Here is a 57671-nt window from a genome sequence, read left to right as displayed (position 1 = left end):
GAGCGAAATGGATTTTTTCACGCCGGTTCCCTATGGCTGATCTCGTGCACGGTTATTCCCTGGTCCTGGCAAGGGAGGCGGTAGGGCGTCCATTCTCGTCAAACTTGATAGGAGTGATGATGGCGGTAGCGTAGGTCGTCAGCACGTTGCACAAGCCTTTGCCCTCTGTCGGCATCAACAAGGTCATTGGAGCCTTACTCGAATACTACTTGCGCTTGTTACCACGCTTCGCCCGACGCTCGGCGGCCCGAAGACGTTCGATTCCCGCATCGTCCATGTGTCCGATCGCGCAGCCCTGGGAACGCTCCAGTTGACGCAGTTTCAGCGCAAGCAACACGGGAACCAGCGTGCGCTGGATGAAATAAGTAATGATCGACAGCGATGCGATACCGCCGGCCACCAGGGCGAACTCGAAATATGTTTCGTACAGCGCAAAGCCGAGTAACAGCGCCACTCCCAGCAAGAGCGAAACGATGGCAACCGCAGTCTCGTGCCAGTCGGGCAAAAATAGCGTTTCATGCAGATACAGGCCGCGTACCAGCGGCTTTACCGCCACCATTGCCCGGCCAGGGTCGAAGCAGCGCGCCAATGCCGCTGCATGATGCTTGTTCCACTGCTCATTGAAATGCCGCCATGTACTCCAGAGTTGATAGCCAAGCGCCACGACGAAATATTCGAGCAATACCAGCCCAGCCATGTAGCCGATACCCGGCATCAAGAAAATTGGCGCGAACAGCGTGACAGCAAGCGTACTGATACCGGCAAGGCCTGCCCATGCCGCATACAGCGCATACACCGACGCGCGCCGCGTAGCCCATTTTCGTAAAGCCAGCAGCCCGATAGTTCCAAGCAATAGCCAGGTTGCACCTGTGAGCAGGAATATCAACGCCGCATCGCTGCCCATGGTTTCGTGCGCGATGGCCGAACCGCCGAGCACAGCAAATGCGCAAGGGAGACTTGTGAAGAGGACCAGGCCCCGTTCGAAATGATGCGTGAAAGTGGATGAAATCATGGGTTGGCCCTGCAACGATATCCTGTCGCGGTGCCTGGGCAGGACATCTTTGCAGAGCGTCGCCTGCTCTACGGGTTCCTGAAATCAGGAGACATCTGATCGCCAGGCCGCCTTCGACAGCAGCAATGGAATCCAGGCCGATCGGTCAACCGCATCCGGCCTGGATTACCTTGCCAGAAGTGCCCACATAATAGCAGCGCGTTCGAACCTGGATATATTGTTGAGCAATTGGATCATATCGGAAGTCGAACTCTTTCCACGCCTCTGCCGAGTCCCTTTCCACAGCGCGGAGCATGTAATACCCGCCGTCCTGTTGTCGCAACAATTTCACGTCGCTGAATCCCAGGTCGGGTGCGAATGCCAACCGGTAGCCAAGCTTTTCCTTCACGAATATGGCGGAAAAATACAGTCTCCCCTTGCGCGCAGGTTCGACCTGCATACCCATCAAGAATGAGGGTGCGCTGGAAGAAGTCAAGGCGACGTTCCGGGCGTCCAATCGGCTCGAAAACTCTTCAAAGTCGCAGGCGGGATCGTCGCTGCATACGTAACGGTTGACTTCCGCGTCGTCATACAAAGTACGCAACGCCGCGCTCTGTTGGTCAAGGTCCGATGGATCGGCGGATACAGAGGGGGAGCAAAGAACCGACACCATGGCCGAGCAATGCCCTATTACTTTCCAAAAGCGGCCTGAAGACGAACCGCTTCGTGCGACAGCGCTTCCTATCTTGCGGCGCAGTCGGATGGAACACATCGTAAATACCTTTCCATAACGAGGATTCTCATGGCCCGCCCTGTTCCAGGCCATGACATGCCAACCGGCCGCGCGCTGGCCCGTGACAAACCGCGAGCTGACCCGCCATGTTGGCATTTTTCGGCGATTCATATCAATGCGATAATGACCGGGCAGTCCCACTGGCTGATGCGGGACGGGTCGAACTGCCTTCGCATCCGAACACGCAGTGCGCGTCGGATATCCCTCCGGCGATAGCGCCATACATCTTCGACGTCAAATGACAAATTTCTTGGATCATCCTGCGCCCGCCGGCCTGGTAAAGCTGAGCGGGAAAATAAGCAACTATACGGTGACGAGCGAGAGCGCGAGCTTTTTCTTCACTAGAAGCGACCAGACCAAGTTAGGACTGATCGCCATTGCGGCTTCACTGGCCGAAATGGGTGGGCAGGCGATGTCCGTCGCCAGCAATGCCAGCGCAATGGAAGAGGAGGCGGATTATGTGCGATGCGATATCGATGGAATGAAGGTTAGCGGATGGCTGTGGCGCAGCCCGTTCAAGGACGGCGATATCGTCGATGCAGCGGTGGAATGGCGAACCGACCATTACGAACTGCTGGGAATGGCCAGGCCGGCCGATCGAACGGTGGCGCTTTACCCGCACTGCAGCAGGTCGATGGTCCCTCACGTCAAGAATGCGATCAAGTGGTGGCTCTATGTTTCGCTGTTTTTCGACGTGGGCATGCTGGTTTTGATGAGTAGCGTGGATGAGGTCACACTCGAACAGGCCTGGGCTAGCTTTTTTGATGAAGATTTCAGATGGTTCATGCTGGGAATGCACGTCGTCATCGCGATTGCTACCCACGACATGACCAGAAGGTGGGCACCCTTTGCCAAGGTGGCCGAAAAAGTATTCTCCACCCTCGGTTTGCCCAACCCGAAAAGTACTGACCTGGTGAAATCTTCCAAAGGCCGGCACCAGCCCAACGATTCAATGGAGTACGGAGTCATGTATTTCCGATATTGACTCTACGACGCCAAGTGCCTTGGGGATTTATGCCGCCTGACGTCCCGGCGCCATCACTTCGCTGGCCACTGCAGGATTTCGCACGACTGCAAGGCCAGCCAGCGGCAGTTGGCACTCACAAAGGAGAACCGTGCAAGAATCATGGCTACCCGTGTACTGAAGCCGCACCGCCCCGCTCCGAAACTCGTGGTGGTGCCGGCCGAGACAAGCGTGCCGGCCGGGGTGGTGGCGACGATGCCGGCCAGGCTGGATACCTGCAGCTGGGGCTCGGTGAAGGCGATGGCGTTGCCGCCGCCGCCTTCGTTGTCACGGCCACCGCCGACGGCTGCGATAAGACAACGTAATTGCTATGCCAACGAAGTCAGCCCGAGACTAGCTACTTATCTTTAAGATTCAAAACTGGCTACTCTAGAAAAACTGGAGGTAGTTCGGCGGAGACTCACTGCAACGGCGTTCCAATCTTTTGCATAATGGTTTCTGGCCAAGCAATCGGCGTACTTGTCTTGTACCCTAACCAGACGAATATCCCCAACAAAAACAGTACAGGATATACGATGGGTGAGAAAATCAGAGCAACTATAGTTAGTAGCCATTCAGATCTCCACTATATCCGGAAATTTTCTCCATATAAACCCACAGCCAAAATTGATTCCCAAAGCGATGCAGGCTTCTTTATTTCAATCACATGTTCACCGTTGGGCAAGTGCTCTCCATTCTCTTCCATAAATCGCCGGATATACTCCCAAACCACCGGAACAGTTAGCTCCCCCAGCTGCAGACTGCTCCCCACAGAAAACCCGTCAACGATCTCAGCATTGGCGCGGCTTTTTCTCACTTGAAATATCAGTGCATGCACTCTTGATATGGTCGCAGTGTTTGCGTCCACTGAAACATGGTGTTCAGCCACAGTCAGATCCCAATCATGTTCTGCCACACGAACCGGCCATGGCTGGAAAAGCCCCTTCCAGCTCAAATTGCTATCCATAAATACTCTGTAGACCTTACGGTGTCTTCGGTCAAATATTATCGGCTCGTCCTCTGGCTTGAATAACTCCAACCTCATACAGAGAGTAGTCAAGTAAATAGCAGCTACAATAATGGCAAGGTAACCAATGCTTGTAATTATATGTGCAACACGCAACTCCGCATTTCCAAAAAAATTCTCCACAATCTGATTAGCAGAGACCACCCCTATCGCTACACCAAAACATCCGCTGAGCAGAAGCATTCCGCGTGTCCCAGGGGGTGTCCCAGTCAGCTCTACAGCGTCTGGGTATGTTTTTTTAACGAGAGAAAAAGACGTAGCAACTTGAGATGCCGGTTTTTTCTTGCTGAACCGCGCAATTACACCAGTTTCGTGGCTTTTCCGTTTCTTAGCCATGGGAACGAATCCATTTCAAAATTAAGAATGCTGATTACCATATTATTATCCTGGCGGAGTTTTTCAATTGAACCTCTGCGGAAATATGGCCTTGTACCCACCTCGTTATACTGAGGTGTACAGTCAATATCGGACACGCTTGTCTTAAGCCGCCTGCGGCTGTTTGCTGAAGGATTCAGCGAACAGCCGTAGGCGGAACAAATCCGATGCGGGAATGGCGCGGCTACCGGTTGTAAAAAATCTCGATGCATTTCCTGAATAGAGGCTTGCGCCTGGCGCGGGTAGCATAACGGCGATGATGAACCCGCTCGCTTTCCAGCGTGCCCCATGCGGTGCTCGCGTCCGTATGGATCACCGCGCCCGGCGGACCGACGACAAAGGCGGTCTGCTGGCCGCGAACCGTCGGTTTCGGCCGCAGCACCAGGCCATGGCCGTCGCTGTCGGCACTGCGGTACGGCACGCTGCTGCGGATGGCATCGATGCGGTTGCGGTACAGCGGCCGCTCGCCCTTGTCCTTGCCGGTGGCATGCAGGCTGCCGGCCTGTTCGCGCTCGATCAGCCGGGCCAGCGGGTTCTCGCCCAACCGCTGCGCCACTTCCTTGACCTCGGCGCTCAGGTTGTTGTGGGCCAGGTGCAGCGCGCGCAACACGACAAAGCTCTCGTCTTCCGCCACCGCGGAATGTTCGCCCAGCGTGAACGTGGTGCCGGGGCTGAGCGTGCGCACGGTGCCCGCGCCGATGAAAGTTTCGCGGCTGGCCCGCAGCGCTTCGGCTTGCCGATCAGCGATGCGCCGGCAGGCTCGAGGCCCCATATTTATGCCGCTTTTCTTGTGCTTGTGCAATCACACCTTAAGAGCCGTCTTACTTTCGAACTGACGTTTCACCATAGATAAATAATCGCCATCTCCTCAATAAATTTCCGCATATATCCTTAAAGTTCGGCAATTATCGAATCGCATCTAGGACGTAAGAGGGCCACACAACTGGTCGTGCAGTTTTGACTGCCATCCAGCTGAAGATTCCCATTAAGGTCATCATGGGAAATGTGATCGGAAAAAACAACAAGCCAACGATCATCATTGCAGTATGATCTCGCCACCAATTTTTGAAGTTGCTTCCATACGGCCCCGTTGCAGCCATACATTGGAGAAACGTCTGCGGCTCGCGGCGTTGTTCTATCACCTCTCCTGGGGGGAGATGCGGGCCATTCTCTTCCATAAATCGGCGGATGTGTTCCCATACGGCTGGCACCGTTACCTCGCCCATTTGAATACTGGTTCCAATAGCGAAACTATCTACCACCGTCGGATCTGATGTACTTTTCTGAACGTTGAAGATCAAACTATGCATCCGCGTGACAGACGAGCCGGTTGCATTTACGATGGCATGATGCTCGGCATAGATGAGATTCCAATCATGCTCTGCCATCTTCATTGGCCATTTTTTGAAAGTACCTAACCATCCAGGATAGACTTCGCGATAAATTCTATACACTTTCCGGTTATACCTGTCGAAAATAGTAGGCTCATCTTTTGGCCGATATAGTTCAATACGGGTATATTTTATTGCAGAGTAAATTCCGTGAAAAAAAACAATAATCACAAATGGAAACGATAAGAAACTTATCACGCTTCTCCCGTTTTCCAGTTCAAGTGAAAGCACTTGATCACTAACCCAGAATGCGAATGCAGCGCTCATTAAGCCTATAAGCATTATCATCCCTGTCATTCCTGCCGCACGTGCTGAGAATTCAATTGCGTCAGGATAGGTTCTGGCAATCATGCCAAGACTTGTCGTACTTGGGCAGGCAGAAGACTTATTATCGAAACGTTGGATTACCCCAGCTGTCGGCCTTTGCGGTAGAGTTTTAGAGTCCACGTCCACGGCTTTCATTGCTGTCCTCTACTATAGCGACTGTTGAAACCGACTCTTTTTTGCTCTGACTATAAATTTTCATTTCATGGAACTTACAAGTTGTTAATTTTTGTTCTGCTTTTTTTCAGCCTGAGCGATCATTTCCTCGAGAGCAGCCTTCTCGGAACCCCAGTCACCTTTCTTGAATTTATCAGCTCTATCCTGCATTGAGAACAACCCACCACCTCCTTTGCCAAAATAACTGCGGGCAAGCCAGCGTTCAAAATCGCTCGGTGTAAGTACGATTGCGGTAATTTGAGCCACCACACCTATCCCAAGAAGTAATAGACCGACGCCTGATACAGCGGAGGCGAAAACAGTCCCTACACCGATACGGGTCGCAACAGTTCGGACGACTGCGCCACCGATTACACGGGCCTCCAAAGCGCTTGCTATCGCTCCAGCTGTAAGTGTGAAAGATGTAACAGCTGTTCCGTAGAACGCTAATACAGACAGAAGATATAGGTCAGCTGGTACCTTGTTTCCATCTCCTTTTTGCTGGCGGTACTTCTTGGTAGATGCAATTCCGTTAATTACCCCACCGGCTATACCAGTAAGGTTGCCAGCTACCCTCAACAGGCCTATCTTTGCACTTGTCCCTACGGCTTGAGTTCCCAGCCTTTTGGCAATATCAATTTCAGCCGCAACTACCCACAATGCAAATGCCCCGCCCATGAAGCCGAACACACTGTCCATGACTCCATATTCAGCATCTTCCACAGCCGAGGCTGAATCAGCTTTACTTGCCGTGGCAAGGCCATTGACTACACCAATAGTTTGAATCACCATGCTCGCCAGTGCCAGGCGAGCATCGAGCGTCTTGGCAACAGATATAGCGTGCGCTCCATGGCTACTCTGTGCAATATCTGGAATGACACTGCGAAGCCGATTCGCGGCATTAGCAGCTCTCCCCGCTTGGGCTTGGTAAAGCCGCAAGAAAGTTTCTTCCGACATGGCCACTGTCGATAGCGGCCTGGCGTCGACAGTTGAATCAACTGCCTTTCCCATCTTGACGGACGAACCTTGAGAGCCTCTAGCAAGGATGTCCAATTTACCGTTAGCGGCCTTGATCGCCTCTGTATCCGTAATCAACACCAATGGAATTGTTCTGTTTGTTTTCGCAAACTGCTTGATACGCCTTTTACTGGTACCCAATACTTGCCCAGGGCGGGCTTTCAAGATTTTCAGCGCATTTTCGGCACTGACTTTCATCGTAATCATTACTGGAATCTTAGGAGCTTGTCCTTTAATTGCCCCCTGTACTGCGCACTCAAGTGCGCTCTGCACTAATGCCAGATTCTGGAGCTTCTCGAGCATTCGCGCAGTGGCTCCTGTCACAGTCGCTTGACGCGCGGCAATCGTCAACACTGCGCCGCTGAGCGCGGCGTATTGATTGATACTGAAAAGCGCCAGTGCATGCCCGATCCAGCCGTGGGATTGCATTGCTGGCTGTGACATGGTTAGTTCGCTAAAACCTTTGACAAGATCAAATGTCTTATCTCGCATGCCGCCGTCTTCCAACCCTGGAGAACCGGTCAACTGCTTATGGACAATTTTGACGACCAAATCCTTGCCACCTACCATTGAACGTATCGTATGCGCATTCTCATCAGTTACTGGCAGGTCGAGTTCGGACACATAATCGTCCATCACAGGGCCATCTACGAACGGCATTGGTAGCGATATATATTCGTGCTCCTTGGCATCAACCAGGAAGTCGACAGGGTACTGCAGAGACTTGGGCGTGCATACCCTATCAAAATGGCGCGTAAAGTAGGTGCTGATCTGTTGGCCCTTGCGAGCAGCATTCCAGTCTTTCTCCAATGCTTCTAACGGAACATAGTGCTCGGCCTTCATTTTTGCTTCGAATTTTCTTACCCACGCAGCACGAGCACCCTCATCATAATAGTCTTCATATTTGCTCCAGTTTTCCTTGACCTTCTTTTCTGTCCAAGCTGCAGCACGCTCATCGTGATCAGGATAAATAACACGTCCAAGGTCTGGCCGCTCGAACACTTTCTTGTAGGGCGAAAGTAATAGCTGGCCAATAGTGGAGTCGCTCTTTGATCGCTCCAGGAGCTTAGCTCGATCCGCTTCCGTCAGAGGCTGCCACTGTGTTCCTTCTGGCCACTGAGCAGCTTCAAAATCCTTGAGTGAACGTATAGGGCTTACCTGCTCGTAACTGTGTAGATCCTGCTCATCCACCAGGCATTTCCGCAATCCCAGGATGGTGTGCGAACTGCTCAGAGGGTGCAAATTTTCCGGTTTTGCGATTTCCCTTTTTACGATTTCGTTCCGCCTGATTCGCAGTGCGTTCAACTCTGTCGCGATTCCAACCGGATCGTTCAGCACGACAGCCAACTCTTTCCCTGCCGTCTTAGGATGCTTCGCCGCCGCGCGCGCCAGATTGGCAGCGAGGTCGTTCACCTGGCCCGCAAGGCTGGTAAACGGAAAATCATGGTCTGTTGCTTTATCGATCGACAATTGAGTAAGCGCGCATTCCAGCACTTTCGCTTTCAGATTTTCTGCTGTCGGAACAAAACTGTTCAGTCCGCAACTTTGCAAGGAAATCTTTTGCATGACAGCCGGGTCGGCCTTATTACTCCCACGCAGCGTCTCATTCCAAAGATTCGCACTGAATGCAATCCATATTTCGCTTACTTTATGCGCTTGGGGGATGTTGAGCACTTTCATGCCCGTTGCAATATGCTCAGGACGCTTGCACGGAACCGAAGCATCAGGCTGTGAAAATAGCGCATGGCCTTCTGGAATCAGATCGGCCCGTTCATTAACTCGGTAAATCAGCCAGTTTTTTACACCAGCCGGAGGTTGCGGTATATAAACGTGTACGTACCCAGGCCTCAGTAACCGCAAGGCAAAACGCGACTGGGCTGGACGTGGTTCCGGCAGGAGGCCTTGCAAAACTGCGGGATCAGCCGAGATATTCTTCGATCCAGGCGCAGCAAGCATGGGGCTTTTCGCTATTGGGCTTGGCCGAAGCAAGAGCAAGGAAAGAGAACTTTTATTGCAGATATCGCAACCCGAAGTCGTGACCATCGTAACCCTGAAATTGATTATTAGTGAGAGCGAATATTAGACGGCGGTTAGTCGCACGATTGCGCGTATGTCGTCATAAAGGTAGCGTAGTGGTTCCGCAGGCTCGTCCTTACTGCCTGCATCGTCCAGCAGCCTTGCAATTCCTGGCAACTGAAGCCCTGACTGGTACAGCAGAAACAGAGCTGCCCATTTGGCTTTATCATGATTGTTGATGAAGCGATGAGGCCAGCGTCGGGCTGCGTCCTTTGCCGCTGACGCTGCCAACTCGGCGTTGCGATATGGGGTGTTCAAAATAGCCACTTCCTCACTGCTACTTTCACCTAGATACTGTGCAATAGATCGATGTAATAACTCACCGTCTTCAAGAATCAACCATTCGCTTCGGGAAAGACGCAACGGTTCAACAGGCTGCGAAGGCGAGCGTAGGTACCTGAGCTGGCCACATGAGTCCAGATATATCCAAGTTTGCAAGCGTCCGAAATGTCGTTGAACCCTTGCTACGCCGGTCACATGACACAACAAATCAAGCACCCGCCGGTCTGCAAGCCTCAAATAAGTCGCGTTGGTCCGGGCATCGGTATTCACGCGGCACATTGCCGAAACGAGCGCCGCAAGTTCTTCATGCCGCATTGAACTCTGCAGCCAGCCGCCGATACGATGCGCGGCGCGCCCATCTCCGCCAAGCCCACCTGCCTGGGAGGCAAGTCGCTCTTCTTCGGCGATATCGAACGTCAGGTCGATCAACGGGTCATCGATTCCATGCAAGGCAACCAGGTATGGGTGCTGGTGCGGGGGCAGTGCCACGGTTTTCGACAGTTCCACGGGTACGATGGCACGGCCCCAGCCTTCCTCGCGCACGGCCGTTGCGTCGGCACTTGCATCGGGTAGCCCCAAGCCGGGCAGCGGCTCTCCGACCATTGGATCGACAAGCACGAATATCGGCGTCAGTGGATCGAACCCTTTCCGTAGCTGCTCGAGTCTAGATTGCACTCGCGCCTCCGGTTGCAGCATCAGATTGCGCGGACGGGCATTCAGCCAGCTTCCCAACTGGTGGCAATTTCAGCTGGCTCGATGCACTCGCCGGCCCCGCCAACTCCTTCATGCTCGCCTTGAACGACATCGTCCCCGGCCCATGAATCATGATGTTGCCGCCCTCGATCTTCAGGTAGGCCCCCTGCGCGGTCAGCATCACATGCTGCTTGGCACTGACCGAGACGCTCTTGGCAATGCTGGCCACGGTCACCAGCTTGTCGGCCGTGATCCGCACGGCGTCGGACTGCGCTTGCACGCTGGCCTTGCCGCTGGCCGCATGCAGGCGGATACCGGTTTCCTGGTTCGGCTTCGTTGCCGCGCTGGCCTTGCCGTATGTGAACAGGCCTATGCCGCCTTTCACTTGGTGCAGCAAGTTCGCCTGCGAAGCGAAGTTGATGTCCTGCCCCGCAGCGAAGCTGGTCGTGGTGCCGGCCGAGACGATCGTACTGGCAGGCGTGGTGGCGGCGATGCCGGCAGGGCTGGATAGCTGCAGCTGCGGCTCGGTGAAGGCGATGGCATTGCCGCCGCCGCCTTCGTCCGCGCCGCCACCGCCGGCGGTTGCATCCAGCACGCCGGGTCCCTTGCGCAGTTCCGCGATGGCCAGCAGCTTGTCCGGTGCCGGCTCGTCCTTCAGCTTGGCGTTGTGCTTTTGCGCCGTCTCGGCCAGCGATTGCTGCATTTCAGCGCTGGCGCCGATCTGCGATACCGCCTCGCGCGCGGCGAGCTGTTGGCCGCCCGCGGTCTGCGCCTCGGTCGACAGCAGCAGGCCCTGGCCGGCGCGCAGCGCGGCGCTGTGGGCCGTCTTCAATTCCGCGCCCAGGCCGGCGGTGTCGAGGCGCTGGTTGTCCGTCTGGTGCCGCAGGTGGCCCAGGTTCAGTTCATCGGTGCCTTCATGCGCGCTGGCGTGGCGTTGCAGCGCCACGCGCGGTTCGCCCGGCGCGTCGTCGAACACCAGCTGGTTGTAGGCGCCGGTGCCGCTCTGGCTGGCCTGCAGTGCCTGCGACTTGAAGCCGGACAGCACCGCCGCGTGCGCGTGCGCACCGGATTCGCCCGGGAACCATGCCGGAGCGTTGCCCGTGGCGGCGCCAGTACCGGCGCTGATGCGGTTGCTCTGCGCATCGGTCTCGCCACCGCCGTTGTACAGGCTGCCGATCACGATCGGACGGTCGATGTCGCCGTCGATGAAATCGACCAGCACTTCGCTGCCTACGCGCGGCACGGCGTGGGTTCCCCAGTTGGCGCCGGCCACTGGTGCCATCGGCGTGGCGATGCGTACCCACGTGCCGCTGCTGTCGTCGGCGGGGGCGCCCGTGTGGCCATCGGGCACCGGGTGCTCGAGCCGGCTGTGGCTTTGCACGCCGCGCTGCCAGTGGAACTGCACCTTGATGCGGTGGTCGCGGTCCGTATGAATCACTGCGCCCGGCGGTCCGACGACGATGGCGGTCTGCTGGCCGCGGACCGTCGGTTTCGGCCGCAGCACCAGGCCATGGCCGTCGCTGTCGGCACTGCGGTACGGCACGCTGCTGCGGATGGCATCGATGCGGTTGCGGTACAGCGGCCGCTCGCCCTTGTCCTTGCCGGTGGCATGCAGGCTGCCGGCCTGTTCGCGCTCGATCAGCCGGGCCAGCGGGTTCTCGCCCAGCCGCTGCGCCACATCCCTGACTTCGGCGCTCAGGTTGTTGTGGGCCAGGTGCAGCGCGCGCAACACGACAAAGCTCTCGTCTTCCGCCACCGCCGAATGTTCGCTTAGCGTGAACGTGGTGCCGGGGCTGAGCGTGCGCACGGTGCCCGCGCCGATGAAGGTTTCGCGGCTGGCGCGCAGGGCTTCGGCCTGCCGGTCGGCGATGCGCTGGGCATGCTCGGGCGACGTGTACGCGTAGGCACCCGGCGTGTCGCGCAACAGCGGGCCTGTGCCATCTTCCGTGCTGGCCCGGCGCATGCCGACATTGCGGTAATCCCAGCTGCCGATGTCCACGCCGCCGGCGGTGGCGCGTACCTCGCGGCGCCAGCGGTCCATGCTGTCCTGCCGCATCACGGCGCCGGGCTGGGTAAAGCGGATGGCCGGCTGCGCGTTCGGCTGGAAGGCGCCGTTGTGGTCGGCGATCACGAGCGTGTGGCCGCCCAGCGCGGCGCTGGACGGATCGCCGCTGTGCTCGAAGTAATAGAACAGGCCTTCCTCGTGCATCAGCCGCTCGGCGAATGTCCGGTTCGATTCCTGGTACTGGCACGTCAGCGAGCGTTGCGGGTAGATCGTGCGGTCGGCGATCTCATAACGCCATTGCGGCACCAGCGTGCCGGGACTTTGCCAGCCGGTGAACAGGGTGTCGAGGATGTCGAATACCGTCATGTCCTGGAACACGCGGCTGTCGCGGCCCAGGTCCATGAACGCATACCACGGGCCGATCGTCAGTTCGTAGCGGGCCAGGCCGCCATCCGCCCCGAGCATGCTGGCGGCCGTCACGTGCCCGTGGAAGACACGCATCTGGCCGCTCGTTGCGGTCAGCAATTCCAGCAGCACCGGCTGCCCGAGCAGCGTCTTGAGGGCGATGCCGGCATCGGCCGACAGCGCCGTCACGGTCAGCTCGTAGGGCTGGCTCATGGCTTCCTGGGCGCGCAGGCATTCCGGTATCAGCCGGTCGGGTCCCAGGGGGGTCGTCAGTCGCAGGATACGGGTGTCCTGCCGCATCAGGTCGGTCAGTGCAAGCATGTGGGCGCTTTACCAGCAAGGTGATTATTGCAAAATAACCAGCATTTTAACCTCGCTCGGCAATTAAAGACGCACCGATAAAATGCTTACTGCGCTGCCAGCATCGCGGCGTGGGACCGCAGCAGCGCATCGAATTCCCCGGCCGGCAGCGGCTTGTCGAACAGGTAGCCCTGGCCGTAGTCGCAGCCGGCGGCGGCCAGCAGGTCGCGCTGCTGGGCCGTTTCCACGCCTTCGGCGATCACGTGCAGGCCCAGCTTGTGCGCCATGACGATGATGGCTTCCGACAGCGCCAGGTCGCTGGAATCGGGCGCCAGGTTGCGCACGAAGCTGCGGTCGATCTTCAGGTAATCGATGTCGAATTTGTTCAGGTAGGAGAGCGACGAATAGCCGGTGCCGAAATCGTCCAGCGCCACCTGGATGCCGCCGTCGCGCAGCTGCAACAGCTTGTCGGTGACCATCGTGCTGGCATCGAGCAGCAAGCCCTCGGTGATTTCCACCACGATGGCCTGCCCCGGCACGCCGGCCTGCCGCAGGGCGCTCAGCCATACGTCGTAGCTGCCGCCCTCGCGCTGGAATTCGACCGGCGACTGGTTCAGGCTGACCTGGAATTCCGGGTGCACGTCGCGGCGCCAGCGCTGCACCCAGCGGATCGATTCGTTGAAGACCCACTGCCCGATGTCGACGATCAGGCCGGAGCTTTCCGCCAGCGGGATGAATTCGAGCGGGCTGACCATGCCGCGCTGCGGATGCTGCCAGCGCAGCAAGGCCTCGGCCTTCCGGATGCGCCCCGTGCTGAGGTGCACGATCGGCTGGAAATACAGCCTGAGCTGGTCGCCCTTGAGCGCGCTGCGCAAGTCGTTGGTCAGCCGCATGCGGTTCAGCGCCGCCACCTGCAGCGCCGGCGTGAAATAACTGAAGCGGTTGCGGCCGGCGCCCTTGGCCGCGTACATGGCCTGGTCGGCATGCTTGAGCAGGTCGCCCACGCTGGCCGCGTCGTCCGGATAGAGCGTGATGCCGATGCTGGCGGAAATGAAGGCCTGTTCCTGGCCCAGCTCGAACGGCGCCAGCAGGCTGTCGATGATGTCCTGCGCGATCGCATCGGCCCGGTCGGTCAGCTGCAGCTCGGTCAGGATCACGGTGAACTCGTCGCCGCCCAGGCGCGCCACCGTGTCGGACTGGCGCACGCAGCCGGCAATGCGGCGCGCCGCCTCGACCAGCAGCACATCGCCCTGGTGGTGGCCCAGCGTGTCGTTGACTTCCTTGAAGTGGTCCAGGTCGATGAACAGGATGGCGATCCGCGTGCCGTCGCGCCGGCTCTTCACCACGTCGTGCTGCAGCCGGTCGAGGAACATGCGGCGGTTCGGCAATTGCGTCAACTGGTCGAAGTTGGCCTGCTGCCAGATCAGGGCCTCGGTTTTCTTCTGGTCCGTCACATCTTCGATCATGCACAGCTTGAGGTGCGGGCCGGCCTGCAGCGGCACCACGGAAGCTTCCACCCACACGGTCGTGCCGTCGCTGCGCACCAGCCGCAGCGTGGTGCGGAACTCCTGCACGTCGCCGGCGGCCAGGCGGCCCATCTGCAATGTCCAGCCAGCCACGTCCTCCGGGTACACGAAATCGAGCCAGCTGTGGGAGGCGAAGGCGTCTTCGGAGCGGCCGGCGATTTCGCGGTAGCGGGGATTGACGTCGGAAAAGGCACCGGTCACGCCGTCGATCAGCGCGATGCCGATCGGCGAGGCTTCGAACATGATGCGGAAGCGTTCCTCGCCGGCCCGGATCGCATCGGCCGAGCGGCGCCGTTCGCGCGCCAGCAGGGCGAAATGGATCGCCGCGCCCAGCAGCAACAGCAGCGCCGCACCGCCGCCGATGCGGTACAGCCACGCCAGGTTGGCGCCCGGCTCGGCGTTGTACAGGAAGCCGTTGAACGTGACGCCTTTCGGCAGCAGCCCCAGGTCGGTATAGACGTCGGCGATGTGCTGCCAGCGCTCCGGATTCATGTAGCCGATTTCAACCAGCACCGGCTGCACCAGCGGCACCATCTGCCGTGCTTCGTACAGCAGGTGCTGGCGGTCGTGCCGGCGCGAATACTTCGCCAGGATCAGGCCGGCGATTTCTTCCTGGTGGCTCATCGCATATTGCCAGCCGCGCAGCGAGGCGGCGCGGAATGCCCGTACCCGCTCCGGGTTCGCATTGAGTTCCTGTTCGCTGGTGAACAGGTTGTCGCCGTAGAAATCCACCCCCGCGGCGCGCGGGCTGTGGATGTCGTACGGGAAGCCGGCACGGTCGAAATAATCCGTTTCGTTGGTGGTGTGGATCGACATCGCCTCGACCCGGCCGTTGATCAGGTCGGAAGGGTCGTAGCTGTGCTCGACCCGCTGCAAGCCCTCCATCGGCACGCCTTCGCGCTTCAGGTAGGCGGACAGTTCGTCGGCATGGTTCAGCGGCGCCGAGAGTGGCCCCAGCATCACGCGCTTGCCGGCCAGCCGGCGCGGATCGGGCGTTTCTCCCTGCTGCCGCGAGGCCAGTGCGTAAGGCGAATGCTGGAAGATCACGCCCAGCACCACCACGGGCTTGCCGGACAGCCGCGCCAGCAACAGGGAACTGCTGCCGGTGCCGTACTGGGCGCGGCCCGACAGCACTTCGCGCAACGGCGCTTCGGCATCGGTGCCTTCGACGATCTGCACGTCCAGCCCCGCATCGCGGTAATAGCCTTTTTCCACCGCCGCGTAATAGCCGGCGAACTGGAACTGGTGGGTATGTTTCAGCTGGAGCACTACCCGGTCTTGTGCGTGCGCCGGGAATACGGCGATGCCCAGCACCAGCGTCAGGCTGGCGAAGACACGGCGCACGGGAAGCAGGAAGATGGGTTCGGGAAGCACGAGAGGCGCCGGCACGTTCGAGGGACGGCCCATGGCCGCGGTTCGCCGATTGTAACGCCGATGAGCGCGCGCCCCCGGTCGGGCCGGGCCAGCGGTGCCCAAGTGTGGCTTGGGGGCCGCAATTGCGCCATCCAGTGGCCGGGCCGGCTACGGGTTTCGCAGAAGTTGTCGGAACTGCCAGCCCGACAAACCTCGATTACCAGGAGCCCGCCCTTCTACTGCACAGGCTGCTAGCGGCGGCCCTTGGTGGTCGACTGCGCCGTCGGCTTCGACGCGGTCTTCGGCTTGACCTTGATGGTATCGAGGATCGACGGGCGCGCCTTGGTTTCCACCGTTTCGCGGGCCGTCATCGAACCGGTCAGCGCATTCGGACGGCCGCCACGCGGCGCGGCGGTGCGGCCGCCGGCCGGCTGGCCCGGCCGCGCGCCACGCTGGGCGCCCGGTGCCAGGGTCGGCATGGCACGCTTGCCTTCCGGCGCCGCTGTCATGTTTTCCTCGCCCGGCGTCCACGCGGGGATCAGGTGCTTTTCGCCGTTGCCGATCAGGTCGCCACGGCCCATCGCCTTCAGCGTCTCGCGCAGGATCGGCCAGTTGGCCGGATCGTAGTAGCGCAGGAATGCCTTGTGCGCCTTGCGCACCTTGGCCGTGCGGGGCGTTTCCACCACTTCCGAGTCGTCCGTGACTTTCTTCAGCGGGTTCCTGCGGCTGTGGTACATGGTGGTCGCCATCGCCATCGGCGTAGGCATGAAGGTCTGCACCTGGTCGAGCCGGAAGTTGTTTTTCTTCAGCCACAGCGCCAGGTTCAGCATGTCCTCGTCCGACGTGCCCGGGTGGGCCGCGATGAAGTACGGGATCAGGTACTGCTTCTTGCCAGCCTCGAGCGAGAATTTCTCGAACATGGCCTTGAACTCGTCATAGGCGCCGATACCCGGCTTCATCATCTTCGACAGCACATTGGTTTCGGTGTGCTCCGGCGCGATCTTCAGCAGGCCGCCCACGTGGTGGGTAACCAGTTCCTTCACGTATTCGGGCGAGCGCACGGCGAGGTCGTAGCGCAGGCCGGAACCGATCAGGATCTTCTTCACGCCGGGAATCGCGCGCGCCTTGCGGTACAGCTGGATCAGCTTGCTGTGGTCGGTGCCCAGGTTGGAGCAGATCGACGGGTACACGCACGACAGCCGGCGGCACGATTCCTCGATCTTCTTGTCCTTGCAGGCCAGGCGGTACATGTTCGCCGTGGGGCCGCCCAGGTCGGAAATGGTGCCCGTAAAACCCTTGGTCTTGTCGCGGATATGCTCGATCTCGCGCAGGATCGACGGTTCCGAGCGGCTCTGGATGATGCGGCCTTCGTGTTCCGTGATCGAGCAGAACGTGCAGCCGCCGAAGCAGCCGCGCATGATGTTCACCGAGAAGCGGATCATTTCCCAGGCCGGGATGCGCGCATTGCCGTAGGCCGGGTGCGGCGCGCGGGCGTAGTGCATGTCGTACACGCCATCCATCTCGTCCATCGCCAGCGGCAGCGGCGGCGGGTTGATCCATACGTCGCGGTCGCCGTGCTGCTGCACCAGCGCGCGCGCATTGCCGGGGTTCGACTCCAGGTGGAACACGCGCGAGGCATGCGCGTACATCACCGGGTCGGTGCTGACGGTGTCGTACGACGGCAGCCGCACCACGGTGCGGTTGTGCTTTTCCTTCGCCATCGCCTGGCGTTCCTCGCGGCTCATGATGCGGATCGGCTTGACCGTCGGTTCCGGAGCGGCGTTCTCGGTGGCGCAGGCTTCCTTGTCTTCCTTGGCCATCGCATACGGATCGGGATGCGCATCGATGCGGCCCGGCACGTCCACGCGGGTCGAGTTGTGCACGCCCCACTCTTCCGACGGCAGCCAGCCTTGCGGAACCAGGAAGGCGGTGCCGCGCAGGTCCTTGATGGACTTGATGTCCTCGCCCTTGGCCATGCGGTGCGTGAGGTCGACCAGCGCGCGCTCGGCGTTACCGAAGATCAGCAGGTCGGCCTTCGAATCGATCAGCACCGACTTGCGCACCTTGTCCGACCAGTAATCGTAGTGGGCAATGCGGCGCAGCGAAGCCTCGATGCTGCCGATGATCACCGGCGTACCCGGGAACGCTTCGCGGGCGCGGTGCGAATACACGCTCACCGCGCGGTCCGGACGCTTGTTCGGCTCGCCGTTCGGGGTGTACGCGTCGTCCGAACGGATCTTGCGGTCCGACGTGTAGCGGTTGACCATCGAATCCATGTTGCCGGCCGTGATGCCGAAATACAGGCGCGGCTTGCCCAGCGCGCGGAAGGCGTCGGCCGATTGCCAGTCCGGCTGGCTGATGATGCCCACGCGGAACCCCTGCGCTTCCAGCAGGCGGCCGACCAGCGCCATGCCGAAGCTGGGATGGTCGATATAGGCGTCGCCCGTGACGAGGATGACATCGCACTCATCCCAGCCCAGCTTGTCCATTTCGGCGCGGGTCATGGGCAGGAAAGGCGCGACAGGGGCGCGGGCAGACCGCTTGGGCACGGTCGCGAAGAGGTTCAGGGGGGCGTTCATAAGGCAGGATTGTACCAAAAAGCGTACCGCGGCGCGCATCGCCGCACTTTTTCTTGGCCAAAAAGCTTTTATTATTCAATAACTTGTGTTGCAGCCAGGGGAAAGCCCGGAAAAGTGTCCGCAGCGCCATTGCAATGCGCGGGCAGCGGCCTATAAAGAATCAATAAGCGAACCAATAAGCCCGATACCCTGAGGAGAACACCATGCGCCGCCGACTCTACTACATGCTGCCCGACATCCCCTCCGCGCGCGCCATGCTGGACGAGCTCCTGCTGGCGCGCATCGAGGAGCGGCACATCCGCTTCCTGGGCCGCGAAGGTTCCCTGCCGGACGACATGCCCGGCGCCAGTTTCATGCTCAAGACCGACCTGGTCCACGGCGCCCAGCTGGGCATGCTGATCGGCGGCATCGTCGGCTTCATGGCCGGTATCATCCTCGTGCTGATGCCGCCGGAAGGGTTGACCATGCGAACGGCCACGATCCTGCTGATGGCCCTCGGCGGCGCGCTGTTCGGCGCCTGGGCGTCCGGCATGAACGGTTGCGCGATCCCGAACAAGCGGCTGGAACAGTTCACGGAGCGCGTGCAGCAGGGGCAGGTGCTATTGATCGTGGACGTACCCGTGCGGCGCGTGCGCGAGATCGAAGCGATGATCGCCGAGCGGCATCCCGACTTCAACTTCGGCGGCGAAGAACCGCCCATGGTGGCGTTTCCCTAGTTGTACGCGGGAAATCACGCCAGGGAATCAACACCCGGGTATGGGAATCAACACCCGGGTATCACACTTCGAACACTACCGCCCGGTTCACACTGCCCGGCTCACACCGCCCGCCTCACGTAGCCCGCCTTACGCAGCCCGCTTCACAGCGCTCTTCACTGACGCGAGCCATGTGAACCGGGCTTTCTTGCTTCATCGTTCTTCATCTTGCCGCATTTTTCCTCAAATACCCATATTCCCGAGGATACGGCCCAGTTCACGGAGCGTCGGCTCCAGTGCCGGGTGCTTTGCCGCGAACTTCGCCGAGATCTCCTGCGTGCGCTCGGCCAGGCCATACGTGGTGGTGCCTTCATCGCTGACGGCGCCGTCCGCCGCGCGCTGCTCCAGCACGCGCTCGATGTCGCCGTCGAGCTGGCGCAGCAGGTCCTGCAATTCCTCGTCCACCGGTGCTCCACTCGCCAGCGCGGCGTGCACTTCGCGCAGCGATGCCTTCAGGTTATTGTCCATGCTCATCTCCTCGAATGACGCCATTGCCAATCCAGCCCTCGAAGTTATACACGTTTTCGCTCTTCGGTGGCCACCCGTTCGGGCACGACGATGACCCGGCAGCCCATGACCACCAATACCCGTAAGCACGGCTGCCGGCCAGCGGCGTTGTGGCCGTGCACCCGGTTGACTTCGTGTTTTTCGGCCATTAACATCGCCCGGCCTTATTGCATTTTCAACACCCCCGCGCACGACGACTCCACGCAGCATTCCCTCACCCAAGGAGCAGGCACACATGTTTGGCATTTTCAAGAAGTCCTCCCCGAACACGCCCGAGCTGCTCGCCAGCCAGTTGCAGCCGCGCATCAAGCACCATGCCTTTGTCCATGCCCTGCAGGAAGCCGGCGTGACGGAAGACCAGGCACCGCTGATGCAGAGCTTTTGCGGCGAATTGCTGGTGACGTATGCCTTTGACCAGCCGGACCAGTTCGTGATGGCCACGCCGGACTTGCTGGAACAGGTGGGCGTCACGCAGGACGACTTGCCGGATGTCGCCATGAGCAACCTGGTGAAGGCGATGCGGTGGCCACCCCGGTTTACCGCGAAGGCCGGCGTCCACCAGCTCGACCTGGGCGGCAACCACGAGGCCGTGCTGCTGATCGTCAGCAGTGCCTTCGACCAGATCGAATCGCACCTGAAAGGCCCGGCCATCGCCACCGCGCCGCACCGCGACTGCCTGCTGATCTGCGACGGCAGCGACAGCGATGCGGTCGCCGAACTGCGCAGGCAGACCGGGGAAGAGTTCGACCGGCGCCAGGACAACCATCGCCTGTCGAAGCAGCTCATGATCCGGCGCGACGGCTTCTGGCGGCTGTTCGAAGAGGGCTGAACGCCTCCGTCGCAGCGCGGCGGGCCATGTCATGAGAGGGTAATGTTGTCAAATTAAGATGCGCCGTCTTTCACTTTCGGCAATGGCCATCCATGACCCAATCGAATGCACGTCGCAAATTCATCCGTAACTTTTCCCTCGGCACCGTTGCCGTTTCCACCATCCCGCTGACCGCCTGCGGCGGCGACGATGCCTCGTACGAGCCGATCACCTACGCCCATGGCGTGGCCAGCGGCGACCCGCTGGCCGATCGCGTGATCCTGTGGACACGCATCTCGGCACCTGCGGGAGCGGACGACCTGGACGTGGGCTGGAGCGTGGCGGAAGACAGCGGCTTCACGAAGGTCGTGGCATCGGGCTCCACCCGCACCGGGGCTTCGCGCGACTTCACCGTGAAGGTGGATGCGACGGGGCTGGCCGCCAACCGCCGCTATTTCTACCGCTTCCGCTGCCAGGGCATCGATTCGCCGGTGGGCCGCACGAAGACGCTGCCGACCGGCTCCGTCACCCAGGCGCGCTTCGCGGTGTTCAGCTGCTCGAACTACCCGGCCGGCTACTTCAACGTGTATGGCGACGCGGCGACGTTCGACGATATCGACGTGGGCCTGCACCTGGGCGACTACATCTATGAATACGCGGCCGGCGGCTATGCCTCGCAGAACGCCGCCGCGATGGGCCGGGTTTCCCAGCCGGCCACCGAGATCATCACGCTCACCGATTACCGCCGCCGCTACCAGCAATACCGCACCGATCCGGACCTGCAGGCCGTGCATGCGCGCATGCCGTTCATCACCGTGTGGGACGACCACGAGCTGACCAACGACACCTGGCGCGACGGCGCGGAAAACCACGATCCGGCCACCGAAGGCCTGTGGGCCGCGCGCCGCCAGATGGCCATCCAGGCTTACCACGAATGGATGCCGATCCGCCAGCCCGACGCGGCGCGGCCGGAGCGCATCTACCGCTCGTTCGACTTCGGCAACCTGCTGTCGCTGCACATGCTCGACACGCGCGTGATCGGCCGCGACAAGCAGCTGGCCTATGCCGGCTACGTGGGCGCCGACCGCAGCTTCAATGCCGCCGCGTTCACGGCGGACGTGACGAACCCGGCGCGCCAGCTGATGGGCGCCGAGCAGACCACGTGGCTGCAGGGCCAGATGGCGAAGTCCACGGCCACCTGGCAGGTCCTGGGCCAGCAGGTGCTGATGGCGCGCATGATGCTGCCGGCACCGATGGTGCTGGGCACCGTGGGCTACGCCGCCTACTTCGCCATCGCCGCCAAGGTGCAGGCCGGCGTGGCGCTGTCCGAGACCGAGCAGCAGCAGCTGGCGGCCGCGCCGGTGCCGTACAACCTGGACGCGTGGGATGGCTACGCGGCCGCGCGCGAGACCGTGCTGAACATGGCGCGCACGCTGAACAAGAACCTGGTCGTGCTGGCCGGCGACACGCACAATGCCTGGGCCAGCGACCTGGCCGATGCCAATGGCCAGGCGGTCGGCGTGGAATTCGGCGTGCCATCCGTCACGTCGCCCGGCTTCGAGGGCTACTTCCCCACTGCCGCCCCAACCACGGTCGCCGCCGCCATGGAACAGCTGATCGGCCCGCTGCAATACGCGGAAACGGCATCGCGCGGCTTCGTGGTGCTGACGGTCACCCCGGCCGAAACCCGCGCCGAGTACCGCTACGTGGACACCATCCGCTCGCAGACCTACAAGGCCTCGGTCGGCAAGGTGCTGCGCATGCTGCCGGGCGCGTCGAACCGGAAGCTCGTGGCGGGCTGACGCCGGCTCGGGAACTGTTGCCAAAAATCGGGGACTGTCCCAAATGCCGCTTAGTCAAGCCCACCCCAAGTGCAAATTCCGGGGTCAGACCCGGCGGGTCTGACCCCAGCCCTTCGCTGTTGGGGTGAATGCATGCGCTTCCAACGTGTCGGGTAACGCTTAGCTTAGCGGCATTAGGAACTTCCCCTGCTGTAAAGCGACCAGCTCTGCAGTTGCGGGGGCGTAAAAAAACCGCGCCGGGTGGCGCGGTTGTGTTTTGTGGCAGGGCGGGTCAGTCGGTCAGGCCGCGCCGTTCCAGCAGCGGTTCGACTTTCGCGTCGCGCCCGCGGAATTCGCGGAACATCTGCATCGCATCCATCGTGCCGCCCTTCGACAGCAGCTTCTGGCGGAACCAGTCGCCGTTCTTGCGCGACAGGCCGCCGTTTTCCTTGAACCACAGCACGCTTTCGGCATCGAGCTTTTCGGCCCACAGGTAGCCGTAATAGCCGGACGAGTAGCCGCCGGAGAAGACGTGCGAGAAGTACGTGCTGCGGTAGCGCGGCGGCACGGGGGCGAAGTCGACGCCCGCATCCTTCAGTGCCTGCGCTTCGAAGGCCAGCACGTCCGTGGGAACCTGGCTGGCGGACAGCTGGTGCCATTTCTGGTCGAGGATGGCCGCGGCCAGGTACTCGGTGGTGCGGTGGCCTTCATTGAACTTCTGCGCGGCCAGTACCTTGTCCAGCAGCTCTTTCGGCATCGGCGCGCCGGTCTGGTAGTGCTTCGCGTAGTTGTTCAGGATGTCCGGCCAGGTGGCCCACATCTCGTTGACCTGCGACGGGAATTCCACGAAGTCGCGCGGCACGCGGGTGCCGGAGAAGCGCGGATACTTCACGTTCGAGAACATGCCGTGCAGCGCATGGCCGAATTCATGGAATGCGGTGCGCACCTCGTCGTACGTCAGCAGCGTGGGCTCGCCGTTCGCCGGCTTCGGAATGTTCAGGTGGTTGGCCACCACCGGCTGCGTGCCGAGCAGCTTGTTCTGGCCGACGTAGGCATTCATCCAGGCGCCGCCGCGCTTGTTGCCGCGCGCATAAAAATCGCCGATGAAGATGGCCAGCTGCTTGCCGTCGGCATCGAACACGTCCCATACCCGCACGTCGGCTTGGTACACCGGCAAATCCTTGCGCTCCTTGAAGGTCAGCCCGAACACCTTGTTCGCGGCGAAGAACACGCCGTTCTCGAAGACGCTGTTCAATTCGAAGTACGGCTTCAGTTCGTTCCCGTCGAAGGCGTAGCGCTCCTTGCTCACCTTGTCCGCGTAGAACTGCCAGTCGTGCGCGGCCAGCTGGAAGCCACCTTGGCCGTTACTCTTCTGTTCCGCATCGATGACCTTCTGGATGTCGGCCGCTTCGCGGCGCGCGTTGCGCACCGCCGGCTGGGCGAATTCGGCCAGCAGCTGGTTCACGGCGCCGGTGTTCTTGGCCGTCTGGTCTTCCAGCTGGTAGGCGGCATGGCTGGCATAGCCCAGCAGCGCGGCGCGCTCGGCGCGCAGTTTCGCCAGTTGCAGCACCAGTTCGCGGTTGTCGAAATCACCGCCGCGGCTGCCGCGCGCCATCGAGGCCGCCAGCAGGCGTTCGCGGGTGGTGCGGTTCTTCAGCACCGACAGCGGCGCCTGGCCGGTGGTGTTGACGACCGGGATCGCGAACTTGCCGTCCAGGCCGCGCGCCTTCGCATCGGCCGCGGCCTTGGCGATGGCCGCGCCGGACATGCCGTCCAGCTCTTCCTTCGTGTCGACCACCAGCGCCGAGGCATTCATTTCCTTCAGCACGTTCTGCGCGAACGCCGTCTGCAGTTCGGCCAGCTTCGCGTTGTAGGCCTTGAGTTTTTCCTTGTCCGCCGCCGACAGCTTGGCGCCGGCGCGCACGTAGTCGGTGTGGTAGCGCTCGAGCAGGTACTTCGATTCCGCATCCAGCTTCAGCTTGTCGCGCTTGTCGTACAGGGTCTTGATGCGGGCGTACATCTTCGGATTCAGCAGCATCGCATCGCTGTGCGCCGACAGCTTCGGCGCGAGGGAGCGGTCGAGTGCCTGCAGCGTGTCGTTGGTATTGGCGCCGTTCAGGCTGAAGAACACGGTCGATACGCGGCTCAGCAGGCGTCCCGAGCGTTCCATCGCCACGATGGTGTTCTCGAAGGTGGGCGCGGCCTTGTTGTTGGCGATCTTTTCGATCTCGGCAGCCTGCGCCTTCATGCCTTCGTCGAAGGCCGGCGCATAGTCGGCATCGCCGATCTTGTCGAAGGCCGGGTATTGCAGCGGCAGCGTGCTGGGCGCGGCGAAAGGATTGGCGGCCGGCAGCGCGGCCTGGGCCAGGCCGGCGAAGGCCAGGCTTGCGAAGGCCAGGCTGACGGCGGGGAGCATCAGTTTCGGATAGTTCAACATTATTCCTTGGTTGGCTGGACATTCAGGCCGCGGCGTTCCAGCAGCGGTCCAATGGCGGCATCGCGGCCGCGGAAATTGCGGAACAGTTCCATCGCGTCGGCGGTGCCGCCGCGCGACAGCAGCGTCTTGCGGAACCAGTCGCCGTTCTTGCGCAGCAGGCCGCCGTTTTCCTTGAACCACAACACGCTTTCCGCATCGAGCTTCTCGGCCCACAGGTAGGCGTAGTAGCCGGCCGAATAGCCGCCGGAGAAACTGTGCGAGAAATACGTGGTGCGGTAGCGCGGCGGGACCAGCGCGTAATCGACGCCCGCTTCCTTCAGCGCGGCCGCTTCAAAGGCGAGCACGTCGTCCGGCACCTGGTCGGGCTGCAGTTGGTGCCATTTCTGGTCCAGCAGCGAGGCGGCCAGGTATTCGGTGGTGGCAAAGCCCTTGTTGAACTTGCGCGATGCGGTGATCTTGTCCAGCAGTTCCTTCGGCATCGGCGCGCCGGTCTGGTGGTGCTTCGCATAATTGGCCAGCACCTCGGGCCACACGGCCCACATCTCGTTGACCTGCGACGGGTACTCGACGAAGTCGCGCGGCACGCTGGTGCCGGAGAAGCGCGGATACTTCACGTTCGAGAACATGCCGTGCAGCGCATGGCCGAATTCGTGGAACATGGTGGTCACTTCATCGAACGTGAGCAGCGTGGGCTCGCCGGCCGGCGGCTTCGGGATGCTCTGGTGATTGCCCACCACCGGCTTCTCGCCCAGCAGCGCGGATTGCGCCACGTACTCGTTCATCCAGGCGCCGCCCTGCTTGTTCGGCCGCGCATACAGGTCGGCCAGGAAGATCGCCAGCGGCTTGCCGTCGGCGTCGATCACGTCGAACACGCGCACGTCCGGGTCGTACACAGGCAGGTCCTTGCGCTCCTTGAAGGTGATGCCGTACAGCTTGGTGGCGGCGAAGAACACGCCGTTCACCAGCACGTTGTTCAGCTCGAAGTAAGGCTTGAGCTGCTTTTCATCGAAGGCAAAGCGCTGGGCGCGCACCTTGTCGGTGTAGAAGTCCCAGTCGGCGGCGGCGATCGGACCGCCGGCGATGGCGGCAAGGTCGGCGCCTTCGCGGCGCGCGTTGTCGACCGCCGGTTTCGCCAGTTCGCCCAGCAGCTTGTTGACGTTGGCGGTGTTCTTCGCCGTCTGGTTCGCCAGCGAATACGCGGCGAAGTTCTCGTAGCCCAGCAGGCGGGCCTGTTCGGCGCGCAGGCGCGCCAGTTTCTTGACGACTTCGCGGTTGTCGAAGTCGCCGCCGCGGCTGCCGCGGGCCAGCGATGCCGCCATCAGCCGCGCCCGTACCTGCGGGTTGGTCAGTTCGGCGAGCTGTGCCTGGCCGGTGGTGTTCTGCAGCGCCAGCAGGTACTTGCCCTTGTGGCCCTTCTCTTCGGCGGCCTTGGCGGCCGCGTTGATCGCCGCTTCCGGCATGCCGGCCAGCTCCTCGCGCGTGTCGACCACCAGCGCCGAAGCGTTGATTTCCTTGAGCACGTTCTGCGTGAAGGTGGTCTGCAGCGTGGCGATCTCGCCGTTCAGGCGTTTCAGCTTTTCCTTGTCCTGCGCCGACAGTTTTGCACCGGCCAGCACGAAGTCTTCGTGATAGCGCTCGATCAGGTAGCGCGATTCGGCATCCAGCCCCAGCTTGTCGCGCTTCGCATACAGCATGTCGACCCGCTTGAACAGTTGCGGGTTCAGGTGGATCGCATCGCTGTGCGCGGCCAGCTTCGGCGACATCTCGCGGTCGACCGCATCGAGCTTGTCGTTCGTGTTCGCGCCGACCAGGTTCGAGAAGATGCTCTGCACGCGCTGCAGCGTGCGCCCGCCCCGCTCCATCGCCACGATCGTGTTCTCGAAGGTGGGCGCCGCCTTGCTGTTGGCGATCCGGTCGATTTCCTTCAGTTCCTCGGCCATGCCGGCTTCGAACGCGGGCAGGAAGTGCTCGTCGCGGATCTGGTCGAAGCGCGGATAGTGCAGCGGCAGGGAGCTGGGTTGCAGCAGTGGATTCATCGAGGGCACCTGGGCGGAAGCGGCGGTGGCGGCGGGCGCGGCGTGCACTGCCGGGATGATGGCCAGGGCGAGGCTGGCCGCGAGAACGAGCATACGTGGTGGGGTCATATCGTCTTTCGATGAACCGTTGCAGCCGGCGAGATCGTCGCCGGCGCCATGTCGGGAAACGCCTGCCCGGTGGCAAGCATGAAGGCAAGATAATAATGCAAACTCCGGGGTTCCTTCCATCAGCGTGTAGCATGGCGATCATGGACTCCTTTCCTTCCTCCTGCGATGCGATCGTCGTCGGCAGCGGCCCCGGCGGTGCCAGCGTGGCGCGCACGCTGGCCGCGGCAGGCGCGCGCGTGCTGGTCCTCGAACGGGGCGGCGCCGCGCCCGTGGCGGGCACGCTCACGCAGATGGCGGCCATGGCGGCGATTCCCGGCAAGGGCGCGTTCTTCCACCGCGATGCCTCGCTGCTGGTGCGCGGCGTCACGGCGGGCGGCAGTTCCACCATCAACTTCGCCACCGCGGCATCGCCGCCGGCATCGCTGGCACGCCTGGGGATCGACCTGGCCGACGATGAACGCGCGTTGCGCGCCGAACTGCCGCTGGGTCCCCTGCCCGACGAGCTGATCGGGCCGATGGCGCAGCGCATCATGGCGGCCGCGCGCGACGCCGGCCTGGGCTGGCACAAGCTGGACAAGATGATCCGCCCGGCGATCTGCCGTACCGGCTGCTGGCGCTGCGTGTACGGCTGCCCGTTCGGCGCCAAGTGGACGGCGCGCGATTTCCTCGACGAAGCCTGCCGCCACGGCGCGCGGCTGGTGGCCGATGCGCGGGTGGAAAGGGTGATCATGGAAGGTGGCCGCGCTGCGGGCGTGGAAGTCACGGCAGGCGGTGCCGTGCACACGGTGCGCGCGCCTGTCGTGGTGCTGGCCGCCGGCGGCATCGGCAGCCCGCGCCTGCTGTACCAGTCGGGCCTGGCGCCGGCAACCGTGCCGTTCTTCAGCGACCCGGTGGTGGCGGTGATGGGCAGCGTGGACGATCTCGACGGCGGCGCCGAAGTCCCGATGGCGGCCGGCCTGGCACTGCCGGACGAGGGGATATCGTTCGCCGACCTGGCCTTGCCGCAGCCGATGTACGGCGCCTTCGCCGCGCAGGTGGGCCGCTTCGACCGGCTGGGCGCGCACCGCCGCACTTTATCGATCATGGTGAAGATCGCCGACGAAGCCGGTGGCGCCGTGGGACCGCGCTGGGTGGACAAGACGCTGACGACGGCGGACAAGGCGAAGCTGCGCCGCGGCGTGGACATCGCCCGCGGCATCCTGCGGCAGGCCGGCGCGAAGCACGTCTTCGACAGCCATCACTTCGCCGCGCACCCGGGCGGCACCGCGCCGGTCGGCACCGTGGTCGACACCGGCCTGCAAACCCGCACGCCGGGCCTGTATGTGTGCGACGCCGCCGTGCTGCCGGCGCCCTGGGGCTTGCCGCCCACGCTCACCCTCCTGTGCCTGGGCCGGCGGCTGGGCCGGCAGCTGGCCGCAGCCGCCACGGAGCGGCCAGCCGCCTGAGGCATCGGTGCACCCGGGGCGCCATATTTTTGCTTCGGCAAGCACGCACCCGCACTACAATGCGCTTTTCCAATTGCCATTGCGACAATGCGCCCATTCTCCATGAGACTGAAAGCCCGCCAGCTGCCGCCGTGGACGCTCGCGGTCGCCGGGCCGCTGATGTTCGGATCGCTGGACGTGGCGGCCGTGCTGACCGAAACGCCCGAGCGGCTTTCGCTGCACACCTTTACCGGCTGGTTCGCGATCGGGCTGCTGAAGCTGCTCGGGATGCCGGTGGCCACGCACGCCTTCGGCCTGTACGTGGCAAGCAAGTGCGCGGTGGTCGGCCTGTGCGCGGCCCTGGCGTACGGCGCCTGCACCACGCCCCTGCCGCACCGGCGCCGCCTGTTCCTGGGCGCCCAGCTGGCCTGCGCACTGGCGATGGATTCGCTGGTCTTCAACATGCTCGTGGCGGCCCAGCTGGCGATGCTGCTGCCGGCGCGCACCGGCTTGCGCTGGCTTGCCGCGCAATACCTGCTCGGCGTTGCCGCCGATACCACGCTGCTCCTGTCGGCCAGCTTGCCGCCGGGGCGCGTGGTGCCCATGCTGGCCTACCTGTCGGCGGAACGGCTGCTGATCGGCGCGGCGTTCTTCGTGGGCAGCCTGGTGCTGCGCGAGCGCCGCTCACGCCTCGCGCTGGCCGCCGCCCATGCCCAGGTGCTGGCCACGCAGACGCTGCTGGGCGAAACGGTGCGCGGCGCCGAGCGCCTGCGCATCGCGCGCGACCTGCACGATACCCTGGGCCATCACCTGACGGCGCTGAACCTGCATCTCGACCTGGCCGTGCGCCAGGCCGGCGGCACCGCGCCCGCGGCGCTGGGTACCGCGCATGCGCTCGGCAAGGACCTGCTGGCCGAGGTGCGCGGCGTGGTCACCCATGCGCGCCAGGACCGTCCGATCGATCTCGCCGAGGCGCTGCGCGTGATGTGCGCCGGGCTGCCGGCGCTGCGGACTGAATTGCACATCGATGCGCGGGCGGCCCGCCACCCGCCGCACGTGGCCCACGCACTGTTCTGCTGCATCCAGGAAGCGGTGACGAACACGCTGCGCCATGCGCAGGCGACAGCGCTGACGATCCAGCTCGACACCAGCGCGGGCACCACCGTCGCGCGCGTCACCGACGATGGCCTCGGCACGCCGGCGATCGCCGAAGGCAATGGCTTGCGCGGCATGCGCGAGCGGCTGACGGACATGGGTGGCGAGTTGCGCATCGCCGGCGGGATGCCGCGCGGACTGGCCCTCGAGATGCGCCTGCCGGGGGTGCCGGCATGATCCGCGTGGCGCTGGTGGACGACCAGACGCTGGTGCGCAGCGGCATCCGCGGTTTGCTGGACCTGACCGACGATATCCGCGTGGTGGCCGAAGCGGCCGACGGTATCGACGCCGGGCGCGTGCTGGCGCAGACGGCGGTGGACGTGCTGCTGCTCGACGTGCGCATGCCCGGCCGCGGCGGCGTGGAACTGCTGCGCGAGTCCGAAAGCCTGCCGCCGACGATCATGCTGACCACCTTCGACGACGACGATGCGCTGTTCGATGCGATGCGCGCGGGCGCGCGCGGCTTCCTGCTCAAGGATATTTCACTGGAACGGCTGGCCGACGGCATCCGTGCCGTGGTGGCGGGCGAGACCCTGTTCCGTCCCGCGCTGACGGAACGCACGCGTGCCTCGTTCCGTCGCAACGGCGAGCCCGCCGCGGCCAGCCTGGCCACCCTGACCGGCCGCGAAACGGAAGTGCTGGCATTGATGGCCGGCGGCCTCTCCAATGCCGAAATCGCGGCCAGCCTGGGCTGCGGCGAAGGCACCGTGAAGAATCACGTCTCGAGCATCCTCGCCAAGCTGGGCGTGCGCGACCGCGTGCGCGCGGTGCTGCGGGGCATCGAGCTGGAACTGATCTGAGACGGCGTTCAGAAATCGAAGCGCAGCCCCAGGTTCAGCCCGTTGTGTCGCATGTAGGCGGTCGATGTCCTGACCTTGCCGTAAGAAGCCAGCTCCGCCACGCCAATGACGTGCGGCGTGAAACGGTACTCGATGCCGACGCTGCCCATGGCCCGGATATTGTGTTCCTTTTCCTCGCGCCCGCCGGGCATGTCGACCTCCAGGTAATTGCGGGCGACACCGCCCTTCAGGTACCAGCCGAACCGGTCGTTGATCGGGAAAGTGGCCTTGGCGGCCAGGTACGCGGCGCCGGAACGTGCCGACGATTCGCCACCGGTGGTGGCGTAGTCGGCGTCCGACAGCCGCGCGTAACCCGCCTCCAGCGCCCACGTGTCGGTAAAGCGCCAGCCGCCATACATGGTAACGGGTCCGGCCTTTTCAGTCGGCTCGAGCACGGTGCCGGAAGCTTCGCGCCATTGCTGCGTGCCGCGCTTGCCGAGCGAGATGCCGGCATACGACTGGGCGAAGGCGGTCGATGCGGAAAGCGCCGATACGATGGAAATCAGCGCTGCGACGGTCAGGGTCGATCGTTTCATGGTGTCCTTTCACTGGCGTGGGGCCGGACAGTCCGGCCGCATCGCTGCGCAGTGTAGGAAACGGGAACGATTGCCGCATGTGCCGGTCGGCATGGTGCGGGACCATGACTTTCGGCACTGGCGCGCCGCTTGTTTGCCGCCGCTTGTTTGCCGCCGCTTATTTGCCGCTCATGTACCGCTCATGGGCGGGGCAGCAGATCGATATCGGGCAGGTGCGCCGCCACGTCTTCCACCGTGGCATGGCCGGTCAGCGCGGCCACGATCACGCCCAGCGGCTCGGCCCAGATCTCGGGCAGGTCGCGCTCCTCGCGCGCCAGCACGGGAAACGCCAGCCGCTCAACGGGAGGGGTGAAGCGGGCATCGACGCCTTCCTTGTTGCCGCGCGCATCGATGCGGTACCAGCCGTGCTCCGGCAGCCAGACGGCGTTCAGGCCGTGCAGGCAGAACGGCGGCCCTTCGGTGCCGACCGCGAGGCGCTGGTAGCACAGGCCGGCCGGGATGCCGTTCGCGCGCAGCAGCGCGGCCAGCAGGTGGCTCTTGGCGTAGCAATAGCCGGTGCCGTGCGCCAGTACGTCCGAGGCGCGGCAGGTGACCGGATTCTGGCGATAGTCCCAACTGTGGCGGATCTCGTCGCGCACGAACTCGAAGCAGCGGCGCACCGTGTCGCCGATGCCGGTACTCCCTTGCGCCAGCGCGTCGGCCCGCTCCTTGACGCGCGGGTGGTCGAAGTCGATCCATTCCGATGCGGCGAGATAGGCTTCCATCGGCAAGCCTCCCATCAATAATGCGGCGGCCGCTCGTTGACGGGCGCCTGGGTGGTGTCGCGCGTGCGCATGTGCTCGATCAGCCGGGCCACCATGGCTTCCAGCTGGTCGATCTGCTTTTGCTGCTCATAGATGCGCGCGTTCAGCGATTCGACCAGGTCTTCCTGGTGCGCCAGCTTGATCTCGATGTCGACGAAGCGTGCCTCTTGTTCTTCTTGCGGGTTCACGTGATTTCCTTTGGTTTCGAAGTGGCCAGCAATTCCTTCATGCGGGCCAGGCGTTCGCGCGGCGAGATCACCTCGGTTTCCTTCGGCGGCGCATCGCCCACGTCCAGCTGCATCTCGGCGATGAAGCGGGAAACGTCGCAGTGTACCTGCTCGCCGGCGCGTTTCCGCTTCTTGCACCAGGTCAGCTGCAGCGTGCGCTGCGCACGCGTGATGCCCACGTACATCAGCCGGCGTTCTTCCTCGATGCGCTGGGCCAGCGTTTCGACCGGCGCATCCGGATCGCCCTTGTGCGGCAGGATGCCTTCTTCCACGCCGACCAGGAACACGTGCGGATACTCCAGGCCTTTCGACGCGTGCAGGGTGGACATGCGGATCGCATCCGGGTCTTCGTCCTTCCCCTCGAGCATCGACATCAGCGCCACCATCTGCGTCAGCTCCAGCACGTTCTTTTCCTCGCCGTCGCGGTCCTTGCCGCCGCGGCCCCGCTCCTTCAGCCAGCCGATGAAGTCCAGCACGTTCTGCCACTTGCCCTGCGCGGCGCGCTCTTCCAGCGTGTCGTACAGGTAGTGCTCGTAGTGGATCGCTTCCATCATGTCGTCCAGCACCTGGGCGGCGTTGTCGCCGCTGCCGGCCTGGCCCGGGCGGCTGGCGCGCGATTCCAGGTCGTTGATGAAATTGCAGAAGTCGCGCAGTGGCTGCAGCTGGCGGTCGGTCAGCTTCGCTTCGATGCCGCCCTTGAACACGGCTTCGAACAGCGAGCATTGCCACTGGCCGGAAAAGGCGCCCAGCACTTCCAGCGTGGACTGGCCGATGCCGCGGCGCGGCGTCGTCACGGCGCGGATGAAGGCGGGGTCGTCGTCCTGGTTGGCCAGCAGGCGCAGGTAGGCGATGATGTCCTTGATCTCGGCCTTGTCGAAGAAGCTCTGGCCGCCGGAGATCGTGTACGGAATGCGCTGGTTGCGCAGCGCCTGCTCGATGATGCGGGCCTGGTGGTTGCCGCGGTACAGGATCGCGTAATCGGACCACTTGTTGCGGCGCTCGAAGTGGTCGGCCGAGATCATGATCGCCACCTGGTCGGCTTCCTGTTCGTCGTTGGCCATCGCGTGCACCTTGATCGGCTCGCCCAGGCCGTGCTCGGACCACAGCGCCTTCTCGAACAGCTTCGGGTTGTTCGAGATGACGGCGTTGGCCGCCTGCAGGATGCGCGTGGTGGAGCGGTAGTTCTGTTCCAGCTTGATCAGCCGCAGATCGGGGAAATCGACCTGCAGGTTGGCCAGGTTTTCCACCGAGGCGCCGCGCCAGGCGTAGATCGCCTGGTCGTCGTCGCCCACCGCGGTAAACATGGGCTTCTTGCCGATCCCCGTCACCATCAGCTTCAGCAGCTCGTACTGGCAGGTGTTGGTGTCCTGGTATTCGTCGACCAGCAGGTAGCGCAGGCGGCGCTGCCATTTGTCGCGCACCGGGTCGTTGTCGCGGAACAGTTCCACCGGCAGGCGGATCAGGTCATCGAAGTCGACCGCCTGGTAGGCCGACAGCGTGCTCACGTAGCTGGCGTAGATGCGCGCCGACTGCGCCTCGTCCTCGTCCTTGGCGTTGCGGATCGCCAGCTCCGGCGTGACCAGGCCGTTCTTCCACAGCGAGATGTCGTTCTGGATGCGGCGGATCAGCTGCTTGTCGGTGGTGATGGCCAGGTCCTGCACCAGCGAATAGCAATCGTCGCTGTCCATGATGGAAAAGCGGTCCTTCAGGCCCAGGTGGTTGGCTTCCTGCCGCAGGATCTTCACGCCCAGCGAATGGAAGGTCGACACCGTGAGCTGCTTGGCCTGCTTCGGCTGCTTCAGCAGCTTGGCCACGCGCTCCTGCATTTCCAGCGCGGCCTTGTTGGTGAATGTGAGGGCGGCGATGGTGCGGGGATCGTAGCCCCGCTCCTCGATCATGTAGGTGATCTTTTGCGTGATCACGCGCGTCTTGCCCGAGCCGGCGCCGGCCAGCACGAGGGCCGGTCCGTCGAGGTACAGCACGGCTTCGCTTTGCGGCCCGTTCAGGCCGAATCTGGGTGCATTGGACATGTTGAAAGAAGATCTAAGGCGAGGTTGAAAACGCGGATAAGGCAGGCACAGCCGGACACGCAGCCGGCCATTCTACCGCCTCGGCATTGATATTTCCCGCTTTGGAGGAATATAGTGGCATTCGGCTCACGACTTTTTTGCCACGCTATGAAATTCGAACATTTGATAGAAATCAATGATCCGCTGAATCCGCTGATCGATATCCTCACCCACGATCAGGTCTGGCGCGGGCTCGTGCTGCGCGCCGAATCGCCCAAGCTGTTCGTGCCGCACCTGGACGAGGTGCGCATCGGCGAGCGCACGAACAATGGCTTCAAGCGCACCCAGCGCTATGGCGACCTGGTGATCGAGGATACGGTGGTGCTGGAATACCCGAACCTGATCCGCTACGAAGTGGCGCCGCAGGGCGAGATCAGCAAGTCGAGCCTGACGATGACGATCGAGTCGCATGGCCAGGACCGCCTGTTCGTGCGCTTCGAGTACGAAGATGCGCACAACGCCCGCGAGGACGAGGAAAACGCCATGTTCGACGAATTCCGCCGCTCGGCCTACCAGGAATCGGATATCGACACGATCCGCGTGCTGCGCGAACTGGCCGAGGATGGCCGGCTGGATGCGACGCTGAACTGATCGATGCCACGCCAGCGTGGTCGGTCACCGGTTCGCCGGCCGTGAAGTCGACGGCACGCTAGGGAACCGCAATAAATCAGCGCTTCCTAGGGCAGTGCCGCCCTGCCCCACACCTGGTCCATCCGGATGCTGCCATCGACCTGCTCGGCGCTGAGCACGTCGCGAATGCCGGACAGCTCGCCGCGGGTATCGCGCTGCAGGAACACGTCGAGCGGCGCGCCGCGCGGGCCGATGAACGACTGCACGTACGGTGTCGTCGAATTCAGGCCGCGGCGCGATACCACGCCCACTTCGCCATTGAGCAGCCGCACGAAGGTGCCGACCGGATAAATCCCCAGTTCGCGGATCAGCACGGCCCCCAGCTGGGCATCCAGCGCGTGCCGCGCATCGAGCAGGATGTCGCGTAGCGCCGCGTTCGGCAGCATCGGCTTGCGGAACGGCCGGTCCGACACGCGCGCGCAATAGCGGTCGGCCAGCGCGATCAGCTTGGCCGGGAAGGCGATCGCGTCGCCGACCAGCGCGCGCGGATAGCCGCTGCCATTTTCGTTTTCATGGTGCGACAGCACGCAGTCGAGCCAGAGCGGGTCGCTCACGCCGGCCTGGCGCAGCAGCGCCACGCCCTGTTCCGGGTGGCTGCGCACCAGCGCCTTTTCCTCGGTGGACAGCACGCAGCGGTCGTCCTGCAGGCGCAGCATTCCCACGTTCATCGTCAGCGCGGCCAGCGACATCGACTGCGTTTCCTCAGCCGGCCGCTTGACCGCGCGGGCCAGGATCTGCGCCACCACGGCCGTGTCGATGCAATGCCGGACCGCGTAGGGGGCGGCGCGCTGGTTATGCAGGATGCAGGCGGCAGCCACCTCGGGGTTGATCTCGACGGCTTCCTCGACGAGCAGCGCCACCTGTTCCAGCTCGGCCTGCACGCCGCCGCCGCCGGCCGCGATGCGGTGCAGCAGCGGTTCCAGTTCCGCGACCGCGTGGTTCAGCAGGCGCAGCACCGACGGCGGCTCGACACTGGCGGCGCGCGCCTTCACGCTGGCCACGCAGGGCGAGGCATCGTCGACATAGCCGCGCTGGACGATGCTGTCGGCCTGCGCCTCGGACGATGGCGTGAAGCCCTTGCGCACGAGCAGTGCGCCATTTTCGCCAAACACATCCCAGGCCAGCCGCTCGCCCGGACGGATGTCATCGCTGGTTAATCGCCGTATCGTCATGATGCCCCCAAAATATTGCCTGCGCGTATGACTCTAGATTGCCCATCACGCGACAGCTTTGCTTTCTATCAATAGTCTATAGCAGCAAGGTAAGACACCGGCGATTGCTTTTGGGGAAAATCAAACGGCGTTGCTTTTTAGTTCAGCTAAATCCGGCCACGGATCGGCCATGGATTCCGGCCACTCATGTGCCCGGCGTGCAGTCCGGGCAGGGTTGCGGCGGCTCCGGCGGCGGGTGCTTCAGGGCCTCGGCCAGGTCGCGCAGCGCGGTGCGCAGCCCTTCTTCCACCACGGGATGATAGAACGGCATGTCGAGCATGGCGGCCACCGTCAGCCCGGCCTGCACGGACCAGGCCAGCAGGTGGCCGATGTGTTCGGCGCGCGGACCGATCATCTCGGCGCCCAGGAAGCGGCCGCTGCCGTATTCCCCGTACACCCGCAGCATGCCGCGGTTCTGCAGCATCACGCGGCTGCGGCCCTGGTTGTTGAACGACACTTCACCGACGGCAAAGCGCCCCTCGTGGCTCTGGGCCAGCGCGCGCCAGCCGGCGCCGGGGGTGGCGATCTGCGGCTCGGTGAACGCGATCGCCAGCGGCGTGCGGCGCAGGCCGGGCTGCACGTCGGGATAAAGCGCGGCATTGTGCCCGGCGATTTTTCCCTGGTCGGCCGCTTCCGGCAACAGCGGCAGTTCGTCGTTGGCGTCGCCGGCGATGAAGATCGGGCTGGTACCGCACTGCATCGTGGTGTGGTTGTACAGCGGCACGCCGCGGCGGTCGCGCTCGATGCCGGCGAGATCCAGGCGCAGCGCCTGCACGTTCGGCGCACGGCCGATCGCCACCAGCACATAGTCGTAGTGCTCGCGCAGTTCGTTGCCGGCGGCGTCGCGCGTGACCAGCGCGAGTTGTTCGCCATCCGGCTGCACCGAAACCACCTGGGCCTGGAAGCGCACGTCGAGCTCCTGCTTCAGCACGGTCGTGGCCTCGGCCAGCACGGCCGGGTCGCTCAGCTGGGCAATGCTGTTGCCGCGTGCGTACAGCGCCACGCGCACGCCCAGCCGGTGCAGCGCCTGCCCCAGTTCCAGCCCGATCACGCCGGTGCCGATGACGGCCACCGAGCCCGGCAGGTCGGTCCACTCGAACACGGCGTCGCTGTGGATCACGCGGGGCCCGGCGCGCGCCCATTCCTCGGGCACGATCGGCGCCGACCCGGTGGCGATGACGATCCGTTCGGCATGCACCTCGGTATGGTCGTCCACCAGCAGGCGGTCGGGCGCCGCGAAACGGGCGTAGCCGCGGATCCTGTCGGCGGCCGGCAAGCCCTCGATATTGTCGACGACAAAGCCGGTGAAGCGGTCGCGTTCGCGGCGCACGCGGTGCATCACGGCCGCGCCGTCGATGCGCACGGTACCGGCATGCACGCCGAAGCCGGGGGCCGCCTGCAAGGCATGCGCGGCCTCGGCCGCCGAGATCAGCAGCTTGCTCGGCATGCAGCCCACGCGCGCGCACGTGGTGCCATACGGGCCGCCTTCGATCAGCACCGCGTGCTTGCCGGCTGCGCGCGCGGCGCGGTAGGCGGACAGGCCGGCGGTGCCGGCCCCGATCACCGCCACATCGCAACGAATCGTGTTCATGGTTCCTCCAGGAATTCTGACGGCATCGTACACCAGGAACCCGGCAAGCCAGCGGAGGAAACTGCTTCGGGCGGCGCGCCGCACCGCGTGAACTGCTCAGATATCGACCGGATCCACTTCCAGCGACCATTTCACGCGCGACTTCATGTCCCGCAGGCGCGCCATCCATTCTTTCAGGAAGGCTTGCAATGCCGGGCGCGACGGCGACTCCGCCAGCAACTGCGCGCGGTCCACGTTGTACACCCGCGTCATGCTCATCGGGATCGGATCGTTGAGCGTAATGCCTTGGGCAATGTCCTCGCCCTGCATGCAGTCGCGCGCGGCCTGCAGGAACTCCAGCGCCTTCGCCAGTTCCGGCGCCTCGGCCCGCAGCATGGCCTGGTACAGGTAGGGCGGCAGGCCGGCCTGCTCGCGCTCGGCCAGCAGCGCGCCGGCGAAACGGTCGTAGTCGTGCCTGACCAGGGCGGCATACAGCGGATGTTCGGGATAGCGCGTCTGCACCAGGACTTCGCTGGCGCTGCCGCCTTCGGCCTGCGCGGTGCGGCCGGCGCGGCCGGCCACCTGCATCAGCTGCGCGAACAGCCGCTCGCTGGCGCGGTAATCCTGCGAGAACAGCGCCGTGTCCGGGTTCAGGATGCCGACCAGCGTCAGCTTCTTGAAGTCGTGGCCCTTGGCGACCATCTGCGTGCCGATGAGGATATCGACGTCGCCCCGGTGCACGGTGTCGAACGCTTCCTGCGCACTGCCCTTGCGGCGCGTGGAATCGGCATCGATGCGCAGGATGCGCGCCTCGGGAAACCATTCGCGCAGGTTTTCCTCGATGCGCTGGGTGCCGCGGCCCAGCGGCTGCAGGTCGATGTTGCCGCAGGTGGGGCAATGGCGCGGAATGCGCATTTCCAGGCTGCAGTGGTGGCAACGCAGCTTGAACTCACCCTTGTGCAGCACCATGAATGCCGTGCAGCGCTGGCAATCGCTGACCCAGCCGCAGGAATCGCAGCAGATCACGGGGGCATAGCCGCGCCGGTTCAGGAACAGCAGCGATTGCTCGCCCCGTTCCAGGCGCTGGCGCAGGGCCGCCTTCAGCTGCATCGTCACGCCGCCATCGGGCTTGTCGTGCTCCATGTTGATGAGCTTGACGGCGGGCAGCACCGCCTGCTTCACGGCGCGTTCGCGCAGTTCGAGCTTGCGGTAGCGCTTCGACTGCGCGTGATGCCAGCTTTCCAGCGATGGCGTGGCCGAGCCCAGCACGACAGGAATCTTCAATTGCCACGCGCGCCACACGGCCAGGTCGCGCGCCGAATAGCGCAAGCCTTCCTGCTGCTTGTACGACGGATCGTGTTCCTCGTCGATCACGATCAGCCGCAGGTGCGGCAGCGAGGCCAGGATCGCCAGCCGCGTGCCGAGCACGATGCGGGCCTGGCCCTGGTGTGCGGCCAGCCAGTGCAGCATGCGCTCGCCTTCGGCAAGGCTGCTGTGCAGCGTGGCCACCATCACGCCGGGGAAGCGGGCACGGATGTTCGATTCCAGTTGCGGCGTGAGGTTGATCTCGGGCACCAGCACGAGGATCTGCGCATGTTCGTCGCGCGCCAGCACCTGGGCGCAGGCCTGCAGGTACACCTCGGTCTTGCCGCTGCCTGTCACGCCGTACAGCAGCATCGGTGCGAACCCCTCGGCGCCGCCGATCGCATCGGCCGCGCGTTGCTGTTCAGGATTGAGTTCCGGCATGCCGACCGGCGCGGGATCATGCCCGATGGCCGTCTTCGCCAGCTTCTTGATCGCGCGGTCCAGCGCCACGGTGGTCGGCAGCCGCAGGTTTTTCGGCACGCCCGGCAGCGCCACCTCGCCCAGCGGGCGCTGGTAATACTCGGCGGCGAAACCGGCCAGCGCCAGCCACTGCGCCGGCAGCGGCGCCAGTTGCAGGCGCACCGCCAGCGCATCCTTGAGCTTTTCCTCGGGCACGTCGGTGTCGTCGGCCACGCCAACGATGATGCCGACCACTTCGCGCCTGCCGAACGGCACCAGCGCCAGGTGGCCGACTTGCGGCCGCTCCGTGGCCGCGCATGGCCAGCGGTAGTCGAAGACCGCGTGCAGCGGCGTATCGAGCGCAATCCGGAGTATGCAATGCGACATCAGATTACCCGTGAACTATCCACAAATTCTGGGGATAACTTTGTGGACATTGGACCCGTAATTCCCGGAAACCCGCGTTATCCAGCCAATGATGAAGCACGGAAACGCCAAATTTCACAATTTTTTTCTTTTAAAATCATGGAGTTATAAATAGCCTCCGAGAGCGGCCGTTTTGCGCGATTTTTTAATCTTGCTGTGCATAAGTCACCTCTGCTCAACCGCCTGATCGGTTGGAAACGGGGTGCATGAAGCACACGGAACCGGCTATTTTACCAAGCGAGCTCGACGATGGCGAGCCCGCTTGCGCGTTCTTTCCTTGCCCAAAATTCGTGCAACTCCCCAAAATGAAGCATAAGTCGCGGTTTACTAAGCGCTTTTGCCTTTTTTCCACAGTTTTTGTGGATAACTTTGTGGAGAATGCCGCGACAACATTTGCCGGACCCGGGGATAAGGTTTACTTATCGCAAAGAACACTAACTTCCATGCTGGATTTTATCCTGTCAAATCAAGAGCTTGGATTTTTTGCTGCGATTAAACTTTCCTAGCTGCCTTTTACTTTGGCAGCCAGAAAAATTGTGCATAAGTCGGGTTTGCCTTTGTGCCGGCGGCCTCGCCAAGCGCCGAAACGCGGCGCGCGGCGACGGAGTGAAGCGTTTCCACTCTCGCCGCCGCCGGACCTGCCAGGAATTACGCCCCGAAACGGAGCTTGCGGCTGTGCGAATGCACCGTGTCGACCATCACCGCCACCGATTCCGGCGGGGTAAACTGGGAAATACCGTGGCCCAGGTTGAAGACGTGGCCGGTGGTATGGGGACCGTAGGCGTCCAGCACGCGGCGCACTTCGGCCTGGATCTGCTCCGCGCCGGCAAACAGGATGGCCGGATCGAGGTTGCCCTGCAGCGCCACCTTGTCGCCCACCGCCGCGCGCACCTTGGCGAGGTTGGCCGTCCAGTCCAGGCCGATCGCATCGGCGCCGATCGCGGCGATCTCTTCGGCCCAGTGCGCGCCGCCCTTGGTGAACACGATGGCGGGAATGCGCGCGCCGTCATGCTCGCGCTTCAGCTGCGCCACCACGCGCTGCATGTAGTGCAGCGAAAACTGCTGATAAGCCCCGTCGGCCAGCGCGCCGCCCCACGAATCGAAGATCATCACCGCCTGGGCGCCCGCCTCGATCTGGGCGTTCAGGTACTCGGCCACCGCGCGCGCGTTGATGTCCAGGATGTGGTGCATCAGGTCCGGCCGGCTGTACAGCATTTTCTTGATGGTATGGAACTCGCGCGAACCCTGCCCTTCGACCATGTAGCAGGCCAGCGTCCATGGGCTGCCGGAAAAGCCGATCAGCGGCACCCGGCCGTTCAGCGTGGTACGGATTTGCGTGACCGCCTTGAACACGTAGTCCAGCGAGCCCGCTTCGGGCAGGCGCAGCGCCTGCACGTCCGCCTCGGTCTTCAGGGGGCGTTCGAATTTCGGGCCTTCGCCTTCGACGAAATGCAGGCCCAGGCCCATCGCATCGGGCACCGTCAGGATGTCGGAAAACAGGATGGCCGCATCGAGCTCGTAGCGGTCGATCGGCTGCAGCGTGACTTCGGTGGCCAGGTCCGGATTCGTGGCCAGCCCCATGAACGAGCCCGCCTTTTCGCGCGTGGCCTTGTATTCCGGCAAGTAGCGGCCCGCCTGGCGCATCAGCCACACAGGCGTGTAGTCGGTCGGCTGGCGCAGCAGCGCACGCAGGAAGGTGTCGTTCTGGAGCGGGGCGAATTGTGGCATGGATGGCAATGAAAGGCGGGACGAAAGAAGGTATTATCGCATCCCCCCGTTCTTTTCACCCGTCCCGGAAATGACCGCCCTGACCTCCTTGCAAACCGCTTCCTTCGGTACCTGGCCTTCGCCGATTTCCGCCGCCATGGTTGCCGCCGGCGCCACGCCGCTGTCGTCGCTGGCGATCGCCGGCACGGATGTTTTCTGGCTGGCCGGGCGCGCCAGCGAAGGCGGCCGCAACACGCTGCTGCGTCTCGCCGGCGCGCGGGTGGATGAGCTGACGCCGCTGCCGCTGAACGTGCGCAGCCGCGTGCACGAATATGGCGGCGGCGCCTTTGCCGTCGATGGCGGCACCGTGTTCTTTTCCCATGCTGGCGACAACCGGCTGTACCGCAAGGAAGACGGCAAGGATGCGGTACCCTTCACGGCAGAGGGCCGGCAGCGCTTCGCCGATTTCATCGTCGACCGTGCGCGCCGGCGGCTGGTGGCGGTGCGCGAGCAGCATCCGGACGATCCGGCGTCGCATGCCCAGCCGGAAAACACGCTGTGCGCGGTGGCTTTCGACGGCACCGAAACCGTGCTGGCACGGGGCCACGATTTTTACTCGTCGCCCCGCCTGTCGCCGGACGGCCGGCAACTGGCCTGGCTGACTTGGGACCATCCGCGCATGCCGTGGCAAGGCACCGAGCTGTGGCGGGCCGACATCGCGGCCGACGGCACCCTGGCGGCGCCGGTACTGGTCGCGGGCGGCCCGGAAGAAGCCATCTGCCAGCCCGAGTGGTCGCCGGACGGGCGGCTGTACTTTGTTTCCGATCGCAGCGGCTGGTGGAACCTGTACCGTGATGGCGACGGGATCGAAGCGATCTGCCCGCTGGAAGCGGAATTCGCCGGCCCGCACTGGACCTTCGGCAATGCCATGTACGGCTTTCTTTCCGCCAGCGAAATCGCCTGCACCTATATCGAGCAAGGCATCAGCCGGCTGGCCCGGCTGGTGATCGGCAGCGCCAGGCTGGAACCGATCGCCAACCCGTACCAGGAAATCCGCGAGCTGCGCACCGGCGACGGCTGCATCGTGCTGCTGGGCGGCAGCCCGACCATCCCGGCCGAGATCGCGCGCATCGACCTGGGGAACGGCGCCGGCAGCGGCGAACCGCAAGTACTGGCCAGGTCGATCGACACGCTGCCGGAGCTCGGCTACCTGTCCGTCCCGGAAAGCGTCAGCTACCCCAGCGCGAACGGCCGCACCGCCTACGCGTTCTTCTATCCGCCGAAGAATCGCGACGTGCAGGCGCCGGCCGGTGAAAAACCGCCGGTGATCGTGACCGGCCACGGTGGCCCGACCGGCATGGCGGCCAGCACGCTGAAGCTGGCCACCCAGTTCTGGACCAGCCGCGGCTTCGGCGTGCTGGACGTGAACTATGGCGGCAGCACCGGCTTCGGCCGCGCCTACCGCGACTTGCTGAAGGGGCAATGGGGCGTGGTCGACGTGGAGGACTGCGTGGCCGGCGCGCGCTGGCTCGTCGAACAGGGCCGCGCCGATGGCGCGCGGCTGATCATCCGCGGCAGCAGCGCCGGCGGCTATACCACGCTGAGCGCGCTGGCATTCCACGACGTGTTCAAGCTGGGCGCCAGCTATTACGGCGTGGCCGACCTGCAGGGCCTGGACGACGATTCGCACAAGTTCGAATCGCACTACAACGAATACCTGATCGCCCCGCAGCCGCAGGCGCAGCAGGTGTACCTGGAGCGCTCGCCCAGCCACCATGTCGACAAGCTCGATTGCCCGATGATCTTCTTCCAGGGCCTGGACGACAAGGTGGTGCCGCCGCCGCAGTCGGAGAACATGGTGAAGGCGCTGCGCCAGCGCGGCGTGCCGGTCGCCTACCTGGAACTGGAAGGCGAAGGGCACGGTTTCAGGAAAGGCGAGTCGATCGTGCGCACCCTGGAAGCGGAGCTGTATTTCTACCAGCGCATGTTCGGACTGCACGATGCCACCGCACCGGCACCGGTAGCCATCGATAACCTGGATGGTGCGGCATGAGCGACAAGACGTTGCAAGACCCATCATTGCAGGACCAGTCATTGCAGGACCAGTCATTGCAGGACCAGTCATTGCAGGATCGATCCTTGCAGGATCAGTTCGGCGCGCTGCACCCGAACGAGAAAACGGTACTGGCGCTGCTGGCCCTGGTGGGCGAGCCGATGGGCAAGTCGGCGGTCCATGAGCACATCGTCAAGATCGGACTGCGCGACGACGGCGGCGCGGCTTGTGACAAGCCGCGAAGCGACGAGATCCTGGCGCACCTGGAACGCCTGGCCTTCATCAGTCTCGTCGTCGGCCGCGGCTACCTCTGCAATGCGAAACTGCGCTGGCCGGCGATCCGTGCCGCCATCAGTGCCCACATGCTCGGGGACATCTGCACCGCCTACGAAGCCGTGACCCCGATGCGGCGCAGCTGGGATGGCACGCCGGAACCGCGCAGCTACCGGCACGGCGTGGCACGGCTGCGCATGGCGCTGCTGCGCGGCCAGCCGCCGCAGGACGTGGCGCCCTTGCTGGCCGCCTGCCTGCGCTCCTACGAAGCGGCCCAGCTGCATCCGATCGTCGACATTTTCGCGCGCCCGTTCGAGGCCGGCATGCTGCTGCTGGTGCACCCGTCGATGCAGGACGATATCCTGATGCTGCTGCTCCAGCATGCGCAGCGCGAACCGGCACTGGCGCCGCTCGTGCGCGGCGCCGCCGAGCGTCACTTCGAACGCCGGCACAAGGCTGGCGACGACGTGTCGGGGGCGTTGCGGCTGGCGCTGGGCGAGGATGCGATCCTGTCCGGTAACCTGCCGCAGGCGGTCGTGTATCTGGAAGCGGTACAAAGCCCGCAGGCGCTGTTCCATGCCAGCGCGCTGATGCTGCTGCGCGGCCATGTGGCCGAGGCCGCCACCGGCTTCGAAGGCGCGCTGAAATCGATCCGCCGTGAAACGGGCAAGCGCAAGCTGGTGTTCTCGGGGTTTGGCGGCTACCTGTACGTGCTGGCGCTGCTGCGTGCCGGCGATGCCAAAGCGCTGAAGACGGCCGAGAGCTACCTCGAACTGGCCGTGCACGCGCAGCAAAACCCCGACAGCAATACCTACAGCATGCTGTCGATGCTGCGCCAGGTGCGCGCCGGCACGCTGCAGGCCGAGGTGGTGCTGGCCCGCGCCTGGGACACGCCGCTGCAGGCGCAGCTGTTCCAGGCGCTGGTGTACTGGTGGCTCGGCCTGCCGCAACTGGAAAAACGCCGCGCCGAATTGCAGGACCTGGCGCAGAACGCCGGTGCCGCGGGCTACCTCCTCATTGCCGCGCAGGCGGAAAGCCTGCTGGGGCACCTGGGCGACGAAGCGGCCGAAGCGCGCGCCAACGACATGCTGGCGACGCTGGGCCTGCCGGACATGGCTAGCTGGTTCGAGCGGCAGGAAGGCTGGCAGCGCCAGCTCGACGCGCTGATCAACCTGCACCAGGCCGCGCCGGCGGCGGCGAGCGAGACACGCCTGGCGTGGATGATCAACTGGAGTGACCGGTTCGGCATCGCCGAGCTGGAACCACGCGAACAGAAGCGCAATGCCAAGGGACAGTGGAGCAACGGCCGGCCGATCGCGTTGAAGCGGCTCTCCGAGGATGCCGCGGAGCTGGAGTTCCTGACGCCCCAGGATATCCGCCTCAGCACGCACATCGCCCCGTCCCGGCAGGCGTATTCGTCCGGCCTGCGCTACGACATCGATCCGGACGAAGCAGCGCCGGCACTGGTCGGCCATCCGCTGGTGTTCTGGATGGATGCGCCGGAAACCCGCGTCGAAATCGCCGGCGGCGAGCCGGAACTGCTGGTGCAGGAACGCAAGGGCAAGCTACACCTGTCGCTGCACCCGGGTTTGTCCGGCGCCGACCGCGTGGTGACGTTGCGCGAAGCGCCGAACCGCATCCGCGTGGTCACCATCAACGACGAGCACCGCCGCATCGCCGCCATCGTCGGCGACGGCCTGACGGTGCCGCTGCACGCGAAGGACCAGGTATTGAAGGCGATCGGCACGGTGGCCACCAGCGTCACCGTGCAGTCCGATATCGGCGGCGGCAACGCCGGTGCCGGCGCCGTCGATCCGGATATCCGCCTGCACGTGCACCTGCTGCCCTACCAGCAAGGCTTGCGCATGCAGGTGCAGGTGCGCCCGCTGCCGGATGCGGGGCCGTATTACGCGCCTGGTGCGGGTGCGGAGACGGTGATCACGGACGTGGGTGGCAAGCAGGTGCAGGTGCGCCGCAACCTCGCGGGCGAGCGCGATGCCGAGCGCCAGCTGGTGCTGCGCTGTTCGGCGCTGGAAGGGGCTGAACAGGAACACGGCGAATGGCTGATTGGCCAGCCTGCGCTGTGCCTGCAATTGTTGACGGAACTGCAGGAACTGGGACCCGAGCGGGTGGTGGTGGGCTGGCCTGAGGGAGAAAAATTCAGGGTCACCCCGGCCGTGCACACCAAGCAGCTGAAGCTGTCGATCAAGAGCAGGAAGGACTGGTTCGCCGTCAGCGGCCAGTTGCAGGTGGACGAAGAGCGCGTGATGGACCTGCGCTCGCTGCTCGACCTGATCCGCGCCGGCAAGAGCCGTTTCATCGAATTGAAGGACCGGCAATTCCTGGCCCTGTCGGAAGAGCTGTACCGGCGCCTGTCGGAACTCGATGCCTATGGCGAGGACGACGATGCCGGCGCGAAGGTCCACCAGCTGGCCGCCTTCGTGCTGGAAGAACTGGCCGGCGAAGTGGGCGGCCTGGAAGCGGACCGGCTGTGGCGCGAGCATGTCGCCCGCATCGCCGCCCAGGCGGAATACCAGCCGCAGCTGCCGTCCACCCTGCAGGCCGAGTTGCGCGACTACCAGCGCGAAGGCTTCGAATGGCTGGCCCGGCTGGCCCACTGGGGCGTGGGCGCCTGCCTGGCCGACGACATGGGCCTGGGCAAGACCGTGCAGGCGCTGGCCCTGCTGCTGCTGCGCGCCCCGCGAGGTCCGGCGCTGGTGGTGGCCCCCACCTCGGTGTGCCTGAACTGGGTCAGCGAAGCGGCGCGCTTCGCGCCGACGCTGAACGTGAAGGTGTTCGGCAGCGGCGACCGGGCCGAAATGATCGACAGCGCCGGCCCGTTCGACCTGGTGATCGCCAGCTATGGCCTGCTGCAGCTGGAATCCGAGCGCTTCACCAAACCGCGTTGGCACACCATCGTGCTCGACGAGGCGCAGGCCATCAAGAACGCGGCGACCAAGCGCTCGCAAGCGGTGATGGCGCTGTCGGGCGACTTCCGCATGGCCTGCACCGGCACACCGCTGGAAAACCACCTGGGCGAGCTGTGGAACCTGTTCCGCTTCATCAACCCGGGCCTGCTGGGATCGCTGGACCAGTTCAACCTGCGCTTTGCCGGGCCGATCGAGCGCCAGCAGGACCGCAAGGCCGAAGTGGGCGCGCGCAACCGGCTGCGCCGGCTGATCGGGCCATTCATCCTGCGCCGTACCAAGGCACAGGTGCTGGCGGAACTGCCGGCGCGCACCGAGATCGTGCTGGAAGTGGACCTGTCGGTGGAAGAAACCGCGCTGTACGAATCGCTGCGCCGCGAGGCGCTGGACAAGCTGGCGTCCATCGATGCGCCGGCGGACAAGAAGTCGATCCAGATCCTGGCCGAGATCATGAAGCTGCGGCGCGCCTGCTGCAATCCGAACCTGGTGGCGCCCGAACTGAAGCTCGACAGCAGCAAGCTGGCCGCGTTCGCCGAGCTGCTGGCCAGCCTGCTGGAAAACCGGCACAAGGTGCTCGTGTTCAGCCAGTTCGTCGACCACCTGGCGCTGATCCGCGCGCACCTCGACCGCAACGGCATCCCGTACCAGTACCTGGACGGTTCGACACCGCCGGCGGCGCGCAAGGCGCGCGTGGATGCGTTCCAGGCCGGCGACGGCGACGTGTTCCTGATCAGCCTGAAGGCGGGCGGGGTGGGCATCAACCTGACGGCGGCCGACTACGTGATCCACATGGACCCATGGTGGAATCCGGCGGTGGAAGACCAGGCCTCCGACCGCGCGCACCGGATGGGCCAGCAGCGCCCCGTGACGATCTACCGGCTGGTGGCGCGGCATACGATCGAGGAAGGCATCGTCGACCTGCATGCGCACAAGCGCGAGCTGGCCGACAGCCTGCTGGACGGCAGCGAGATGGCCGCGCGCATGAAGGCCGAGGACATGCTGGCGATGCTCGAGGAGGGGTTGCGGCGCTGACGTTTTCCGGAATTTTTCCTGAAGCTAACGGGACGCTGCCGCCCCGCCGCCTTCGCTATGATGACTGCAATCACCAATGCACTCAGGAGCACATCATGGCCGATACCTTGCTGCGAGTATTCGACAGCCTGACCCAGGCGGAAGGGGCACGCGAGGCGCTGATCGCCTCTGGCATCGACGCTTCCGCCATCACCCTCGATTCACGCAACGATGAAGCGGGCCCGGTCGAGGGCAACTTCGCGCTCGACCTGACCGAGAAGCCCACGCCGTCGATGGACAACCCGAACCGCGCCGGGCAGAACTCGGAAATCCGCGCCGCCGTGCAGCGCAGCACCTGCATCCTGCAAGTGGAAGTGGACAACGACCGCGACGGTACCCGCGCCAACAATATCCTCGACCGGTTCGCCGCCGGCGACCAGGCCGAGCGGATGACCAGCCGCCAGGATCCCGCCTGACCCTTTGCGGAACTGGCATTCCATGCAATCATCCGGGCATGGAACGACTCAAGGAAAACGAACTCTCCGCCGCCTCGCACGGCATCCCCCTGTGCCGCAAGGCGTGGACCGCCTACATCGGCTGCCTGCTGGCGGCCGTGGTGATGACGTTCGTGCTGCGCCTGGCCTTCAACCATTCGGAACTGGCGGCCGCCGGCGTGCTGGCCGCCTCCACGCTGCTGATCGGCTACCGCGTGCTGCTGATCCGCAGCGTGCAACTGTATTACGACGACGTGGGCGTGTGGCTCTACTCGGGCGTGCTGCCCTGGCAGCGCGGCGTCCGCGGCATCAAGTGGCGCGACCTGGACCAGGCGACCTACGTGCAGTCGTTCCGCAGCTGGCTGCTGCGCTCCTGGAAGGTCCGCGTGGCGCACCGCTTCACCGATGCCAGCCACATCGTGCTGTCCGACATGGCGCGCGGCCGCGAAGCCGTGGCCATCATCAACGAACGCCACCAGCAGATGCTGCGCAACGACCAGCTGGCGTGAGCCTTTGTACCGTCGTGTAACATGCCGGGTCCAGGCGAGCTGATTAATGATAATCTCGCCCCCTGCACGACCCGGTAAGAGAAAGTTACACGATGATCAAGACAAAACTCGCGCTGGCCGCCATGATGATGGCGCTGGCGTTCGCACCTGTTGAGGCGGCCAAGAAACCGTCGAAGGCCAAGACCAGCAAGACCGTCTCCGCCAAGAAATCCTCGAAGTCCAAGCCGAAGTCCAGGAAAGCGGTCGCCGCCGCCGCTGCCACGGCTGCCACTGCGGCCACCGTAGCGGCGGCGGCTCCGGCGGAAAGCCGCGCCGACCGCACATTCAATTCGCTGTCCGGCCAGTTCCTGACGGCGCTGTGGCGGATGGACCCGGAAACCGCCATCACGGTGGGCAAGTACGATACCGCCGCCACGCTGACGGTGCCCGACCTGGCCACCCGCCAGCTGCAGCTGGCCTTCATCGACGAGTGGCTGGGCCGCTTCGGCAAGCTCGATGCGCGCCAGCTGTCGTCGCGCCAGCGCACCGACCTGGCGCTGCTGGTCAACAAGCTCGCTTCGGACCGCTGGTACCTGACCACGTTCCGCGAGTTCGAGTGGAATCCGGCGCTGTACAACATCGCCGGCCCGATCGACTACATCCTGCATACCGAATACGCGGCGCGGGCGCAGCGCCTGCGCACGCTGCTGCGGCGCATCGCCAACGTGCCGGCGTATTACGAAGCGGCACGCAACAACATCACCAATCCCACGCGCGAGCACACCCAGCTGGCGATCGCGCAGGCGCCGGGCGTGATCGCGCTGCTCGAAGAGCTGGACAAGGAGGCGCAGTCTTCCTCGCTGGCCGCCAACGAGAAAGGCCTGTTCGCGCAGCGCATCGCCGCGGCGAAGACCGCCGTGGAAGCCTATGCCGCCTGGCTGGGCGAGCAGGACAAGCTGCTGGCCGTGCAGGGCGCCCGTTCGTTCCGTATCGGCCGCGAGCTGTATGAACAGAAGTTCGCGTTCGACATCCAATCGGCCAGCACCGGCGAGCAGACCTACCGCAAGGCACTGGTGGCACGCGACGAGCTGCTGGCGAACATGGACCGCATCAGCGACGAGCTGTGGCCGAAGTACCTGGCCGACGTGCGGAAACCGGCCGACCGCTATGCCAAGATCGGCATGATGATCGACAAGCTATCCGCCAACCACGTGGCGCCCGAGCGCTTCGTCGAGGAGATCAAGGCGCAGATCCCGAAGCTGGAAGAATGGGTGACGAAGAACGACCTGTTGACGCTGGATCCGGACAAGCCGCTGGTCGTGCGTGAAACGCCCGCTTACCAGCGCGGCGTGGCCGGCGCCAGCATCGAGGCGCCAGGCCCCTATCGCCCGCAGGACCGCACCTACTACAACGTGACGCCGCTGACGGGGGCCACGCCGGAACAGGCCGAAAGCAGCCTGCGCGAATACAACCACTGGATTCTGCAGATCCTGAACATGCACGAGGCGATCCCCGGCCATTATGCGCAGCTGGTGTACGCCAACAAGTCGCCGTCGCTGGTGAAGTCGATCTTCGGCAACGGCGCGATGGTCGAGGGCTGGGCCGTGTTCAGCGAGCGGATGATGCTGGAATCGGGCTACGACAATTCGCCCGAGATGTGGCTGATGTATTCGAAATGGAACCTGCGCAGCGTGACCAACACGATCCTCGACTACAGCGTGCACGTGCTGGACATGCCGCGCGACCAGGCACTCGACCTGCTGACCCGCCAGGCATTCCAGACGCAGCAGGAAGCCGCCGAGAAATGGCGCCGCGTCACGCTGACCTCCGTCCAGCTGACGTCCTACTTCAGCGGCTACAGCGAAATCATGGAATTGCGCGAACAGCGCCGCGCCGCACTGGGCGGCAAGTTCACCCAGAAGGCCTTCAACGAGGAATTCCTCGGCTACGGCAGCGCGCCGGTGAAGGTGATCCGCGAACTGATGCAATAAAACAGTCGCAGGAAAAATGGGGGACGTCCATTTTTCAGAAGTGTTGCTTCAAGATGGGCGGCCCGGCAGCCCTATTTTTTGAGCAAAAAAAAGGAGCCTGGGGCTCCTTTTTTGTTGCTGGCCAGTGCTTACAGCTGCAGCGCGGACAGCTTCGTGATGCCTTGCTGGATGTTGTTGCGCACGGCGCCTTCCGTGGCCAGGCGCAAGCGGACGACGCCCGCGAAGGCATCGCTGGCGGTAGCGGTGTGCTCCGACTTGATCGACTCCTGCCAGACTTTCTCGCCGGTGCTGGTGCGCGTCAGCGTCCAGCCCATCTCCACGCCAACCGTGAACGAGAAACCGAACGACGGCTGCGACAGGTTGAAGATGGTGACCGTCAGCGTGTAGTCGCCGTTCTTGCCTTCGACAACGCGCGAGAACGTCCTGGACTGCGTGATCGCATCGGCCACGGCCTTCTGCAGTTCGGCATCGGCCACTTGCGATTTGCCAGCGGCGGAAGTTTCCGAACCGCCGGAAGTCGTCACGGCCACCGTTTGCGGGTGGTGTTTCGCCACTTGCAGCGACACCGGCACCAGGGCGTCATGCACGACGGGGGAGGCGCAGCCGCCCAGGGTCAGCAAGCTGGCCACGACGAAGGACGCCGACAGGAAGGAACGGCAGGAAAATGGCAGGAAACTCATTGGTATTTCTTTCTGAAGAATTATTTTTTCGGGGCTTTGAAGATGTTGTCCAGGACTTCGTCGACCATTTCCGGCGGCGACTTGCGGGTCAGGGACGTGTGCAGGGAGTTACCGGTCGCCATCGGGAACCCGGTCTTCGGATCGCGCACATTGATCGTCAGTTCCAGCAGGTACATCGTGATATCCCACATCCATTTGTCGACATAGGTAAAGGACACGTCGGCCGGATACGGGGTGGCCAGCTCAGGACCGCGGGTGACCGTGTAACCGCGCTTCTCGAGGTTCGCGGCGATCAGGTTGTCGAGGCCGTGGGTATCTTTCGGCTGTTTCACCACATAGGCGGTTTTCACCTGTGTGAGATCGGTTCCGGGAGTCAGGCTGGCGGTCGCGCGGTTGACGGCGCAGCCAGTGGTCAGCGCCATGGCACACAACATGGCAAAAAGGGTAAAGAGACGTTTCATGGAGGGTGAAGTGGTGATTGAAATAATATTTTTTGTTCCTACAGGTAACATTTTACCTTATAAGAACTTCTATATCGTTTCTGGCAACACTATTTTTGCAGAGGCCGGCCCAAAACCGGTGACAGGCTCCGATTAATGAATTGATGCAGTAAACCGCCGCCCCCGCCGCCAGGCGGGATGCACGGTCAAAAAACCAGTGACAGGCTCCAATTATCGGGAAACATTTCCCGAAAAATGGTGCCTGTCACCGTTTTTGGTTGTGGCGCCCGTTTCCCGCTGCTACGGGCGATTCGCGGACAAAAACGGTGACAGGCTCCAATTAATTTGCAACATTTCCTGGAAAATGGTGCCTGTCACCGGTTTTCGAAAAATGGAGCCTGTCACCGGTTTTCAAGCGGGCACAGCGGTAAGAAATGTGCAAGGAGTTGCCATAAGCCATTAAGCAGAAGCGCTTGATGGGCAACAACGGATGAGCGGTTGGCGGGCAGTAGCATGACGTGCTGCCCTCCTCTATCTCCTCCAATCCCTGCTCCAGGAGCTCGCCATGAACGTGAGTAACTCCACCATTTCCCGCGTGATTTCCCCGCTTTGCCTGCTGGGCCTCGCAGCGCTGCTGTCCGCCTGCGCCGGCTCGGTGCCACTACTGGGCGGTGCGCCGACGGCCGCCAGCGGTTCCGCGGCAGGCGCCACCGCTTCCAACGCCAATCCCCAGCTGGAAAAATGCGACCGCGCGCTCGGCACCCTGAGCGTGGTCGAGGACCAGCACGCGCCGTGGTACCTGGCGCTGTCCCGGTACAAGCTGGGGTCGACCGTGCCGGTGCTGCGCAAGCTGATCCAGCAGTCGAACTGCTTCGTGATCGTCGAACGGGGCCTGGCGATGCAGAACCTGATGTTCGAGCGTGACTTGAACGCGAGCGGCGAAATGCGCGGCGGCAGCCAGTTCGGCAAGGGCCAGATGGTGGCGGCCGACTACACCATCAGCCCCACCATCACGTTCAGCCAGAAGGGTACGCAAGGCATGGGCGGCGCGCTGGGCGGGTTCGGCCTGATCGGCAGCGTGGCGGGCCTCGTGGCCGGCGGCTTCAAGGCCAACGAAGCGTCCACCACGCTGCTGATGATCGACAACCGCTCCGGCGTGCAGCTGGCCGCGGCCGAAGGCAGTGCGAAGAACTTCGATTTCAGCCTGTTCGGCGGCGCGTTCGGTGGCGGCGCTCTGGCCGGCGGTGGCGGCTGGTCGAAGACGCCGGAAGGCAAGATCCTGATTGCCGCCTTCATGGATTCATACAACCAGCTGGTGCGGGCAACGCGCGACTACAACGCGCAGGAAGTGGCGGGAGGCCTGGGCACTGGCGGCGCGCTGGCCGTGCAGGGCACCCCGCATGGCGAGGCAACCATTGGGCCAGCCAGGGGAGCAGGCCAGGCGGGGACGGGCAATGGGGGAACGAACAAGTCCGGCAAGAAGAAATAGCGCCAGCAAGAAGGCGCGGAATCGAAAACGGGAGCCAGTGGCTCCCGTTTTCAACATGCTAGCTTTCCGGTTTTTCCGCCGGCGCCTGCGTCATCCTGACGAACATCGGCGAGACCAGCAGCCCCAGTTCGAACAGCATCCACATCGGAATGGCCAGCGCGAACTGGCTGACCACGTCCGGCGGTGTGACGATCGCGGCAATCACGAAGGCGCCCACGATCACGTAGGGGCGCCATTCGCGCAGCTTGGCCAGGGACACGATGCCCATGCGCACCAGGATCACGACGACGATCGGCACTTCGAATGCGGCGCCGAACGCCAGGCACATCGACATCACGAAATCGAGGTAATTCTCGATGTCGGGCGTGACGGCAATGGACGACGGCGCGAACGTGGCGATGAAGTGGAAGACGCGGCCGAACACGAAGAAATAGCAGAAGGCCACGCCGGCGACGAACAGCAGCGACGAGGAAATCACCAGCGGCGCCACCAGCCGCTTTTCATGCGTGTACAGGCCCGGCGCGACGAACGCCCAGGCCTGGTACAGCACCCATGGCAGCGCCAGGATGATGCCGAGCATCAGCGTGACCTTCATCGGCACCAGGAAGGGCGCGGTCACGCCGGTGGCGATGATCTTCGCGCCGGTGGGCAGCGCATCGATCATCGGCTGGGCGAGGAAATCGTACAGCACGGTGGGGCCCGGCCAGGCCATCAGCACGGCCGTGACGATCAGGACGCCGATGGACGCCTTCAGGAGCCGGTCGCGCAGTTCTACCAGGTGGCTGATGAAGGTTTCTTCGGCCGGTTGTTCAGTGCTCATCAGTAAAAGGATGCGGGAGGTTTGCCGCTGCGCGGACGGAAGCGCGCCACGCGGGCGGCGCCGGACACCACGTGCATGCGGCCGCCGTTGCGCTGCTTGTACCACAGCGGCACGGCCGAGGTGCGGACCAGCCGCTTGCGGCGGAATTCCTTGGCCTTGCGCGACTGGTCTTCGGTGGAGGCCGAATGGAACCCGGGCTCCGGGCTGGCGTAGGTGTCAGAGCTGTCTTCGATCTTGAAGACATCCTCCACTTCAGCCATGTTTTTCTGGATCGAATTCTCGACGTCGGCCTTGATGCTGTCGGCCTGCTCCTGCACGTTCTTTTGCAGGTTGCGCAGCTCTTCCAGCTCGATTTCGCGGCTGACCTCGCTCTTGACATCGTGAAGGTAGCGCTGGGCGCGGCCGTACAGCGTGCCCGCCATCCGCGCCACCTTCGGCAATTTTTCGGGACCGATGACGATCAGCGCCACGACGCCGATGATGGCCAGCTTGGAAAGACCGAGATCGATCATGTATCAGCGTGCATTCAGTGCTTGTTCTTTTCCTTGGCGTCGACCTCGATCGTGCCCTTGTCGGTCACGTGCGCGGGTGGCGGCGCCGGCTGGTCGGCCGCTTCCTTCTCGTCGGTCTTCACGCCATCCTTGAAACCCTTGACGGCCTTGCCCAGGTCCGAGCCGATATTGCCCAGTTTTTTGGTGCCGAAAACCAGCATGACGACGACCAGGACGATCACCCAATGCCAGATGCTCATGGAACCCATACTATTCTCCTTGCAGGGCGGAAACGCCCAAATTCGGTAAGAACGAACAGTTTACACGACTCTTACTCTGTCATGTTCCTGTCACGATAACAGCCGGAAATAACTCTTCCGCTTGCTGGGAAATGCGCCGGCCCGGGGTCAGTGCATGCCGCGCCATGGCCGCGGGCCGCCATAGATATGCATGTGCAGGTGGTAGATCACCTGGCCGCCATCCGGGCCGCTGTTGACCAGTGTCTTGTAGCCGCGCGTGGGGCTGCCATCGTTGCCATACACCACGGAAACACCGTGCTCCTCGGCCAGCTTCGGGGCCAGCGCCAGCATCTTGCCCAGCAGGAGCGTGTCTTCCGGCTGCGCCTCGGTCAGCGTGGCGATGTGTTTTTTCGGGATCACCAGCAGGTGCACCGGCGCGGCCGGGTTGATGTCCTTGAAGGCCAGCAGCTCGTCGTCTTCGTAGACGACGCTTGCCGGAACTTGTTTGGCGGCGATCTTGCAGAACAGGCAGTTATCCACGTGGGTATCCTTGAATTCGGGCGACATTCATTCGGGCGAAAATAATTCGGGCGAAAATAATCCGGGCGACATTGCTTCGGGCGAAATTAATCCGGGCGCGCGGCTTTTTCGGCAATGCCGGAGACGCCTTCGCGGCGCGCCAGTTCATCGAGCACCTGCTGCGGCGACAGGTCGAACTGCGCCAGCAGCACCAGCGAATGGAACCACAGATCGGCCACTTCGTACAGCACCTTGGCGCCATCGCCCGATACGCGGGCATCCTTGGCGGCCATCACGGTCTCGGTGGCTTCCTCGCCGATCTTCTTCAGGATCGCGTCGTCGCCTTTCGAGAACAGCTTGGCGACGTACGACGTGGCGGGATCGGCGCCCTTGCGCGATTCGATCGTGGCGGCCACGCGGTCCAGGATCGTGCCGGAAGCCTGGTTCATGTCGGTGCTCATTTCTTCTTGTCCGTATAAATGGTTTCCGGATCCTTCAGCACCGGTTCCACGCTGTTCCAGTCGCCATCCTTGGCATCGCCGTCGAACTGCTGGAAGAAGCACGAATGGCGCCCCGTGTGGCAAGCGATGCCGCCGGCCTGCTCCACCTTCAGCAGTACCACGTCCTCGTCGCAGTCGAGGCGGATGTCGAGCACCTTCTGCACATGGCCCGATTCCTCGCCCTTGTGCCACAGCTTCTTGCGGGAGCGGCTCCAGTACACCGCTTCGCGCAGTTCGACCGTCTTGTACAGCGCGTCGCGGTTCATCCAGGCGAACATCAGCACGTCGTTGCTGCCGTGCTCCTGCACGATCACGGGCACCAGGCCATGTTCGTCCCAATGCACGCGGTTCAGCCATTTTGCCTTGGCTACGCTAGGCGTCGTCGTCGGAATACTCATTGTGCTCTCTCAGGCCTCGCGCACCGGGATGCCCTGCTGCGCCATGAAACGCTTGGCTTCCTGCACGGTGTGCTGGCCATAGTGGAAAATGCTGGCGGCCAGTACCGCGTCGGCATGGCCTTTCGTCACGCCATCGGCCAGGTCTTGCAACCCGCCCACGCCGCCCGAGGCGATCACGGGAATGCCCACGGCATCGGACACGGCGCGCGTCAGCGCCAGGTCGAAGCCGCTCTTGGTGCCGTCGCGGTCCATGCTGGTCAGCAGCAGTTCGCCGGCGCCCAGCGATGCCATTTTCTGCGCCCACTCGACAGCATCCAGCCCGGTGGCGTTGCGGCCGCCGTGCGTAAACACTTCCCATTTGCCCGGCGCCACCTGCTTGGCATCGATCGCCACCACGATGCACTGCGAACCGTGCTTCTGCGACGCGTCGAACACCAGCTGGGGATTGCTGACGGCCGAGGTATTCAGGCTGATCTTGTCGGCGCCCGCGTTCAGCAGGCGCTGCACGTCTTCCACCTTGCGCACGCCGCCGCCGACCGTCAGCGGAATGAAGACCTGCGCGGCGACCCGCTCGATGATGTCGAGGATCAGGCCGCGGTTGTCGGACGACGCGGTGATGTCGAGGAACGTCAGCTCGTCGGCACCCTGCTCGTCGTAGCGGCGCGCGATCTCGACGGGGTCGCCGGCGTCGCGCAGCTCGGTGAAATTGACGCCCTTGACGACGCGGCCATCGGTCACGTCCAGGCAAGGGATGATGCGTTTGGCCAGCATATTATTGTTCGCCCGTGGTTTCGTCCGTGGCTTCGCCGACGAATTCGCCGCTCAGTTCATCGGCGCGCAGCTGCGCCTCGTTCAGGTTGATGGTGCCTTCGTAGATCGAGCGGCCGCAGATCACGCCTTCGATGCCTTCGTCCTGCACCGCGCACAGCGCTTCCACGTCGGCCAGGTTGTGCAGGCCGCCGGAGGCGATGATCGGGATGCGCACCGCCTGCGCCAGGCGCACGGTGGCTTCGATGTTCACGCCACCCATCATGCCGTCGCGGCCGATGTCGGTGTAGACGATCGATTCCACGCCGTACTGCTCGAACTTCTGCGCCAGGTCGATCACCTCGTGGCCGGACATCTTGCTCCAGCCATCGGTCGCCACCTTGCCGTCCTTGGCATCCAGGCCCACGATGATGTGGCCGGGGAAGGCGCCGCACGCGTCGTGCAGGAAGCCGGGGCTCTTCACGGCGGCGGTGCCGATGATGATGTAGCTGATGCCGTCATCGAGGTAGCGCTCGATCGTGTCCAGGTCGCGGATGCCGCCGCCCAGTTGCACGGGAATCTCGTCGAGATCGTTCTCCAGCGCAAATTCCTGCACCGTTTTCAGGATCGCCTTCACGGCACCTTCGTTCTTCGGCTTGCCGGCGAACGCACCGTTCAGGTCGACCAGGTGCAGGCGACGCGCGCCCTGCTCCAGCCAGTGGCGGGCCATCGCGGCGGGGTCGTCGGAAAACACGGTGGACTGTTCCATGTCGCCTTGTTTCAGGCGAACGCAGTGACCGTCCTTGAGGTCGATGGCGGGGATGAGCAGCATGGTTGTTTAAAGGTCGAGTAAGTGGATGAATGGAACTGTCGGAGTGCTCAGGGATTCCAGTGGACGAAATTCTTGTACAGCCGCAGGCCGGTGGCCGCGCTCTTCTCCGGGTGGAACTGGGTGGCGAAGATGTTGTCGCGTGCGATCACGCAGCAGAACGGCGTGCCATACACGGTTTCCCCCACGCTGT

48 protein-coding genes (2 of these 48 only partly in view) are annotated in these 57671 nt (G+C 63.5%); 15 read left to right on the top strand and 33 right to left on the bottom strand.

The window, feature by feature from the left end:
- The 3 genes from EYF70_RS30115 to EYF70_RS30105 form a co-directional block, all read right to left on the bottom strand.
- Window positions 1-21, bottom strand: the beginning of a protein-coding gene (locus EYF70_RS30115; RefSeq protein WP_131148668.1) for a hypothetical protein. 894 nt of this gene lie to the left of the window's left edge; the window shows 21 of its 915 coding nt (coding positions 1-21); its start codon is at window positions 19-21; the stop codon falls past the left edge of the window.
- Window positions 22-205: 184 nt separating this feature from the next.
- Window positions 206-1012, bottom strand: coding sequence for a hypothetical protein (locus EYF70_RS30110; RefSeq protein ID WP_131148667.1), 807 nt, complete (start codon window positions 1010-1012; stop codon window positions 206-208).
- A gap of 145 nt (window positions 1013-1157) precedes the next feature.
- Entirely contained in the window at window positions 1158-1895 is a 738-nt protein-coding gene (locus EYF70_RS30105; RefSeq protein WP_165497821.1) for a hypothetical protein, read from the bottom strand.
- 127 nt (window positions 1896-2022) lie between these two features.
- On the opposite strand from EYF70_RS30105, the gene EYF70_RS30100 reads away from it, so the two are divergent.
- Window positions 2023-2769, top strand: a complete 747-nt coding sequence (locus EYF70_RS30100; protein ID WP_131148665.1) for a putative type VI secretion system effector — start codon at window positions 2023-2025, stop codon at window positions 2767-2769.
- A 604-nt stretch (window positions 2770-3373) separates the two neighbouring features.
- On the opposite strand, the gene EYF70_RS30095 is transcribed toward EYF70_RS30100, so the two are convergent.
- The 8 genes from EYF70_RS30095 to EYF70_RS30060 all read right to left on the bottom strand — a co-directional run bounded on the left by EYF70_RS30095 (window position 3374) and on the right by EYF70_RS30060 (window position 18296).
- Window positions 3374-4150 (bottom strand): DUF6708 domain-containing protein, encoded by a 777-nt coding sequence (locus tag EYF70_RS30095; protein WP_131148664.1) that lies wholly within the window; start codon window positions 4148-4150, stop codon window positions 3374-3376.
- A gap of 223 nt (window positions 4151-4373) precedes the next feature.
- The gene (locus EYF70_RS30090) at window positions 4374-4961 is read right to left on the bottom strand and encodes a contractile injection system protein, VgrG/Pvc8 family (protein WP_131148663.1); all 588 of its coding nucleotides are present in this window, start codon (window positions 4959-4961) and stop codon (window positions 4374-4376) included.
- Between the two features lie 133 nt (window positions 4962-5094).
- Window positions 5095-6042, bottom strand: a complete 948-nt coding sequence (locus tag EYF70_RS30085; protein WP_131148662.1) for a DUF6708 domain-containing protein — start codon at window positions 6040-6042, stop codon at window positions 5095-5097.
- An 84-nt stretch (window positions 6043-6126) separates the two neighbouring features.
- Entirely contained in the window at window positions 6127-9120 is a 2994-nt protein-coding gene (locus EYF70_RS30080; RefSeq protein WP_307722098.1) for a T6SS effector BTH_I2691 family protein, read from the bottom strand.
- Window positions 9121-9156: 36 nt separating this feature from the next.
- On the bottom strand, window positions 9157-10110 hold the full coding sequence (locus EYF70_RS30075) for a hypothetical protein (RefSeq protein ID WP_131148660.1): 954 nt from the start codon (window positions 10108-10110) through the stop codon (window positions 9157-9159).
- Window positions 10100-12859: a type VI secretion system Vgr family protein gene (locus tag EYF70_RS30070; RefSeq protein ID WP_131148659.1), complete on the bottom strand. Its 2760-nt coding sequence runs from the start codon at window positions 12857-12859 to the stop codon at window positions 10100-10102. The genes EYF70_RS30075 and EYF70_RS30070 overlap by 11 nt, the downstream gene beginning before the upstream one ends.
- 86 nt (window positions 12860-12945) lie before the next feature.
- Entirely contained in the window at window positions 12946-15738 is a 2793-nt protein-coding gene (locus EYF70_RS30065; RefSeq protein ID WP_229420627.1) for an EAL domain-containing protein, read from the bottom strand.
- A 230-nt stretch (window positions 15739-15968) separates the two neighbouring features.
- On the bottom strand, window positions 15969-18296 hold the full coding sequence (locus EYF70_RS30060; protein WP_131148657.1) for a YgiQ family radical SAM protein: 2328 nt from the start codon (window positions 18294-18296) through the stop codon (window positions 15969-15971).
- A gap of 203 nt (window positions 18297-18499) precedes the next feature.
- Here EYF70_RS30060 and EYF70_RS30055 point away from each other — a divergent pair, with 203 nt between their 5' ends.
- Window positions 18500-19012, top strand: a complete 513-nt coding sequence (locus EYF70_RS30055; protein ID WP_229420625.1) for a DUF1269 domain-containing protein — start codon at window positions 18500-18502, stop codon at window positions 19010-19012.
- Window positions 19013-19234: 222 nt separating this feature from the next.
- Here EYF70_RS30055 and EYF70_RS30050 read toward each other — a convergent pair whose 3' ends face one another.
- Window positions 19235-19519, bottom strand: coding sequence for a DUF4404 family protein (locus tag EYF70_RS30050; RefSeq protein WP_131148656.1), 285 nt, complete (start codon window positions 19517-19519; stop codon window positions 19235-19237).
- 274 nt (window positions 19520-19793) lie between these two features.
- Here EYF70_RS30050 and EYF70_RS30045 point away from each other — a divergent pair, with 274 nt between their 5' ends.
- Both EYF70_RS30045 and EYF70_RS30040 read left to right on the top strand, forming a co-directional pair.
- Window positions 19794-20387 carry a DUF1444 domain-containing protein gene (locus EYF70_RS30045; protein ID WP_131148655.1) on the top strand — a complete coding sequence of 198 codons (594 nt, stop codon included), beginning with the start codon at window positions 19794-19796 and terminating at the stop codon, window positions 20385-20387.
- Window positions 20388-20479: 92 nt separating this feature from the next.
- Window positions 20480-22168, top strand: a complete 1689-nt coding sequence (locus EYF70_RS30040; RefSeq protein ID WP_131148654.1) for an alkaline phosphatase D family protein — start codon at window positions 20480-20482, stop codon at window positions 22166-22168.
- Between the two features lie 271 nt (window positions 22169-22439).
- Here EYF70_RS30040 and EYF70_RS30035 read toward each other — a convergent pair whose 3' ends face one another.
- On the bottom strand, window positions 22440-24584 hold the full coding sequence (locus EYF70_RS30035; protein ID WP_131148653.1) for a M3 family metallopeptidase: 2145 nt from the start codon (window positions 24582-24584) through the stop codon (window positions 22440-22442).
- Window positions 24584-26728, bottom strand: coding sequence for a M3 family metallopeptidase (locus EYF70_RS30030; RefSeq protein ID WP_229420624.1), 2145 nt, complete (start codon window positions 26726-26728; stop codon window positions 24584-24586). The genes EYF70_RS30035 and EYF70_RS30030 overlap by 1 nt, the downstream gene beginning before the upstream one ends.
- Before the next feature lie 140 nt (window positions 26729-26868).
- Here EYF70_RS30030 and EYF70_RS30025 point away from each other — a divergent pair, with 140 nt between their 5' ends.
- From EYF70_RS30025 to EYF70_RS30015, 3 genes are all read left to right on the top strand, one after another.
- Entirely contained in the window at window positions 26869-28173 is a 1305-nt protein-coding gene (locus EYF70_RS30025; protein ID WP_131148652.1) for a GMC family oxidoreductase N-terminal domain-containing protein, read from the top strand.
- Between the two features lie 102 nt (window positions 28174-28275).
- Window positions 28276-29484 carry a sensor histidine kinase gene (locus tag EYF70_RS30020; protein ID WP_165497820.1) on the top strand — a complete coding sequence of 403 codons (1209 nt, stop codon included), beginning with the start codon at window positions 28276-28278 and terminating at the stop codon, window positions 29482-29484.
- Window positions 29481-30107 carry a response regulator gene (locus tag EYF70_RS30015; protein WP_131148650.1) on the top strand — a complete coding sequence of 209 codons (627 nt, stop codon included), beginning with the start codon at window positions 29481-29483 and terminating at the stop codon, window positions 30105-30107. The genes EYF70_RS30020 and EYF70_RS30015 overlap by 4 nt, the downstream gene beginning before the upstream one ends.
- An 8-nt stretch (window positions 30108-30115) precedes the next feature.
- Here the strand turns inward: EYF70_RS30015 and EYF70_RS30010 are convergent, their stop codons facing one another.
- The 4 genes from EYF70_RS30010 to EYF70_RS29995 all read right to left on the bottom strand — a co-directional run bounded on the left by EYF70_RS30010 (window position 30116) and on the right by EYF70_RS29995 (window position 33742).
- Entirely contained in the window at window positions 30116-30682 is a 567-nt protein-coding gene (locus tag EYF70_RS30010; protein ID WP_131148649.1) for an outer membrane beta-barrel protein, read from the bottom strand.
- A 179-nt stretch (window positions 30683-30861) separates the two neighbouring features.
- Complete coding sequence (locus tag EYF70_RS30005) at window positions 30862-31446, bottom strand: transglutaminase-like domain-containing protein (RefSeq protein ID WP_131148648.1); 585 nt, start codon at window positions 31444-31446, stop codon at window positions 30862-30864.
- A gap of 14 nt (window positions 31447-31460) precedes the next feature.
- Window positions 31461-31673 carry a SlyX family protein gene (locus EYF70_RS30000; RefSeq protein WP_131148647.1) on the bottom strand — a complete coding sequence of 71 codons (213 nt, stop codon included), beginning with the start codon at window positions 31671-31673 and terminating at the stop codon, window positions 31461-31463.
- Window positions 31670-33742, bottom strand: a complete 2073-nt coding sequence (locus EYF70_RS29995; RefSeq protein ID WP_131148646.1) for a UvrD-helicase domain-containing protein — start codon at window positions 33740-33742, stop codon at window positions 31670-31672. Before EYF70_RS29995 ends, EYF70_RS30000 begins: the two co-directional genes overlap by 4 nt.
- A gap of 147 nt (window positions 33743-33889) precedes the next feature.
- On the opposite strand from EYF70_RS29995, the gene EYF70_RS29990 reads away from it, so the two are divergent.
- Window positions 33890-34372 carry an SRPBCC family protein gene (locus tag EYF70_RS29990; protein WP_131148645.1) on the top strand — a complete coding sequence of 161 codons (483 nt, stop codon included), beginning with the start codon at window positions 33890-33892 and terminating at the stop codon, window positions 34370-34372.
- 86 nt (window positions 34373-34458) lie between these two features.
- Here EYF70_RS29990 and EYF70_RS29985 read toward each other — a convergent pair whose 3' ends face one another.
- The 3 genes from EYF70_RS29985 to EYF70_RS29975 form a co-directional block, all read right to left on the bottom strand.
- Entirely contained in the window at window positions 34459-35583 is a 1125-nt protein-coding gene (locus EYF70_RS29985) for an HD-GYP domain-containing protein (protein WP_131148644.1), read from the bottom strand.
- Between the two features lie 184 nt (window positions 35584-35767).
- Window positions 35768-37213 carry a dihydrolipoyl dehydrogenase gene (locus tag EYF70_RS29980; RefSeq protein ID WP_131148643.1) on the bottom strand — a complete coding sequence of 482 codons (1446 nt, stop codon included), beginning with the start codon at window positions 37211-37213 and terminating at the stop codon, window positions 35768-35770.
- A 96-nt stretch (window positions 37214-37309) separates the two neighbouring features.
- Window positions 37310-39343, bottom strand: coding sequence for a primosomal protein N' (locus EYF70_RS29975; RefSeq protein WP_131148642.1), 2034 nt, complete (start codon window positions 39341-39343; stop codon window positions 37310-37312).
- Window positions 39344-39588: 245 nt separating this feature from the next.
- Here EYF70_RS29975 and EYF70_RS29970 point away from each other — a divergent pair, with 245 nt between their 5' ends.
- Window positions 39589-39888: a hypothetical protein gene (locus tag EYF70_RS29970; RefSeq protein WP_131148641.1), complete on the top strand. Its 300-nt coding sequence runs from the start codon at window positions 39589-39591 to the stop codon at window positions 39886-39888.
- 142 nt (window positions 39889-40030) lie between these two features.
- Here EYF70_RS29970 and hemE read toward each other — a convergent pair whose 3' ends face one another.
- The gene (gene hemE / locus EYF70_RS29965; RefSeq protein WP_131148640.1) at window positions 40031-41110 is read right to left on the bottom strand and encodes a uroporphyrinogen decarboxylase; all 1080 of its coding nucleotides are present in this window, start codon (window positions 41108-41110) and stop codon (window positions 40031-40033) included.
- 70 nt (window positions 41111-41180) lie between these two features.
- On the opposite strand from hemE, the gene EYF70_RS29960 reads away from it, so the two are divergent.
- From EYF70_RS29960 to EYF70_RS29940, 5 genes are all read left to right on the top strand, one after another.
- Window positions 41181-43142 carry a S9 family peptidase gene (locus EYF70_RS29960; protein WP_131148639.1) on the top strand — a complete coding sequence of 654 codons (1962 nt, stop codon included), beginning with the start codon at window positions 41181-41183 and terminating at the stop codon, window positions 43140-43142.
- 86 nt (window positions 43143-43228) lie between these two features.
- Entirely contained in the window at window positions 43229-47374 is a 4146-nt protein-coding gene (locus tag EYF70_RS29955) for an SNF2-related protein (RefSeq protein ID WP_229420623.1), read from the top strand.
- A gap of 95 nt (window positions 47375-47469) precedes the next feature.
- A complete protein-coding gene (locus EYF70_RS29950) occupies window positions 47470-47829 on the top strand; it encodes a hypothetical protein (protein ID WP_131148637.1) in 360 nt (119 codons plus the stop codon).
- 38 nt (window positions 47830-47867) lie between these two features.
- A complete protein-coding gene (locus tag EYF70_RS29945) occupies window positions 47868-48356 on the top strand; it encodes a hypothetical protein (RefSeq protein ID WP_131148636.1) in 489 nt (162 codons plus the stop codon).
- Between the two features lie 92 nt (window positions 48357-48448).
- Entirely contained in the window at window positions 48449-50326 is a 1878-nt protein-coding gene (locus EYF70_RS29940; RefSeq protein WP_131148635.1) for a DUF885 domain-containing protein, read from the top strand.
- 128 nt (window positions 50327-50454) lie between these two features.
- On the opposite strand, the gene EYF70_RS29935 is transcribed toward EYF70_RS29940, so the two are convergent.
- Together EYF70_RS29935 and EYF70_RS29930 are read right to left on the bottom strand one after the other, a co-directional pair.
- On the bottom strand, window positions 50455-51006 hold the full coding sequence (locus EYF70_RS29935; protein ID WP_131148634.1) for a hypothetical protein: 552 nt from the start codon (window positions 51004-51006) through the stop codon (window positions 50455-50457).
- 20 nt (window positions 51007-51026) lie between these two features.
- Window positions 51027-51467 (bottom strand): hypothetical protein, encoded by a 441-nt coding sequence (locus EYF70_RS29930; RefSeq protein ID WP_131148633.1) that lies wholly within the window; start codon window positions 51465-51467, stop codon window positions 51027-51029.
- Between the two features lie 544 nt (window positions 51468-52011).
- Here EYF70_RS29930 and EYF70_RS29925 point away from each other — a divergent pair.
- The gene (locus tag EYF70_RS29925) at window positions 52012-52935 is read left to right on the top strand and encodes a CsgG/HfaB family protein (protein WP_131148632.1); all 924 of its coding nucleotides are present in this window, start codon (window positions 52012-52014) and stop codon (window positions 52933-52935) included.
- A 58-nt stretch (window positions 52936-52993) separates the two neighbouring features.
- On the opposite strand, the gene tatC is transcribed toward EYF70_RS29925, so the two are convergent.
- The 9 genes from tatC to hisH all read right to left on the bottom strand — a co-directional run.
- On the bottom strand, window positions 52994-53755 hold the full coding sequence (tatC, locus tag EYF70_RS29920; protein WP_131148631.1) for a twin-arginine translocase subunit TatC: 762 nt from the start codon (window positions 53753-53755) through the stop codon (window positions 52994-52996).
- Window positions 53755-54267 carry a Sec-independent protein translocase protein TatB gene (tatB, locus tag EYF70_RS29915; protein ID WP_131148630.1) on the bottom strand — a complete coding sequence of 171 codons (513 nt, stop codon included), beginning with the start codon at window positions 54265-54267 and terminating at the stop codon, window positions 53755-53757. Before tatB ends, tatC begins: the two co-directional genes overlap by 1 nt.
- 14 nt (window positions 54268-54281) lie before the next feature.
- Window positions 54282-54515 (bottom strand): Sec-independent protein translocase subunit TatA, encoded by a 234-nt coding sequence (tatA, locus tag EYF70_RS29910; RefSeq protein ID WP_131148629.1) that lies wholly within the window; start codon window positions 54513-54515, stop codon window positions 54282-54284.
- Window positions 54516-54653: 138 nt separating this feature from the next.
- Entirely contained in the window at window positions 54654-55025 is a 372-nt protein-coding gene (locus tag EYF70_RS29905) for a histidine triad nucleotide-binding protein (protein ID WP_131149429.1), read from the bottom strand.
- A gap of 86 nt (window positions 55026-55111) precedes the next feature.
- The gene (locus tag EYF70_RS29900) at window positions 55112-55465 is read right to left on the bottom strand and encodes a phosphoribosyl-ATP diphosphatase (protein WP_229420622.1); all 354 of its coding nucleotides are present in this window, start codon (window positions 55463-55465) and stop codon (window positions 55112-55114) included.
- On the bottom strand, window positions 55462-55902 hold the full coding sequence (gene hisI, locus EYF70_RS29895) for a phosphoribosyl-AMP cyclohydrolase (protein ID WP_131148628.1): 441 nt from the start codon (window positions 55900-55902) through the stop codon (window positions 55462-55464). The genes EYF70_RS29900 and hisI overlap by 4 nt, the downstream gene beginning before the upstream one ends.
- A 9-nt stretch (window positions 55903-55911) precedes the next feature.
- Entirely contained in the window at window positions 55912-56673 is a 762-nt protein-coding gene (hisF, locus tag EYF70_RS29890; RefSeq protein WP_131148627.1) for an imidazole glycerol phosphate synthase subunit HisF, read from the bottom strand.
- Window position 56674: 1 nt separating this feature from the next.
- On the bottom strand, window positions 56675-57481 hold the full coding sequence (hisA, locus tag EYF70_RS29885) for a 1-(5-phosphoribosyl)-5-[(5-phosphoribosylamino)methylideneamino]imidazole-4-carboxamide isomerase (RefSeq protein WP_131148626.1): 807 nt from the start codon (window positions 57479-57481) through the stop codon (window positions 56675-56677).
- Between the two features lie 47 nt (window positions 57482-57528).
- A protein-coding gene (gene hisH / locus EYF70_RS29880; protein ID WP_131148625.1) for an imidazole glycerol phosphate synthase subunit HisH crosses the window boundary here: on the bottom strand, window positions 57529-57671 show its 3' end. 496 nt of this gene lie beyond the right edge of the window; 143 of the gene's 639 nt are visible here — the last part of the coding sequence; its start codon lies off the right edge, out of view; it ends in the stop codon at window positions 57529-57531.

This window comes from Pseudoduganella albidiflava (assembly GCF_004322755.1).
Taxonomy (GTDB): domain Bacteria; phylum Pseudomonadota; class Gammaproteobacteria; order Burkholderiales; family Burkholderiaceae_D; genus Rugamonas; species Rugamonas albidiflava.
Note: the sequence above shows the minus strand (reverse complement) of the source record. Positions and strands in the feature narration are given on the sequence as shown.

What these genes read in the sequence shown, in the direction of transcription:
- EYF70_RS30110 (WP_131148667.1), bottom strand. Translation starts at nt 1,012, where the DNA reads ATGATTTCATCCACTTTCACGCATCATTTCGAACGGGGCCTGGTCCTC.
- EYF70_RS30105 (WP_165497821.1), bottom strand. Translation starts at nt 1,895, where the DNA reads ATGAATCGCCGAAAAATGCCAACATGGCGGGTCAGCTCGCGGTTTGTC.
- EYF70_RS30100 (WP_131148665.1), top strand. Translation starts at nt 2,023, where the DNA reads ATGACAAATTTCTTGGATCATCCTGCGCCCGCCGGCCTGGTAAAGCTG.
- EYF70_RS30095 (WP_131148664.1), bottom strand. Translation starts at nt 4,150, where the DNA reads ATGGCTAAGAAACGGAAAAGCCACGAAACTGGTGTAATTGCGCGGTTC.
- EYF70_RS30090 (WP_131148663.1), bottom strand. Translation starts at nt 4,961, where the DNA reads ATGGGGCCTCGAGCCTGCCGGCGCATCGCTGATCGGCAAGCCGAAGCG.
- EYF70_RS30085 (WP_131148662.1), bottom strand. Translation starts at nt 6,042, where the DNA reads ATGAAAGCCGTGGACGTGGACTCTAAAACTCTACCGCAAAGGCCGACA.
- EYF70_RS30080 (WP_307722098.1), bottom strand. Translation starts at nt 9,120, where the DNA reads ATGGTCACGACTTCGGGTTGCGATATCTGCAATAAAAGTTCTCTTTCC.
- EYF70_RS30070 (WP_131148659.1), bottom strand. Translation starts at nt 12,859, where the DNA reads ATGCTTGCACTGACCGACCTGATGCGGCAGGACACCCGTATCCTGCGA.
- EYF70_RS30060 (WP_131148657.1), bottom strand. Translation starts at nt 18,296, where the DNA reads ATGAACGCCCCCCTGAACCTCTTCGCGACCGTGCCCAAGCGGTCTGCC.
- EYF70_RS30055 (WP_229420625.1), top strand. Translation starts at nt 18,500, where the DNA reads ATGCGCCGCCGACTCTACTACATGCTGCCCGACATCCCCTCCGCGCGC.
- EYF70_RS30050 (WP_131148656.1), bottom strand. Translation starts at nt 19,519, where the DNA reads ATGGACAATAACCTGAAGGCATCGCTGCGCGAAGTGCACGCCGCGCTG.
- EYF70_RS30045 (WP_131148655.1), top strand. Translation starts at nt 19,794, where the DNA reads ATGTTTGGCATTTTCAAGAAGTCCTCCCCGAACACGCCCGAGCTGCTC.
- EYF70_RS30040 (WP_131148654.1), top strand. Translation starts at nt 20,480, where the DNA reads ATGACCCAATCGAATGCACGTCGCAAATTCATCCGTAACTTTTCCCTC.
- EYF70_RS30035 (WP_131148653.1), bottom strand. Translation starts at nt 24,584, where the DNA reads ATGTTGAACTATCCGAAACTGATGCTCCCCGCCGTCAGCCTGGCCTTC.
- EYF70_RS30030 (WP_229420624.1), bottom strand. Translation starts at nt 26,728, where the DNA reads ATGACCCCACCACGTATGCTCGTTCTCGCGGCCAGCCTCGCCCTGGCC.
- EYF70_RS30025 (WP_131148652.1), top strand. Translation starts at nt 26,869, where the DNA reads ATGGACTCCTTTCCTTCCTCCTGCGATGCGATCGTCGTCGGCAGCGGC.
- EYF70_RS30020 (WP_165497820.1), top strand. Translation starts at nt 28,276, where the DNA reads ATGAGACTGAAAGCCCGCCAGCTGCCGCCGTGGACGCTCGCGGTCGCC.
- EYF70_RS30015 (WP_131148650.1), top strand. Translation starts at nt 29,481, where the DNA reads ATGATCCGCGTGGCGCTGGTGGACGACCAGACGCTGGTGCGCAGCGGC.
- EYF70_RS30010 (WP_131148649.1), bottom strand. Translation starts at nt 30,682, where the DNA reads ATGAAACGATCGACCCTGACCGTCGCAGCGCTGATTTCCATCGTATCG.
- EYF70_RS30005 (WP_131148648.1), bottom strand. Translation starts at nt 31,446, where the DNA reads ATGGAAGCCTATCTCGCCGCATCGGAATGGATCGACTTCGACCACCCG.
- EYF70_RS29995 (WP_131148646.1), bottom strand. Translation starts at nt 33,742, where the DNA reads ATGTCCAATGCACCCAGATTCGGCCTGAACGGGCCGCAAAGCGAAGCC.
- EYF70_RS29990 (WP_131148645.1), top strand. Translation starts at nt 33,890, where the DNA reads ATGAAATTCGAACATTTGATAGAAATCAATGATCCGCTGAATCCGCTG.
- EYF70_RS29985 (WP_131148644.1), bottom strand. Translation starts at nt 35,583, where the DNA reads ATGACGATACGGCGATTAACCAGCGATGACATCCGTCCGGGCGAGCGG.
- EYF70_RS29980 (WP_131148643.1), bottom strand. Translation starts at nt 37,213, where the DNA reads ATGAACACGATTCGTTGCGATGTGGCGGTGATCGGGGCCGGCACCGCC.
- EYF70_RS29975 (WP_131148642.1), bottom strand. Translation starts at nt 39,343, where the DNA reads ATGTCGCATTGCATACTCCGGATTGCGCTCGATACGCCGCTGCACGCG.
- EYF70_RS29970 (WP_131148641.1), top strand. Translation starts at nt 39,589, where the DNA reads ATGAAGCACACGGAACCGGCTATTTTACCAAGCGAGCTCGACGATGGC.
- hemE (WP_131148640.1), bottom strand. Translation starts at nt 41,110, where the DNA reads ATGCCACAATTCGCCCCGCTCCAGAACGACACCTTCCTGCGTGCGCTG.
- EYF70_RS29960 (WP_131148639.1), top strand. Translation starts at nt 41,181, where the DNA reads ATGACCGCCCTGACCTCCTTGCAAACCGCTTCCTTCGGTACCTGGCCT.
- EYF70_RS29950 (WP_131148637.1), top strand. Translation starts at nt 47,470, where the DNA reads ATGGCCGATACCTTGCTGCGAGTATTCGACAGCCTGACCCAGGCGGAA.
- EYF70_RS29945 (WP_131148636.1), top strand. Translation starts at nt 47,868, where the DNA reads ATGGAACGACTCAAGGAAAACGAACTCTCCGCCGCCTCGCACGGCATC.
- EYF70_RS29940 (WP_131148635.1), top strand. Translation starts at nt 48,449, where the DNA reads ATGATCAAGACAAAACTCGCGCTGGCCGCCATGATGATGGCGCTGGCG.
- EYF70_RS29935 (WP_131148634.1), bottom strand. Translation starts at nt 51,006, where the DNA reads ATGAGTTTCCTGCCATTTTCCTGCCGTTCCTTCCTGTCGGCGTCCTTC.
- EYF70_RS29930 (WP_131148633.1), bottom strand. Translation starts at nt 51,467, where the DNA reads ATGAAACGTCTCTTTACCCTTTTTGCCATGTTGTGTGCCATGGCGCTG.
- EYF70_RS29925 (WP_131148632.1), top strand. Translation starts at nt 52,012, where the DNA reads ATGAACGTGAGTAACTCCACCATTTCCCGCGTGATTTCCCCGCTTTGC.
- tatC (WP_131148631.1), bottom strand. Translation starts at nt 53,755, where the DNA reads ATGAGCACTGAACAACCGGCCGAAGAAACCTTCATCAGCCACCTGGTA.
- tatB (WP_131148630.1), bottom strand. Translation starts at nt 54,267, where the DNA reads ATGATCGATCTCGGTCTTTCCAAGCTGGCCATCATCGGCGTCGTGGCG.
- tatA (WP_131148629.1), bottom strand. Translation starts at nt 54,515, where the DNA reads ATGGGTTCCATGAGCATCTGGCATTGGGTGATCGTCCTGGTCGTCGTC.
- EYF70_RS29900 (WP_229420622.1), bottom strand. Translation starts at nt 55,465, where the DNA reads ATGAGCACCGACATGAACCAGGCTTCCGGCACGATCCTGGACCGCGTG.
- hisI (WP_131148628.1), bottom strand. Translation starts at nt 55,902, where the DNA reads ATGAGTATTCCGACGACGACGCCTAGCGTAGCCAAGGCAAAATGGCTG.
- hisF (WP_131148627.1), bottom strand. Translation starts at nt 56,673, where the DNA reads ATGCTGGCCAAACGCATCATCCCTTGCCTGGACGTGACCGATGGCCGC.
- hisA (WP_131148626.1), bottom strand. Translation starts at nt 57,481, where the DNA reads ATGCTGCTCATCCCCGCCATCGACCTCAAGGACGGTCACTGCGTTCGC.